The organism is Microbacterium testaceum (genome assembly GCF_006539145.1).
GTDB classification, from domain to species: domain Bacteria; phylum Actinomycetota; class Actinomycetes; order Actinomycetales; family Microbacteriaceae; genus Microbacterium; species Microbacterium testaceum.
The window spans coordinates 114182-169147 of the sequence record NZ_BJML01000008.1 but is presented as its reverse complement, the minus strand read 5'-3'; the positions used below and the strand labels follow the sequence as shown (position 1 = coordinate 169147).

Genomic DNA, 54966 nt, shown 5'->3' with positions numbered 1-54966 from the left:
GCACCTCGACGAGCTCGAGCGCCTGATCGGTCTCGACCTCGCCGTCAGCGACGTCGAGACCGTGGCCGGACTCGTGATCGAGACCCACGGGGATCTTCCGGCCGTCGGGACGATTGTGCGGATCGACCTTCCCGAGCGGGCGTCCGAGACGGTGCAGGGGCTCGACATCGAGCGCTGGCTCGCCGTCGAGGTCGTCGAGGTGGACCGGCACGTCCCCTCTCAACTCACGGTCCACCTGCACGAGGTGGATCGGGATGCCGATGCCGCCGACGAAGCTCCTGCCGTCGATGAGGAGGTGGCCCGATGAACGGCTGGACCGTCGCGCTCATCACCACCGCGCTGATCATCGCGAGCGCGTTCTTCGTCATCGTGGAGTTCGCTCTGCTCGCCGCTCGTCGGCACCGTCTCGAAGAGGAGGCCGCCACCAGCGCCTCGGCGCGTGCCGCCCTTCGCGGGGTCAACGAGCTGACCGTCATGCTGGCGTTCGCGCAGCTCGGCATCACGGCATGTACCTTCCTGCTCGGTGCCATCACCAAGCCCGCGATCGACTACGCGTTGGCGCCGGCCTTCGAGGCCTGGGGCCTGCCCTACGTGCTCGCCGACATCATCGCGTTCATGCTCGCGCTGATCGTCGTGACCTTCCTGCACCTCGTGATCGGCGAGATGGCGCCGAAGTCGTGGGCGATCGCGCATCCCGAGACCGCGGCGAAAGCCACCGGCATCCTCGCCCGCGCTCTCACCTGGCCGCTGCGTCCGTTCCTGCTGTGGATCAACCACATCGCGAACCGCCTCGTGAAGGCCTCGGGCGTCGAGCCGGTCGACAAGGCCGCCGCGGGCGGACAGGACGCCGACACGATCCGCGAGCTCGTGGCGCACTCACGTCAGGCGGGCACGCTCGAGAAGCAGTACTCCGAGCCGATCGCACAGGCGATCGCGCTCGGCACCCTGACCGTGGGTGACATCGTCCGCACCGACCGTTCCCCCACGAGCGTGCCCGCAGATGCCACGGTGGCCGACGTCCAGGCCGTCGCCGCCTCGTCTACGCACTTGCGCATCCTCGTCGGTTCGGGCGCCTCGTCGCGCGTCGCGCACGTGCGCGACGCGCTGACGGTCGACCCGGCTACGCCGGCGCTCGAGATCGCCCGCGATCCGCTGGTTCTCGAGCCCACGGCATCCGCGTACGACGCCCTTGCACGGATGCGCCGCGGTCGTGTGCAGCTGGCGACGGTGGTCGAGGGTGAGAGTCTGCTCGGTGTCGTGACGCTCGACGACCTTCTGCGCGAGATCCTGCCCGGGCCGGGAGAGCTGGCGACCGCCGCTCGTTGACCCTCGTGTCGCGAAGGCCCCGTCCGTTCATCGCGGGCGGGGCTTTCCGATGGTGGCGCGAGCGTGGGGTGTCAACCCGAGGAGTTTCTGATCGCCGCGGCGTACCGTCGCCCGCGTTCACCCCCACATCTCTTCGGAGGACACTCATGAGCAAGACCTGGTTCATCACCGGCGCATCAAAGGGCTTCGGCCGCGAATGGGCCGAGGCAGCCCTCGAACGCGGCGACAACGTCGCGGGCACCGCCCGCAACCTCGACGACGTGAAAGAGCTGGTCGACGGTTACCCCGACACGTTCTTCCCCCTTCAGCTCGACGTGACCGACCGCTCCGCCGACGTCGACGCCGTGAAGAAAGCACACGAGAAGTTCGGTCAGCTCGATGTCGTCGTCAACAACGCCGGCTACGGGCACTTCGGCATGGTCGAGGAGCTGACCGAGGACGAGGTGCGCGCGCAGCTCGAGACCAACTTCTTCGGCGCCCTCTGGGTCACGCAGGCGGCCCTGCCGATCATGCGCGCGCAGGGCTCGGGCCACATCATCCAGGTGTCGAGCATCGGCGGCATCAGCGCGTTCCCGACTGTCGGCGCCTATCACGCGTCCAAGTGGGCGCTCGAGGGGCTGTCGCAGTCTCTCTCGCAGGAGGTTGCCGGCTTCGGCATCCACGTGACCCTCATCGAGCCCGGCGGGTACTCGACCGACTGGTCGGGCCCCTCTGCTCAGCGCAGCGACGAGATCGACGCCTACGCCGACGTGCGAGAGCAGGCGGCCAAGCGCCCCTCTGCTGCCGACCCCGGCAAGCCCGAGGCGACGCGCGCGGCGATCTTGAAGGTGGTGGATGCCGAGAACCCGCCGCTCCGCATCTTCTTCGGCAAAGCGCCGCTCGGAATCGCTGAGCGCGACTACGAGTCGCGGCTGCAGACGTGGCGCGAGTGGCAGCCGGTCTCGGAGGAGGCGCACGGCTCGTAGGACGGACGGCGTCGGTTTCGGAGATTGTTCCGGGGCGCGGACCGTGCACCGGGGGCGTCTTACGACACCCCTTTGCACGGATCGCGCCCCGCTGTCGTCGGCTTTCGACAGGTGCCTGCTGCGGGTTGACGTGTTCGCGGCAATTCGGGCACCGGGCGCTGCGTCGACGGCCCCCCTGGGTGATGTCGCTCTTTTGTCGCGGACGCACGTTGGTGCTCGCACAACACCTGTCTGAGCGTCATGCCCGCGTTGAGATCGGGGGGGGGGCATCGGTACGGGCGATAGGAACGCGGCCCATGACTGCCGGTACGCACCGAACGCACGGGGTACCTTGCGGCCTTTCGGCCGTTGCCGTCGGGCTCACCATGGTCACATTCGCCCCGCCACCGCAGTGAGGCTCATGGGCACGTCCGACTTTGGCATTCGTCGCCCGTGCGGTCGTTCCGCATGCCGCTAGGGTCGGGGCATGACGTCGCCCGCCCTGCCCCCGCAGCAGCCGCCTTTCCCGCCGCCGCCGTTGCCGGCGGTGACGAACGGAACCGCTATCGCCGCCGTCGTGCTGGGCCCGATCGCGGTGCTCAACGCGGCGTTCGTCCCCTTGCCCTACCTCGGCATCGTCGCGATCTTCACCGCGTTTCCGCTGGCGGTGGCGACGATCATCCTGGGCCACCTCGGACTCCGGACGGCCGGGCGTTACGGGGTGGGTCGGGCTCTGGCCGTTATCGGATTGATCTGCGGCTACCTCGCCCTCGGGGTGATCCTGTCCACGGCGGCGACGTTCTTCTCGCTGTTCCTGCTCTCCCGGCCGTCGATGGTCGGCTGACCAGGTTCGTCGCCCCCGAGAAGGACCCCCGACCAGGTGATCCCGGCCGGGGGTCTCGCGTAGGGCGGGTGGGACTTGAACCCACGATCGTCGGGTTATGAGCCCGCTGCCTTGACCAGCTTGGCCACCGCCCCCAGCGACGTCGAGCCTACCGTCATCCGGTTATCCACAGGTGGTGAGCATTCCTGCGAAGCGGCGAGGGCTTTCGCTATGGTGTTGGCAAAGCTGACACGAGCGGGGGCCCCGTGGCGGGAAGAACGCACATCATCATGGACACCGACGTCCTGGCAGAACAGGCGTCGACGTTAGGACGCGTAAGCGATTCGCTGGATGCCGCGGCGTCCGCCGCCGGAACGCCGCTTCCTGGCTCGGCATTCGGCGTTCTGGCGTCGGGAATCGTCGTCGGAGCTGCGAACGGTCTTGCGAGCAACACCGCGCAGTTGCTGTCGAGCGCAAGAGAGCTCGTTGCGACGATGCAGAAGGGCGTGCAGGTCGCACGCGAGTCGTTCGACGAGGTCGAGGAACAGGCCGTCGCGGTGATGCAGGAGTTCGAGTCGTGAGCGGCGCTGCCGCCGTCGCTGCGCAGCTGCGCAGCGAGTCGTGGGCCGGAGGGGCGTCACGCTCGTCGGGTGGAGGGTGCGACGGCATCCCCGGTTTCGCAGGCTGGCTGATCACCTACGTGCAGCCACTCCCCCAGTGGATGGACGAGCTGCAGGGCGACCCGGGCGCCATATCCCTGCGCTCGTCGGAGTGGCGCACGGTCGAGTCGTCGGTGTCGGAGTTGACCCTCGACCTCGCGTCCGCCGCGCGGGCTCTCGACGACCTCGATGGCCGGACTGTGCGGGCCCTTCGCCAGCGGTACGAAGACGTCTCGAGGGTGTTGACGGACGTGCAGGACTGGGCGGGTGCAGCCTCGTCCGCTCTCGCTCTCGCTTCGACACTCGTTACCGCCTGCCGCGACGCGATCTGCGGCCTGCTGAACGCCCTGGCGCGTTTGGCGGATTCGTTGACCAGCTTCACCCTGAACCCGTTCGACAAGCTCGACGCCATCCGCGAGTTCGCGGACGCGGCGTGGGACATCATCGTCCTGGCGCGGGACCTGATCGAGCAGCTCCTCACGGCGCTCGGGCAGCTGGGCCGTCTGCTCGGGGAGCTTGGGCCGATCGTCGGTGACGGCTTGGTCGTCCTCCAGGATCTCCTGGGTCGCATGCTGCCGGGCATCGCAGCGTTCGTCGGGGGCCCGGTTGGGTACCTCCTCGGAACAGGGCTTGGCGACATGCTTAAAGCGGACCCGTCGGTGGGCGAGCTTGATCCGAGCGCCGCTAGTGACGATCAGGCGTACGAAGAACTCATGAAGCGGGGTTCGATCTCGTCGCCCGGTGATCTCATTGAGGGCAATGGATTGATCGATCGCATCAGCGGTAAAGACCAGACAGCGGTGAGTATCTCCACGATCAGGAGGCCTGACGGGTCTACTTACACGTTGGTCAATCTGCCCTCGACCCTGGACTGGGGCATTCTGAAGGGCATCCTCGGCGACGATCCCTTGGGGGACTCGTTGAAGGACTATGCCCCACTCAACGACCTCGACAGCAACATCGCCCTTGTCTTGATGGATAACCCCATTATCCGCACGCAGTATGAGCGCGCGGTTCAGAAGATGATGGAAGATGCAGGGGTACCCCCCGGGTCGGACGTAGTGTGGTCCGGGTTCAGCCAAGGGGGGATCATGGCCGGAAATCTTGGCGCCGACTCGTCTTCGCCGTACAACACGATCGGGGTCGTCACGAATGGCTCCCCCACGGAGCAATACGACATTCCGAGTCATATTCCAGTACTGCAGGTTGAACACGTCTCGGACCCTGTCCCGAAGCTCGATGGCCGAGCACCTGTCGACTGGAATGCAGATGTCGTCAACGGTCCGCTAGGGCCGAGCGTGGTGGTCGCCGGAACCGTGCCCAAGAACATCGACTGGGTCGTCTTGTCTGACCCGGGCGGTTCCATCGACCCCAACAAGACGCACAACGCCGACACGTACACCTCTGACTTCAGGGACTACCTCTCGAACGGCGGGAATCTGAAAAACGACTGGACCTTCCTCAATGGCACGGTAGAAGAGGTTTACGTCGGAAAGTCTGGAGAGTAAAAATATGGACTTCAGTATTGACGAACGGGTTGAAGCAGCGCGTGCCCGTCTAGAAACGCAGTTCGCTGCAGCTGCCATTGCCAGAGAACGTGCCGATGGTGCTATGGAAGAGCTGCGGTCCGTGTCGAAGACCATTCGAAGCGAGGGCGGAGAATGCACCGTCACATCCGCCGCAGACGGAAAGATCCTAAATGTCACCCTCGCCAGCGGCTTTCGTACTGATGCCCGGCTTTCGTCGGTCCTCACAGAAACCATCTCCCGCGCGCAGGCAGCGGCACGGTCCGAGGCTGCGGATCGCGCGTCGACAATGTTCGGCGAGTCTTTCCCGCTCGTTTCTGGGCTTCGAAAGGGGTCAGATGAACGGGGGGCGGCTCGATGAGCGGGCGACTCGACGTCCAACTCGGTTCGCTCGCTGACCACGCGCAGAACCTCGATGCGCAGGCGGCCCAGCTGGAATCGGTGGCAACCCAGCTTCAAACGGCTATCGCGGCGTTGAATGCGCAGACCAGCGGTGAAGCCACGGATGCCGCAGTTTCGTCGAGTACGCGGGCGATGATAGAGACCCGCGCTCGTGCAGCTCGCCTCAGTCGGAACGCGGCGACGATCCGCACTCTCGCGGATGTTTACGAATCGTGCGACCTCGCTGGCGCACGAGCTTTGGGGGAATGATGGGCGTCAACACTGTGCGTGCGGGATTGACCCTTCTGACGGTAACGCTCTTGGTCGGACTGACCGCCTGCTTCGGCGGGCCCAGCGCCGGCGACAAGGAGGCGCAGCTCACAGCGGCGCTCGAATCCGCGGGTAGCGGTGTCGTGGGCGCGAAAGTGGTTACTACCCCCTCTGGCGCGGGTGGCTTGACCGTCACAGTGAAACTCTCCTCCGATGGTCTGGAGTCGGGCGGCCGCGAGGTCGCCGCCGCGACCCTGACACGCATCCTCGCGGTTACGGCAGACAACGCTGCAGACATGAAAGTGACGAGTCTGTATCTTTACGCCGACGACGATTTCGGGAAAGACCTATCGTTCCGAGATGCCGCGACGGAGCTCGGACTTCAAAAGTCACTCAACGGCGACTCGCTGACGCTTGTAGCGGAGGAATGGACCTCCTACGCCGGGAAGTGACCGCGAGCCAAGGAAGATGATGCGATTATGAGCACGTGGACCGGCGTATGTGGCGATGATCACGGCCCTCGGGATGGCGCTGACGGGGTGCTTCCCGTTGGGGCCATCGCTTGACACCCGGGCAGCCGCGTTGGTGGACGAACTCGAGCACAGCAGTCTCGGTATCTCGCGCGCAGACGTCCTCGCGCCGTCTTCTTTCACGGGAGTCTCGATGTGACAGTCGTTTCGACGAAGACGCCATTGATCGCGGAGCCTCAGTCTCCGCCGAACGGCTTCAGAAAATTCGTCACGTGGTCCGAGAGAGCGCGATTGACATGCGTGTGGGCGCCCTGGTGCTGTACGCCGAAGACGCTCAAGGCGCCGACGTGGACATGACTCGAGCGGCCGAGGAACTGGGCCTCAGCCAAAACCACTTCGGAAGGTCTCTTTCGTTCTCGGGCGCCGAGTGGGAGGACCTGCCGACTCCTTTCGCCACGGGTTCGATGCAGTTCGGACGTGTGCCGGGAGTGGTGACCGGTCCTGCATCGCTCAGGCATGACCCGGCAGTCCAGTGGGCGGTGGGTTCACGATGAACATCCGGAAACGCGGAGCGGCGCTGGCGGTGTCGATCCTCGTCCTCGCCACCGCGGTCGGCGGTTGCTCCATAGGTGGACCGACCGGGCAAGAACGTGCCGATGACCTTGCGAGGCAGCTCGAAAACGGAGGGCTCGGCGTGCACAGCGCGAAAGCCACCTACCTGTCGTCGTTCTCGGGTGACCTCACCGTGTCGGTGATCCTGGAACCAGACGCGCTGCAGCCTGGGTACTCGGTGTCGGCCGAGACTCTCGGCCCGATCCTGGGCGTTGTTGCCCGAAGCGCAGAAGACATGCGAGTCGGCGGAGTCGGTTTCTACGCCAAGGAAGAAGGGGGAATTCAGATCTCGATGGACACGGCGGCGGAGGACCTCGGCATCGCTGAAGCCGTCGACGGCCAGTCACTCTCTCTCACCGGCGAACGACTTGAGTCTCTGGCGAAACAGTGATGCGAGTATGAGTCCGATCGCCCGCGCTTTTGCACCAGTAGCTGCGGAGCGCAACCGAACGCGAGGCAGGCTCTCCGTTGGCGGCCTCGCCGGATGACGTTGGAGACCCGGGATGGGCCCATCTCGAACGAGTGAAGCTGCAACGATATTCCCGCTCTTGCCCGACACGAGAACCATCGCGAGCACACGCAGACGCATTGCGATGGCCGTGATCGCGGTGTCGATGATCGATGGGCTCTCGGGCTGCTTCGGCTTCGGTCCGTCGCCAATCCTCGCGGCCATCGGTCGCGGCACAGAAGACATGCGCTTAGGATCCATGGATCTCTTGGCAAAGGACCCGGAAGGTCAGGACGTGTCACTCGCCTCTGCCGCAGGCGAGCTTGGTTTGAAAGACGCTGTGCAGGGCAAGTTGCTCGGGCTCCTGCAGTCCGATCTGCGAGACATCAGGGAATGGTGACCGCTCTGCTTCGGCGCTATCCCGTTTGAGGAGCGCCACTCCGCGATCGACCAGCGGTACAGCTCCAGGCGCGCCACGTCCCCTCGAACGGCCTACTTCACCCGAGGCTTCGCCGGCTTCCCATCCGCCGTCACCTGAGGGTGGTGCTTGGTCAACTGGATCACTCCCCACGTCGCGATCGCACCGGCAATCACGAAACCGATGAGCGCCCACGCGGGGGCCGTCGACGCCTCGCCGAGCACCAGAAGGCCGATCAACACAGCAACGATCGGGTCGATCACGGTGAGACCCGCGATGACGAGGTCGGGCGGGCCGACCGAGTATGCCGTCTGCACGAAGTAGGCGCCCACGGCGACGGCGGCGAGCAGCGCGACCAGGCACAGCATCGTCAGCCACTCGAAGTTGCCCGCCTGTGCCCGACTGATGACGACCTTGGCGAGCGTCGCGACGAAACCATAGATCACGCCTGCGGCCATGATGTAGAACAGCGCCTGAGCGCGACGGCGCACCAGCACCCAGAACACACCGAACACGATGACGACGACGGCCAGGATGCCGAGGATGATCCACAGTTCGCGCTCGGTGACCACGTGTTCGGTGGCGAAGAACGCGGCGATCGTGACGAAGATGAAAATGCCGCCGACGCACAGTGCGATCGCGATGAGCGACTGCCGCGTCGGCTTCTGCCCCGAGACGCGGGCGTTCAGCACCGTCGTGATGACGAGGGCGATGGCTCCGAGCGGCTGCACGAGGATCAGCGGGGCCACCGACAGCGCTGAGAGCTGGCACACGATCGCCAGGCCCAGCATGACCGTGCCCGCAACCCACGAGGGACGCGTCAACAGAGACGTGAGCTGCTTGCGTGAGAGGCCACCGGTGGTCTTGCCCGAGAGGCGCTCGACCTTCTGCACTCCCCGGTGCTGATACTGCGCGCCGAACGACATGAACACCGCGCCGAGAAGGGCCAGCGGAATGCCGAGCAGGATACGCGGGTCGCGGAAGACACCGACGAGTTGGTCGATTCCGTCGCTGAGGGTGGCATCGAGCGGGATCACCCTCCGACGATAGCCCGCCGCCCCCTGGATAGGCTGGTGACGTGGCCGTACTCCCGATTCGCATCATGGGTGATCCCGTGCTGCACGCTCCCGCTGCCCGCGTCGACGAGATCACCGATGAGGTGCGCGCGCTTGTCGCCGACATGTTCGAGACGATGGACGCCGCCCCCGGTGTGGGTCTTGCGGCTCCGCAGGTCGGGGTGGGACTGCGCATCTTCACGTACACGTACGAAGACGACGAGGGGCAGCCCTGGCGCGGCGTCGTGATCAACCCCGAGCTGTGGATTCGCCCGATGGAACCGGGCTACCCCGACCCCGACGAAGAGAGCGAGGGGTGCCTGTCGTTCCCCGGCGAGCGCTTTCCGCTGCGCCGGTCCGAGGCGGCGCTGCTCACCGGCACCGATCTCGACGGCCACGCGGTCCGTATCGAGGTCACGGGCTGGCGGGCACGCATCCTGCAGCACGAGTTCGATCACCTCGACGGCATCCTGTACGTGGATCGTCTCGACGAGGAAGACGGCCGGGTCGCGGCGAAGATCGCGAAGAAGCGCAAGTGGGGCAAACCCGGTATCTCGTGGATGCCGGGTGTCGACGACATCGACGCGTGAGCGAGCTCGAGAGGGGCGGCGCGGTCAGCTCTCGATGATGTTCGGGGCGAAGCGGCAGTAGTAGTCGGTGATGGGGCCGTCGGACTCGCGGATGCCGACTCCGAACGCCTCGTCGTTGATGACCCACGAACCGAGCACGGGGTGATTGCTCCCATTGCTTCCCGGGAAGTCGGGGAGCTCGTGGTACTCCTGCCAGACGCGCTCCCGTCCGGTGCCCTCTCGCCGGTACTCCTGGCCGTTCGAGATGACGCTGCCGTCACGGCGGTGTACCCGGATGCCGTCTCCCTCTCGACCGAAGACGGGTTTGACGACGAAGTCGGTCATGCCGTTCGGCCCGTCGGCGTAGGCGGGCAGCAGGTTGGGGTGGCCGGGGAACAGCCGCCAGAGGGCAACGAGGAGGAGCTTGTTCGAGAGGAACATCTTCCACGCCGGTTCGTACCAGCGGCCGAAGAGTCCTCGCCCCGCAATGAGCAGCGCCCCGAACTCCTGGTCGCCGGCGACGCGGTCCTCCCCCGAGACGAGGTCCTCCCAGGGGTAGAGCTTGAAGAGGTTGCGGATGACGGGGTACTGCGTGCCCGGGGTGTCACCCGGCAGCGCCGCGATGCTGCGCGAGGAACCCCACGGCTCCGGCACGCCCACGAACTGTCGCGCGCCGTGGTGCCAGCCGATCTCCTTCATCTCGATGCCGGTGTGCTCCCAACCGGCCTCGCCCGCGAGATCACGCATGTAGGCGACGGTGTCCCAGTCCTCGCCGTAGGTGTCGGCATCCGAGTGCGCGACGAACAGGCGTCCGCCCTCGCCTTCTTCGAGCGAGCGGTGGAGAAGAGTGCGCCAGCGCTCCACCAGGGCCTCGTGCAGGCCGTTCCACTGATCGGTGTCGGCGGGAAGAGCCCCGCTCCTGAGCCGGTCCTGCAGCCAGAACCACTGGGTGACCGAGGCCTCGATCAGACCGGTCGGGGTGTCGCCGTTGTACTCGAGCATCTTCGCGGGTGATCCGTCACCGGCGTAGGCGAGGTCGAAACGGGCGTAGACGTCGGGTTCGTTCTGCTCGAGCGACCACTGGGCGAGCTCGAACGCTTTCGGGCTGAGCCCGAGGTGACCGAGTTCACCGGATGCCATGTACCTGGCGGCCTCGAGACTCATCCGATGCAGTTCTTCGGTTTGCTTCTCGAGCTCCTCGACCTCCGGGAGCGTGAAGACGTACGCAGCGCCGTCGTTCCAGTAGTCGACCGCCGTGCCGTCGTCGCGGATGGAGTGCGAGTAGATGAGTCCGGACTGCTTGATGGTGCGCTCCCAGTCGGGGCGCGGATCGAGCTCGACGCGCCGCATCAGCTGCCGTGGCTTCCGTCGGAGCCCGAACCGCCGAAGCCGCCGCGCGAGACGCTGGCACCGTCGCTCGAGATGCCACGTGCCGCGGTCTTGCCCGACGGGAGGCTGTCGGCACCACCGGTCGCGGGCTGGCCGACAGCGGGTACCGTGCGACTGCTCGAACCCAATGGCAGGTAGTACCAGTGCGCGCTGCCGCCGTGATTGTTGCAGTCGTCGTCGGGGAGGCGCTTCTCGGTGGAGTTGTCGCGGCAGATCTGGGCGTAGTCCTCCGAGACGTTCGTTCCCTGGCCGCACCCGGTGAGGGTGGCGGCGAGCGCGGCGACGACGCCGACGGTGACGGTGCGCGAGGCGCGGCGACGCACGACGGGCTGCATGGGGACTCCTTCGGAAGGACCGGACCGGCGTGGGGGCGCCGTCATTCTCGCATTCGCGAGCGTGTGGATCAGGTGCGTGATTCGTGTCGCCGGGGGAACACGTGCGGCGGGGCGTTGGAGGCCGGCATCCATTCGCAGGTGAAGCTCCCGCGGTACCCGAACAGGAAACCGAATCGGTCGTTGTCGACGCGCATGTCGACGTGGAAGCGGCCGTCGCCCTCGTCGAAGCGTTCGCGGAGGGTGGCGCGACCGCTGAAAAGCATCGGGAAACGGAACCCGACCGGTCCCTCGTAGAAGCGTTGCTCCCCCGAACGGAGGAGCAGGCCGCCGTCGTCGTCGACCTGCAGGTCGAGGTCGACGGCGAGGTGCTGGTGTGTGCCGAGGTAGTCGATCACCCTGCCCTCGTGGGAGATCATCGTCGCGTCGAACCGGGCCGGTCGGCCGCCGACCTCGTACTCCCGCACGAAGGTGACCGTCTCGCGACCGAAGGGGTCGAGGTAGGGGCTGTTCCAGATGGTGAAGGGAACGTTCGTGCCCACCGTCGGCACGAGGATGTTGCGCAGTTTGCCGAACTGGAGGAACGGGACGGTCCACCAGGGACCGCGGCGGATCTCGCGCATCACGCCGTGGCCGACACACGCCTGACCCTCGTCGAGGCCGACGCCGAAGCGTCGCCGCATCATCGGGTGCAGGCGGTCGAAGTCGGATCCCATCGCCCGCGCGAAGATCGACGTCATCGCGTGCCTCCCGGCGCGGGCAGCGCCGCGAGCGTGGCGGGAGCGTCGTCGAGGGCGCGCCGTCGATGCGGGGGCACCCGCTCGCAGCGCGAGGCACGTGGGCGGTCTCCACGCCAGAACGCGAAGGCGTGCCACAGCGAGTACCGTTCGGGCTCGACGCCGGTCTCGAGCCACAGGCGCAAGCGGTCGAAGCTCCACGCGGTCGCCCAGCCCACGATCGGACGAACGATCACGTCGAGCGGGCCCCACCCGGCCGCGTAGTCGTACCCGGTCGAGAAGCGGATGCCGTCATCCACCGGCTCGTAGCGCCAGTAGCCGCGCCCATCGCGCAGCGGTGACAGCCGGTCATGCGTCGTGAACCTCAGGGCGGAGGTGCGGGTGCCATCGGGCCGAGACGTCTCGCCGATGCTGATGCCGTCGCCGCGGACGGTGTGCACGGGCGTCCGCCGTTCATAGACGAACCGCGCGGCACCGTCCGGCGTGCTCGTGGTGGGGGTGATCCTCGAGAAGCGGACGTCCCATCGCACGTGCTGGGACGGGTCCTGAGTGGCCGTCCACACCTCGTCGAGCGTCGCGCGGATGGTCGTCGCAACGTAGATCCCCCGTGCCCCCATGGCGCCAGCCTAGGCCGAACGCCCGGTCCCTCCCCATATCGCGGGGCGGGTGTCGTCAGCGCGACGCGAAGGAGTGCAGAGCGAGGTCATCGCTCAAGGCTTCGCTCGCGAGGCGTCCACGCACGCTCGTACCCTGTTCGTCGAGCGGCGGGCTCACCACCGCGGCGCCGAGACGCCCGGGAGCCGACAGCACGATCGCCCCCGAGACACTGGACTTCGCCGGTACGCCGACGGCGCGCATCCACCGACCGGAGCCGTCGTAGACGCCGCAGGTCGCCATGACCGAGATGACATCCCGCGCGACCCGTTCGGGAACCACTCGTTCCCCCGTGCGCGGGTTCACACCCCCGCACGCCAATGTCGCACCCATGACGGCGAGGGTTTCGGCATCCACGATCGTCGCGCATGACCGCGCGTACACGGCGACCGTGTCGTCGGCCGAGGGCTCGAGGGTGCCCTCTGCGCGCATGAGGTGGGCGAGGGCGTGATTGCGGTCGCCGAGGAGGTGTTCGTTGTGGGCCACGTCCTCGTCGACCTCGAGCTCGCGCCCGGCGAAGGCCGCGAGCCCGCGGGCGATGCGGGCACTGCGCGACTCGGGGTCCGAGCCCTCGACGAGCGAAGCGGTCAGCAGGGCACCGGCATTGACCATGGGATTGGGGGGTCGGCCCGTGCCGCTCTCGAGTTTGATCGCGTCGAACGACTCCCCCGTGGGCTCGATGCCGACTCGATCGAGAGCCGCGCCGTCGGTGTCGAGCAGCGCGAGAGCGAACAGGAACGGCTTGACCGCCGACTGCACGCTGAACGAGACGGTCGCCTGTCGACTCGACCGGATCGAGCCGTCGGGCAGAGCGAGCGCGAGGGCGCAGAGGTCGGGGTCGGCGTCGGCGAGTTGGGGGATGCTGTCGTCGACCTTTCCCCTGCGCTCGGGCAGCAGGCGGGTCCGCGCAGCGTCGAGGTCGTACGAGCGCGGGTCGGGAGGCAAGGTCACTCCCCCAGCCTCGCAGCCACGCGCGGGTTCGGGGCCGCAGGCGTCAGTACAGATCTCTCGCCGCGAGCTCGCCGCGCAGGATCGGCGTCAGTCGTTCCGCGAACGCCGGGGTGATGTGGGTGTCGTCATAGCGCACCGGCGTGTCGCCCGCGAAGGCGGGGCACGCCCCCTGCCAGCAGCTGAAGGGCAGGGAGCTGATCGCAGAGTCACCGGTGGCGGCGGCCTGAACTTCGGTCGCCGTCTCCATCTGCGTCCACACGTCGTCGACTCCCGCGAGGCACGCCGAGGGGCCGGTGAGAGGCGAGACGCACCGCCCGAGATCCGCGCCGTGCGGCGGGGGCGCCAGATACACCGTGCGGCCCGCGGGCGCCCACCCCGTGATCTCGGAGGCGATGGCGGATGCCAGCTCCCCGGCGCCCAGGTCGCGCCCGTCGACCGAGCGGCCCAGGGTGAACGCGTTCGACACGACGAGCAGATCGGCCGGCGCGGCGGCGATCATCGATGCGACATCCACTTTTCGCTGTCCGCACGCGGCCATGACCGACGGGTCGCGGCTCTCGAGGAGCACGTCGGTGAAGCGGCATCCGTACATCCCGACCGTCGTGACGCGCCACGCTCCCCCGCTGTCGTCGGCGAGTTTCGCGAACGCCGGCGCATAGGCCATCGCGCTCGAGTCGCCCACGAGGTACAGGTGGCGCGGGGCGTCGGCGGAGCCCCAGGTGCACCTCGCCGCCTCGAGGGCGACACCCGGAGTGAAGCAGTCGCGGGCGCGATTCGCCGACGACGAGGCGCGTTGCACCTCGTCGAGCGAGGGGCGCAGGTCGGGCCACGAGGCGGCGGTCGTCGCGGCGGCGAGCTCGCCCTGCAAGGTGCCGAGGGCGTCTCCGGCCTCGGCTGCGACGTCGACGGCGGCCGGGGCGGCGAGCGGCAGACCGGGGAGCGTCGGGGCGCCGTACGCCAGCATCACCGCGAGCGCCGTCGCTCCGGTGCCGATCGCGAGGCTGGCTCCGGCCATCGCCACGCGTGGCGCGAAACGCGCACGCCAGGCGGCCCAGGCGGGTGCGTCATCGGTCTCGCCGGATGCCGGGGGTGCCGGCATCCGCTGAGCGTCGTGCCGCACCACGGGCGTCGGTGCGACGGGTTTCGTGGGCTCCGGGGGAACGGGGGCCATAGGGCGGGAGCCGGGGTAGTACCGCTGACCGGGGATGTATCCGGCGGGCCGCGAGGCGAGGCTGCTCGCACGGCGCGGAGCGGGTTCCGATACGCGCTCCGGCTCGGCGGGGGCGGGCTCGCGTCGATGCGCGGTGCGGGCTGCCCAGGGCGAGCGATGCAGAGGCTGTTCGATGCCGAGGTAGGTCGCGACCGTCAGGACGAGCATCGCCAAGACGGTGATCCCCGTGGCGGCGGGTCCCGGAGCGAGCAGAACCCCCGCGAACACGATCACGGGCAGGTGCCAGAGGTACAGCGAGTAGGAGAGATCGCCGATCGTCACCGCCAACGGGTTGGTGAGGACGAAGAGGTGGCGGTGACGCGGGTCGCCGCCGATGCCGCCGCCGATCACGAGTGCTGCTCCGAGTACCGGGAGGGCGGCCGCGGGTGCCGGGAAGGGGTCCGCGGGATCGATCAGGAAGACCGCCGCGATGATCACCGCCAGGCCCACCCAGGCGAGGAGCGCGCGGGCAGCCGCCGGAATCCGTACGAGGACGGGGGCGGCGGCCGCGATCATCGCTCCCGTGGCGAGCTCCCCCGCCCGCGTGAGCGTGGAGAAGTACGAAAGACTCGGGTCGACGGGCGTCTGCACGACGGCGACGATGCCGGATGCCACGACGACAGCACCCGCGAGCAGGCCCACGGCCACACGTCCACCGCGTGCGCGGCGCACGGCGACCGGCAGCGCGGCGACCGCCAGCAGGACGAGGAACGGCCATGCCACCGAGAACTGTTCCTCGATGGAGAGCGACCAGAAATGCTGAAGCGGCGAGACGTCGGTGGCGGCGAAGTAGTCGCGGCCCTCGAGACCGAAGTGCCAGTTCGAGAGGAGGCCGGCAGCGGAGACGGCGTCGACCAGGGTGCTCTCGGCACGCACGGGCGAGAAGACCAGGAACGCTGCCCCGACGACGACCGCGAGCACGACGAGAGCGGCGGGCAAGAGGCGCTTGACGCGGCGAGCGAAGAAGGCGCCGAGGCGCACCGTCCCCTCTGCCTGGAGATCGGCCAGCAGGATGCCGGTGACGAGGAAGCCCGACAAGACGAAGAACACGTCGACACCCACGAAGCCGCCTCGGGGCCATCCCGTGAGGTGGGTGCTGACGACCGCGATCACGGCGATCGCCCGGAGGCCCTGGAGATCGCGGCGCACGTGAGAGGCGGGGGCGGGCACGTCGGTTCCTCTCGGGCCGGCGTCGACGGCCGGAGAGAGCCTAGTGGAACCGCTCCCACGGCTTTGCTCGCAGGCCTGGGGACGCAGATGTCCCGGACGGGGAACGAAGCCGACGATCGCGAGGTGAGCGAGCATTATGCGCATCGGCGAGCGGTGTCGCTACCCCGCTCTTCGCCGACCCGCGCGGGCATAGCGTGCAATGCAACGGATGCGTCCCGGCATCCACCCTTCCCGCCGTCAGGCGGTCCCGCTCGAAGGAACCGATGAGTCACGTGCTCGACCACTCGATGCCCCACGCGGGCGACATCCTGGGTGGGCGCTACATCCTGCGCGAGCGTATCGGCGCCGGTGGAATGGGGCGCGTCTTCCGCGCGCGCGACGAGGTTCTCGCACGCGACGTGGCGATCAAGATCTTCTACGCCGACGCGGGCGACGAACCCGAACCCCTCCGCCGCATGTCGGAGGCACGGGCTCTCGCGGCGCTCGATCACCCCTCGCTCGTGACCCTGTACGACGCGCGGCTCACCGGCGACGACCACGTGTACCTCGTGATGGAGCTGGTGAGCGGGCCCTCGCTGCAGCGCCGCATCGAAGAAGGCCCCGTCTCGCCTGCCGAGGTCGCGGGCATTCTCGCCGACCTGGCGGGCGCTCTCGCCGTCGTCCATGACGCCGGCATCGTGCACCGCGATGTCAAGCCGTCGAACGTCCTCCTGCGGGAGGTGAGAGGCGGGGTGCGCGCCGTCGAGGCCGTGCTCGCCGACTTCGGGGTCGCCCGGCTGATCGGTGCGACACGCCTGACGACGCCCGGCACCGTCATCGGGACGGCCGCCTATCTCGCACCGGAGCAGGTACGCGGCGAGCCGCCCCGCGCCGCGTCGGACGTGTACGCGCTGGGGCTCCTCGCCATCGAGGCGCTCACGCGCCTGCATCCTTTCGGCGGCGGAACGCTGCAAGAGACGCTGCTCGCCCGCCTGGCTCGTCAGCCGGATATCCCGGGGACGTACGGTGGCGAGTGGCAGTCGCTGCTGACGTCGATGACCGCCTTCGACCCCGATGAGCGACCCTCCGCCGCGAGCGTCATGAGGCGGGTGCAGTCGCTGACCCACGAGTCAGCGGGGACCGCCACCGGCGCACCCGCGGCCGCGGTGTCGTGGCAGGTGCCGACGGCCGTGATGAGCGCACCTCCGGTGGCATCGGCAGGGAGCGATGAGCCGCGGGCCGCGGCCACATACAGCACCGCACCGGTCGCCGCCGCGGCGTCCGTCGGCGTCGGGGCCAGCGGTTCTTTCGTCTCCGCCGCGCGCCCGCGTCGATCGTTCCGACGGTGGTGGGTCTGGGCGGGCGCCGCAGCCGGCGCCGTGCTCATCGTCGGAGGGCATGTGATGGCGTTTTCTCTCGGTGCGGTCCCCGACGCGGTCACGGACCGCGTCTCCACCCCTGCGCCTTCATCGACGCCGGTCCCTCTGGTGGCCGAGAACGATCCCTCCTCGGTCGAGTCGGTGTCGAGCACGGATGCCGAGACCCCACCGCCTTCGCCCGCCCCGGTCGCGCCGCAGCCGGTGCAGCCCGCTCCGGCACAGCCGATCGTTCAGGTGCCGGGTGGCGGATCGACGCAACCCGGTCGCGGTTCCCCTGACTCCAGCGGCTCCCCCGTCGTCGAACCGGCGCCGGACCCCACCCCGCCCGGCGGCGGCTCGGTCGCTCCCCCTCCGAGCACGTCGCCCTCGCCGGAGGCGACGCCCGGCGGCTCCGCGCCCGGCGCGGGCGGCTCGGGCAAGGGGAACGGCAACGGGAATGGGAAGGGCTCGAACAACGGGAAGGGGCGGGGGCCGGAACAGGTCGCCGATTCTCCGACGAGTTAGCGTGCCCGCCGGAGTGTCACACCGTACAGAGCTGTGACGAGAAGACCTCGATGACGCGATCGCTATCGAGGAACCCCGCAACAGCCAAGGCGTCGCGTACATCGGCACGAACGGCCTCGCGGTGTGCGGCACCGTCGAGGCGGCCCGGCGACGGCCAGGTGACGTCGTCGTCGAGCAGGAGAAGTTCTCTCCATTCGGACAGCTGCGCTTCGTCGACCCTCGATGAAGCGAGCGCCTCACGCGCGACGCCCCACGCCTCGCCTGTCGCACCATCGTTCAGCGCGGCCAACCACCACTCGATGCGGCACGTTCCGCCCGTGACGCTGACATCGTCGGCGCGGTCGACGACGTCGGGGCGAACCCACCCGCAACCCGCGAGAAGGCAGATCGACATGCAGGAGGCGACCAGGACGAGTGCGCGACGCATGCCCCGAGTGTAGGCACGCCTCCCGCGCGAGCAGGTGAGCCCACAGGCGAGCGCGTTTCGGCGGGTCGGCGCCTGTGTCAACGGGCGCGACGAACCCCCGAGCGCGGTGGTTCGGTTGCCGGCATGAGCGATCCGGACCGACTTCCCATCCCCGACCCCGCCGCCCAGAAGGCCGATCGAGACGACACGTCGATCGATCCCGACATGGAGCAGAGCCCCGCACACCGCGAGGAGCAGCGGCTCGAGCCCGACGCTGACTCCGACCCCGCCTGAAGGGTGTCGTGCGGGGCTTTCTCCCGAGCGGGCCGGCTCACCACGACCTGACGATCTGCGCAGTCTGACGACGACGAAGGCCCGACGATCGTGCGTCGGGCCTTCCGTGGCTCCCCGGCTTGGACTCGAACCAAGAACCTATCGGTTAACAGCCGATTGCTCTGCCAATTGAGCTACCGAGGATCATGCTCACCTTGCGGCGGGCAACCCCACGATACTAACAGCACGCGGGGGCGGCGGAAAAATCAGCCCGTCGAAATCCGCCTCTCGGGCGTGCCGTCCGGAGTCCACTGCACCGCCTGGTCGCCGTGGCCGAGCCCCACGGCGTGACCGGCGTGCAGCACGAGCACATCGGCATCCAGGTCTCTCGGGGCATCGGCGTCGTTCGTCACGATCAGCGAGGCCATTCCGCGCCCGTCGCGTCGGCGTGTGATCGACGCGCGAGCGGCCGCGCGCACCTCGAGGTCGAGGTTGGCGTACAGGTCATCCGCGACGAACAGGCGCGGCTCCAGAACGAGCGCGCGCGCCAGGGCGACGCGCTGACGCATACCGGCACTCAGCTCGTAGGGGTATTTCGGGGCCGTGCCGAGCGGCAGCTCCATCTCGTCGAGGAGGGTCGCCACGCGCACGGCGAGAGCGCGCGTGTTGACTTTGCGGTCGCGACTGGTGATGGGCTCGGCGATGACGTCCTGCACGGTCAAGCGGGAAGGGAGAGCTGCACCCGCTCCCTGCGGCAGGTAGCCGGTGTGGAAGGTCCACTCGCGACGCGCACGTCCCGGGCGCCGGGCGGAGATGCCGTGCACGCGGGCGTCTCCCCCGACCACCGTCAGCCCGTCGTCGGGGTGGCCGGCCAGCAGCGAGACGAGCGAGGTCTTTCCCGCCCCCGTCGCTCCCTGCACGATCAGGGTGCGTCCGGCGGGGAGCGTGAAGGTGATCCCGTCGATCACGCGCACGCCGCTGCGCGCCAGAGACAGGTCGTCTGCTCGAAGGGCGACGTCGGTGTCGAGGGTCCGGGGCATTCCCTCATCCTCCCCGACGACAACGAGGGATGCCAGCGGCGCGCGGGGCGCCCGCTCAGGAGGCGATGAGGCGCTGGCGGTCGGCGTCGAGCTCGCGCAGCCGGAACCGCAGGCGCTTGCCCTCGTCGGAATCGGCGGGAACGCGCTGAATCCCGCGGAGCAACTCGCTCTTCTCGCGCTCGAGCTCGCGCACGAGCAGACCGCGAGCGAGATCGTTCGCCGAGGCGACGGCGCCCTCCTCGGTTCGTGCGGGGAACTCGGCGGTCAGCAGTTCGGCCGCGAGCGAGCGGAAGGGCTCGCGCACGGCTTCGACCGCGGCGACGGCCCATCCGGGCTGCGACAGATCGGTGGATGCCAGGGAGCTGCGGACCGCCTCGAGAGCCGGGTGCGTGAACGGCGTCTGCAGGGCCCGCAGGAAGACTTCGGGCTCGATGCGGTGCCCGTACTGCAGGAACGCCATCATCGCGCCGCGCTCGAGCGCGACGTCGCGGTTGTTGGGCAGCGACGCCATCGTCACCGAGATCGCCACCGGGGCGGGATCGGAGTCCTTGCGCGTATCGCGCTTCTCGGCGCGATCGAGGCCGCGCGCGGCGCGTTCCACGGCCGACTGCACCTCGGGCATGTCGAGGCCGAGGCGGCGCGCGAGCACACGGACGTACCCCGGACGCAGGGCCGGGTCGCGGATATCGGCGACGATCGGCGCGGCCGCACGCAGGGCACCGGCACGGCCCTCGACACTGGAGAGATCGAAGTCCCTCAGTCGCTGGTCGATGACGAACTCGAACATCGGCGCCTTGTTCTCCATGAGCGCGCGTACCGCACCATCACCCCGCTGGAGGCGCAGGTCGCACGGATCGAGGCCCTCGGGGGCCACGGCGACATACGTCTGCGCCGCGAAACGCTTCTCATCGGCGAAGGCGCGCAGCGCCGCCTTCTGCCCCGCGGCATCGGGGTCGAAGGTGAAGACGACCTCGCCGGCCGAGCTGTCGTCTCCCATCACCCGCCGCAGGACGGTGATGTGGTCGCTGCCGAAAGCGGTGCCGCACGAGGCGATCGCGGTGGTGATGCCGGCGAGGTGACACGCCATGACGTCGGTATACCCCTCGACCACGACGACGCGGTGCGAGCGCGAGATGTCGCGCTTGGCGAGGTCGAGGCCGTACAGCACCTGCGCCTTCTTGTAGATGGGCGTCTCGGGGGTGTTCAGGTACTTCGGGCCCTGGTCGTCCTCGTAGAGTTTGCGCGCGCCGAACCCGATGACCTGCCCGGTGATGTCGCGGATCGGCCATACCAAGCGGCCGCGGAACCGGTCATACACCCCGCGCTGCCCCTGGGACACGAGTCCCGCCTGCAACAGTTCGTCACGCGTGAACTTCTGCGCGAGCAAGTGATCCATGAGATGCGACCAGCCCTTGGGGGCGTAGCCGACGCCGAAGTGCGCGGCCGCGCCGGCGTCGAAGCCGCGGTCTCCGAGAAAGCGTCGGCCCGTGTCTGCTTCGGGTGTCATGAGCTGGGCGCGGAAGTACTCCGCCGCGGCGGCGTTCGCGGCGTACAGCCGCGAGCGGCCGGTCGTCTCGGGCGCGGGCCCGCCGTCTTCGTAGTGGAGCGTGTACCCGACGCGCGCCGCCATGCGCTCGACCGCTTCGGTGAACGAGACATGGTCCATCGCGCGCAGGAACGAATACACGTCGCCCGACTCACCGCAGCCGAAGCAGTGGTAGTACCCGACCTGCGGGCGCACGTGGAAGCTGGGGCTCCGCTCGTCGTGGAAGGGGCAGAGACCCTTCATCGAGCCGACGCCGGCCGACTTCAGCGCGACGCGCTCACCGACGATGTCGGCGATGTTGACCCTCGCCTTGACCTCATCGACGTCGGACTGGCGGATGCGGGGCATCAGGCATCCGCTCCTCGAGCGGCGCGGGCACCGGGCGCCCAGACACCGAGCTCTGCGGCATCCACTTCTCCGACGAGGCGTCCGTGCCACGCGATCGCGAGCTGATCGGTGAGACTGGCGACCTGGTCGACGACCACGCGGCGGCGGGCCGCGTCGTCGGCGGCGGCGGCGAAGTCGGGTGCGTGCAGGGCGTCGAGGGCCCCCGGGTTCTCCCAAAGGGCGGATGCCAAGCGCTTCAGCACGTGGCGCTGCTCGCGGTACAGCACCTTACGACCGTCGATGGAGACGACCGTCGCGCCGATGATGCCCTTGAGCACGGCCATCTCGACCTCGACCTCTGTGGGAACGATGACGTGCGCGCGATACCGGGTCAGCTGATCGGCGGGATGCGCCGCGCGGGTCGCCGCGGTGGCGGCGCGGGCGAAACGCCCGATGAGGTCGGAGGTGAGGTTCTTGAGCCGCGCGAGAGCGGGACGCGTGCCATCGAAGGAGTGGATCCATTCGGGCATCGCCATCAGCCGTTCGAGGCCGGCGGCGAGATCGTCGCGGACGAAGTCGTAGCCGACCCACCGCTGGATCGCGTCGAGCAAGCCCTCGCGGCCGACCCGTGAGGCCAGTCGCGCGGGGTCGACGTAGCGGTTGACGACCGCGTCCTCGAAATCGTGCACCGAGTACGCGATGTCGTCCGACAGGTCCATGACCTCGGCCTCGATGCAGCGCTGACGCGCGGGTGCTCCCCCGCGCATCCAGTGGAAGACCGGCTCGTCGTCGGGGTAGACGCCGAACTTCAGGCGCCCGCCCGGGTCGGGGACGGGCTCGTCGATGGTCCACGGGTACTTGCAGGTGGCGTCAAGACTCGAGCGGGTGAGGTTGAGGCCGAAGGGCTCGCCGTCGGAGCCGAAGGTCTTCGGCTCGAGGCGCGTGAGGATGCGCAGCGTCTGCGCATTGCCCTCGAACCCCCCGATGTCGGCAGCCCAGTCGTTGAGCGCACGCTCTCCGTTGTGCCCGAAGGGCGGGTGGCCCAGGTCGTGGCTCAGGCACGCGGTGTCGACCACGTCGGGCGACAGCTGCAGCGCCGTCGCGAGCTCGCGGCCCACCTGCGCGACCTCGAGCGAGTGCGTGAGGCGGTTGCGGGCGAAGTCGGCGGGGCTCGCGGGGCTCAGTACCTGGGTCTTCGCGGCGAGACGACGCAGAGCAGCGGAATGCAGCACGCGCGCACGGTCGCGCGCGAAGTCATCGCGCTGGGAGCGATGGTTCTCGATGTGGAAGCGGGCGGCATCGGCGTCGTCGTAGCCGACGGGGCGGGAGACCGCCGGTGAGACCTCAACCGCCACTGTGGTGCAATTCCGCCGCGGCGAGCTCACGGCCGGCGTCGTGGCCGATGTCGCGGGAGTCGAGCCACCCGTCGGGAAGAGCGGGGCGCTTCGGCGTTCCCGCGCGTCCACGCTGCCCCTCGGCCGCGGCCCCGGGGTACGGCGCGTCGAGCTCCATCGTGGCGAGCAGCTCGTCGATCTCGTCGAGGGTCGAGGCGGTCGCGAGGGCGGCACGCAACTCACCGCCGACCGGGTAGCCCTTGAAGTACCAGGCGACGTGCTTGCGGATGTCACGGCATCCGCGGCCCTCGTCGTCGAAGAACTCCACGAGCAACTCGGCATGGCGACGGAAGGCGCGGGCCACGAAGCCGAGCGTCGCGTCGACGGGCTCGCCGTGTGCTGCGTCGGGGCCGCCGAGTGCGCGCGCGAGATCGCCGAACAGCCAGGGGCGGCCGAGGCAGCCGCGACCGACGACGACACCGTCGCAGCCGGTCTCGTCCATCATGCGTACCGCGTCGTCGGCCGACCAGATGTCGCCGTTGCCGAGCACCGGGACGCTCGTCACGGTCTCTTTGAGCGTGGAGATCGCGGCCCAGTCGGCATGACCTGAATAGAACTCGGATGCCGTGCGCGCGTGCAGCGCGATCGAGGCGACGCCCGCGCCCTCGGCGATGCGCCCGGCCTCGAGGTAGGTCAGGTGGTCGGCGTCGATGCCCTTGCGCATCTTGATGGTCAGCGGGATGTCGCCCGCGGCTCCCACGGCCCGCTCGACGATCTCACGGAAGAGCGACGTCTTCCAGGGCAGGGCGGCTCCCCCGCCGCGGCGGGTGACCTTGGGGACCGGGCAGCCGAAGTTGAGGTCGATGTGGTCGGCGTGGTCTTCGTCGACGATCATCTTCACCGCCGCCTCGACCGTCGCGGGATCCACACCGTAGAGCTGGATCGACCGCGGGGTCTCGGATTCGTGGTGGCGGATCAGACGCATGGTCGTCTCGTTGCGCTCGACGAGAGCGCGCGTCGTGATCATCTCGCTCACGTAGAGACCGGCCCCGTATTCGCGACACAGACGACGGAACGCCGTGTTCGTGATGCCGGCCATCGGGGCGAGCACGACGGGAGCGTCGAGTTCGATGTTGCCGATGCGGAGAGACCGCGTCGGAGCCATTGCCGTGTTCACTGCACCATTGTCCCAGACGGATAGCGACAGCGGTGCCCGCCCCGGGCGAAGGGGAAACGGGCACGGCTGGGGAGGAGCCTCACGCGTCGGCGGTCTCGGATGCCTCGCGACGCTCGCCCCATACCTGTCGGGCGATCTGCGTGAATGCTTCGACGGGCTGGGCACCGCTGACGCCGTACTTGCCGTCGATGACGAAGAAGGGAACGCCGGTGATACCGAATTGGCGAGCCTGCTCCTGGTCGGCACGGACCGCCGCGCGGAACCGCTGCGAGGTGAGCGCATCGCGGGCGGCGTCGCCGTCGAGGCCGACCGCGACCGCGAGGGCGACGAGGTCGTCGTCGCGCCCGACGTGCTTGCCCTCGAGGAAGTATGCCGACATGAGCACCTCGGCCAGCTCGAGCTGCTTGCCGTTCTCTTTCGCGAAGTGCAGCAGTTCGTGCGCCTTGACGGTGTTCGTGTGCTTCAAGATGTCGAAACGGTAGGCGAGCCCCGCGTCGGCGGCGACGCCGGTGACGCGGTCGAGCATCTCGCGAGCCGACTCGGGGGAAATGCCCTTGTGCTGTGAGAGGTAGTCGACCTCTCCCCCATCGAAGTCCTCCGGGGTATCGGGCGAGAGCTCGAACGAGTGGTACTCGATCTCGACGACCGGGGCATCGTCATCCGACGCGGTCGCGGCCAGGCCGTTCTCGAGGTTCCGCTTGCCGATGTAGCACCAGGGGCAGGCGATGTCGCTCCACACGTCGATCTTGATGGCATCCGTCATATCGCGTGCAACCACCGGGCGTATCGATCTATTCCACTGACGGCATCCCTTCTCCGTCAGGGGCCCGTACGCCCGGTGTCGCGGGGTCGGGCGTCGACGACCTCCGGTCCGGTGTAGTCGGCCAGCAGCGGCGGAGGGAGAGGACCCTTGATCCGTCTGCCCGAGCCGGTCTCCTCCCACGCGTGGGCGAGGATGCCCACCGACCGGGCGAGCACGAAGAGCCCCCGCGCCAGTTCGGGCTCCACCCCGAGCTCCCCGTAGACGATGGCCGAGATGCCGTCGATGTTCATCGGGACGCCCCGGGACGCGAGCGCTCGCTCGACCGCGAGGCCTGCGCGCAGATGGTCGCCGGGGATCGCCCCGGAGGCCACGGCCTGCTCCACGAGTGCCAGGAGAGGATCTCGGCGGGGGTCGACCGGATGGAAGCGGTGGCCGAAGCCCGGCACGAAAGCACCGCGCGCGCGGTGCTGAGCGAGTTCTTCGCGAGCGAGATCATCCAGGGAACGCCCCTCGGCCCCGTGGGTCTGGACCATCCGATTCAGCATCGCCACGCACTGCTGCCCGGCACCCCCGTGGGTATCGCCCAGCACGTTGATGCCGTTCGCCATCGCCGAGTTGATGCCCACACCGCACGTCGCGGCCATGCGCGCGCTCGCGATCGAGGGTGCCTGGGGCCCGTGGTCGACGCTCGCCACCAGCGTCGCCTCGAGCAGCCTGCCGCGCTCGGGATCGAGGACCCCTCCGGTGACCATGAGCCAGATCGTCTCGACGAAACCGGTCGTGCCGATGAGATCCTGCACGGGGCGGCCGCGGAACGCGATCTCCCCCGGCTGGATGCGGGTGATGGCTGTGGCCCACCACGCGGTGACGGGGGCGAGCTCGTCGTCGGTCATACAGCGCCTTCCTCGTGCAGGGCGGCGATCTCTTCGGCGCTGTAGCCGAGAGTCGCCAGGATCTCGTCGGTGTGTTCGCCCAGGAGCGGCGGCGGGGTACGCGGTGTCGAGGGCTTCCCGTCGATCCGAATGCCGTTGCCCAGAACACGCAGCGGCGCGTCGCCGCCGCCCGGGAACGGAAGCTCGTGAACGAGGCCACGGTCCAGGATCTGGGGGCTGCGCAGCATCTCATCCACGCGCAGAACGGCGGCCGCGGGGACGCCCGCGGAGCTGAGGATGTCCTCCCATTCGGCGGCCGGACGCGCGGCGAGCGCGCTCTCGAGCTCGGCCGTGAGCGCGGCGCGGTGTCTCTTCCGGCTCTCGCGCTCGCTGAAGCGGTCGTCGGTGACCAGGTCGGGACGACCGACGAGGGTGCAGAGGAGCTCGAACTGCTCCTGCTTGTTCGCGGCGATGTTGAGCATGCCGTCCGCGGTCGTGAACGCCCCGGAGGGAGCAGCCGTGCCGTTGTCGTTGCCGAGGGGACGGGGCTCGTGACCGTCGACCAGCAGGTTCGAGACGACCCATCCCATGGCCGTCACCGCGGTCTCGAGCATCGAGACGTCGATCACGGCTCCCGCACCCGTGCGGGCGCGACCGGCGAGGGCGCTGGAGATCGCGAACGCCGCGGCGAGCCCGCCGATCGTGTCGGCGAGCGGGAACCCCGCGCGCAGCGGGCCGGTCTCGGCGGTGCCTGTCACGCTCATCATTCCCGAGTACCCCTGGATGATCTGGTCGTACGCAGGCTTGGTACGCATCGGGCCGGTCTGTCCGAAACCCGACACCTGACACAGGATGAGACGGGAGTTCAGCGCCCGGAGATGGTCCCACCCGAACCCGAGGCGCTCGAGAACCCCGGGGCGGAAGTTCTCGACGAGCACGTCAGCGGTCGCGACGAGCCGACGCAGTGCTTCCGCGCCGCGCTCCGTCTTGAGATCGAGGGTGATCGAGCGCTTCTGGGCGTTCTGGGCGAGGAAGGAGATGCCCAGCAGCTGCGCGTTGAGTTCGGCCGAGGTGCCCAGGCGACGCGCGAGGTCGCCGCCTTCCGGGGTCTCCACCTTGATCACGTCGGCACCCATCAGAGCCAGCTGGTAGGCCGCGTAGGGGCCGGCGAGAACGTTGGTGAGGTCCAGGACGGTGATCCCTGTCAGGGGTCCCGGGGTCGTGGCATCCGTCATGCGGCGACCTTCTGCTTCCGCGCGGCGCGCACCCGGGTGAAGACGACGCCCACGACCGCAACGGCGAGCACCGCGTACAGCGTGATCGAGATGGGGCTCGACACGAGGATGCCGGCGTCGCCCTCGCTGACGGCCATGGCTCGGCGGTACTCGGTCTCGGCGAGGGGGCCGAGGATGATGGCGATGAGCATCGGGGCGACCGGCAGGCCGTAGCGTCGCATCAGGAAACCGAGCAGACCCACCGCGAGCACGAGCACCAGGTCGAGGATCTTGCCGCTCGTGGCATAGACGCCGAGCATGGCGAACACCGTGATGCCCGCGTAGAGGTAGTGCTTGGGCACCTTCAGCAGCTTCGCCCAGAGGGGCGCGAACGGCAGGTTGAGGATCAGGAGGACGACCATGCCGACGAAGAAGCTCGCCAGCAGCGCCCACACGAGGTCGGGTGCGCGGTCGAAGAGCAGCGGCCCCGGCTGCAGACCGTACTGGCGGAAGGCCGCGAGCAGGATCGCCGCGGTCGCCGAGGTGGGAAGGCCCAGGGCGAGCAGGGCTCCCATGGCGGTACCCGCCGTCGCGTTGCCCGCTGCCTCGGGGCCGGCGACGCCCTGGATGGCGCCGCGACCGAACATCGGCCGCTTGCGTCGTCCGTCGAGCTTGCGCTCCGTCCCGTAGGACAGGAAGGTCGGGACTTCGGAGCCGCCGACGGGGATGATGCCGAACGGCACGCCGATCGCGGTACCGCGCAGCCACGCGGGCAGCGCCTGCCGCAGCTCGCGGAACGACAGCCAGAGGCGACCGCTCGAGGCCAGGAGCTTCGTGTCGTCGGGCGTGCCGCGGCGACCCGCGACGCTGAAGACCTCGCCGAGGGCGAGGAGCCCGACGGTGATCACGACGATGTCGATCCCGTCGAAGAGTTCCGGCAGACCGAAGGTGAAGCGCGAGGCGCCGGATGCACCGTCGATGCCGACCACGGAGATCGCCAGTCCGATGGCAAGGGCGGCGAGGCCGCGCAGCACCGAATCGGTGACGACGGCCGAGATCGCCACGAAGGCGAAGACGGCCAGGGCGAGGTACTCGGCGGGGCCGAACAGGGTCGCGAGTTCCGCGAGACGCGGTGCGAAGAAGACCACCAGGATCGAGGCGATGATGCCGCCGATGAAGGCGCCGATCGCCGAGGTCGCCAGCGCCTGAGCCGCGCGGCCGTCCTTGGCCATCCGGTGGCCTTCGATGGACCCGGCGATCGCGGTGCTGTTGCCGGGGGTGTTCATCAGGATGCCGGCGATCGAGTCACCGAAGAGGCCGCCGAAGAGGACCCCGGCGAACATGATGAACGCGCCGATCGGGTCGAGGGAGAAGGTGACGGGGAGGAGCAGCGCGACGGCCATCGCCGAGCCGAGGCCGGGGAGCACGCCCACGGCGGTGCCGAGGACGGCTCCGATGAGCACCCACAGCATATTGATGGGGGTGAGGACGACGGCGAAGCCCTCCCCCAGGTTGACCAGAGCATCCATCAGAAGAGGCCCTCCAGGATTCCAGGCGGCAGGTTGAGTCCGAGACCGCCGGAGAAGGCGATCTGCACGATGGCGGAGATCGCCAGCGAGAGGAAGATGTCGAAGATCGGGCGGCGGCTCCCGAGCGATCGGGCGATACCCCAGAACAGGAACGCGCCGGAGAGGAGCCATCCGAGCGGAGTGAGCGCGGCGATGAAGATGACGACCGTGCCGACAGCCCCCGCCAGGGCCCACAGGTTGCTCCGCGGGCGCACCACGGGGGCGTCGGGCTCATGCCCTTCGACCGCGGCGATGAGGGCGTCATCGTCGAGTTCGGAGGGGTTCTGAACCGCGGCGTCGTCGGCGACCTCGACCGGCTCGGGGCGGCGGATCACATCGACGGCGAGCAGGATCGCGAGCACGATCACCGCGGACGCGATGAGGGCCGGGAAAAGCTGCGGCCCGGGAGGGGCGGTGTTGGCGGGCACCGTCATCGTGAGGGTGCCCACGATGAGGGCGAGACCGACCGACAGCATGACGGCGGGGACCACGAGGCCCGTGCGACGTCGCCAGAATCCGTCTGCTGTGCGTGCCCGGTGGGTACGCGGGACGGTGGGGATGACGCCGCTCACAGGCCCAGCTCCTCGATGATCGCGTCGACGCGCGCTTGGTCCTGTGCGATGAAGTCGGCGAAGTCCGCACCGGTCAGCAGCGCGTCGCGCCATCGGTTGCGCTCGAGCACCTCGGCCCACTCGGGCGTGGCCGCCATCTGCTCGACGATGGCGACGAGCTCGTCGCGGTCGGCATCGGTCAAGCCGGGAGGGGCGACGAGGCCGCGCCAGTTGGGGAGGTTCACGTCGACGCCCTGTTCGATGAAGGTGGGGATGTCGATGCCGGGAACGGCTTCCTCGGACGAGACGGCCAGGGCCCGGAGCCGCCCGGCTTCGATCTGGTCGCTGAAGTCGTTGTATCCGCTCACGCCGACGGCGACCGTGTTCGACAGCAGCGCGGTGAGGACCTCGCCCCCACCGGCGTACGAGACGTAGTTGATCTCGCCCGGATCGATGCCCGCGGCTTTCGCCGTCAGACCGGTGAGCAGGTGATCGGTTCCGCCGATGCCGCCGCCACCGATCGCCTGGCCGTGCGGATTCTCACGCCAGGCCCGCACGAAGTCGTCGAGGGTCTGGAACGGCGAGTCGGCCGGCACGATGAAGACGATGTAGTCCTCGGCGAGGCGGGCGATCGGCGTCGTGTCGGCCAGCGTCGCCTCGGAGCCGTTGGCGGTGATCGCGCCCTCCATGACGGTGCCGGTCATCATGAGGTTCGTGGGGTCGGCATCGAGCTGCACGAACTGGCCGAGACCGATGGTCCCACCTGCCCCGGGCACATTGACCACCTGCACGTTGTTGACGACCGAGGTCGAGCGCAGCACCTGCTGGGACTCGCGGGAGGCGAGGTCCCACCCGCCGCCGGGGGCCGCGGGGGCCATGATCGTCAGCTTGGTCCGCGGGTCGGCGCCGGCGGTCGAGCCGCTGGCGTTGACCGCGGCCACGCCGACGAGGGCGGCGGTGGCTGCGATCCCGAGCGCGTGCAACAGGACGCGTCTGGTTGTCACGTCGTCACTCCTTCGTGATGAGGTTCGGACCCGATGACCATCTAGTGGACTCCGGTGTCCACCTGACGGTACACTCGCTCAACGTGAAGGCGCAACCGCGGCGCCGGGAAGAGATGACCATGTCCACGACCATCGAGAGCCGAAACAGCTCGACCTCCGAGGGCGGTGGCGTTCGAGCCGTCACCCGAGCTTTCGAGGTACTGCAGAGCTTCACCGCGGATCGCCCCGTGCTCTCGGTCGCAGAGATCGTGCGCGAGAGCGGTTTGCCGCGAACGACGGTGCTGCGGCTGATCGACACCCTGGTGAGCGAACGCATGCTCCGCCACGCCGCCGATGGCCGGATCACGGTGGGCGCGCGCCTCATTCGTCTCGCCGCCTTCGCCGAGGCGGCGTGGGCGGTCCCTGAAGAGACCGCCGACCGCATGACACGGCTCGCGCAAGAGACCGGTGAGACGGCGAGCCTCTACGTCCGCAGCGGCCTGCGCCGCGTGGCCGTCGCGCAGTCGCCCAGCCCCTATTCGCTGCGCCACGTGGTCCAGGTCGGTGACGAGATGCCGCTGCTTGCCGGCGCGTCGTCCACGCTGCTGGTGGCGGCGAGCGGGCCCGATGCGGCGGAGCACGTCCTCGCCGCGGTCCCGGCCGACCAGCTTCCCCGCGTCGACGCCGACGCCTTCCGTCTCGCGGTTGCTGCAGCCGCCCGCGATCGGCACGCCGTGTCGCACGGAGCCCGCGAACCGGGTAACAGCGGCGTCGCCGTGATCGTGCGAGAGGGCGACGACCGACGTCCCGCCGTGGTGCTCGGACTCGGTGGGCCGACGGCCCGCTTCACCGACGAGCGCGTGGACATCTTCCTCGAGGCGCTCGAGGCCGCGGCATCCGATCTCCGCCACACCGGTCTGCCCCCCGCGCTCGACTGACTTCTTCCCGACCCACCCCCGACGAGAGGATCGCCCGACGATGAGCACCCCGACCGAGAACACGGAATACCCTCCACCCGGTGCGTACGCGTCCGCGACCGTCGGTGACGCGATGGACCGCTTCGGAGTGGCGCGGGGCGTCTCGCCCCTGTGGGACGGCGCGGTCGTCTCCGGCCCCGCGGCCACCGTGCTCACACGTCCCGGCGACAACAAGGGTGTGCACGCGGCGTTCGAGGTCATTCGTGCCGGAGAGGTCCTGGTGGTGGACGGCGGGTCAGACGAGAGCAGGGCCCTGATCGGAGAGCTCGTAGCAGAGAAGGCGAAGGCGCTCGGTGTGGCCGGCATGGTGCTCGACGGTGCGGCGCGCGACGCGGGTGAGCTGCGCCAGGTCGGCGTACCGGTGTTCGCTCGCGCGGTGACCCCCGCGGGCCCGTGGAAGACCGGGCCCTTCCGCCTGGGCGGAACCGTCACGCTCGGCGGCGTTCCCGTCTCGCCCGGCGACTGGATCGTGGGCGACTCAGACGGCGTCGCCGTCGTTCCCCGCGAGCGAATCGCCGCGGTCCGCGCCGCGGCCGACGAACTCCTGCGCGGCGAGACCGAGCGTCGCGCCGCCAACCGCGCCCTCACGCCCCGTGGCTGAGCGTTCTCCGGTGCGGCCGGTCGTCTGGGTCCCTCGTGAGATCCACGCCGACGCGGTGGCCGACCTCGAGACCTGGGCCGACGTGCGCCGCGGGTGGGGGGTGGGCGCCGCGACCGAAGACGTTGTCGCGCCTGTGGCCGAGGGAGTCCTGCTCCGCACGGCGCGTCTCGACGCCCCGCAGCTGAAGCGGATGCCGCGGCTGCGGGTCGTGGCTCGCCACGGCGTGGGGACCGACACCGTCGACACCGCCTACGCGCGAGAGCGCGGCATCCGGGTCACGACCACGCCGGAGGCGAACGTCCTGTCGGTCGCCGAGCACGCGGTGGCGCTGCTGATGGCGGTGCGGCGGGGTATCGGCGCGGCAGCGACCGGAACCGCCTCGCGCGACGATCTGATCGGGGGTGAGCTCAGCGGCTCCACCCTCGGCCTGATCGGTTTCGGCCGCATCGCGCGTCGCGTCGCGCGGATCGGGCAGGGCGGATTCGGCATGCGCGTCCTCGCGCACGACCCCGGCCTGAGCGACGACGAGGTGCGGGCGGGCGGCGCGCAGCCGCTCCCGCTGGACGTATTGCTCTCCGAAGCGGATGCCGTGAGCGTGCACGTTCCGCTGGTGCCCACGACTCGGGGCCTGCTCGGAGCCGAGCAGTTCCGGAGGATGCCGTCGCACGCGATCGTGATCAACACGTCGCGGGGTGGGGTCGTCGACGAGTACGCGCTGGCCGAGGCGCTCGACGCGGGCGAGGTGGGAGGCGCGGGACTCGACGTCTCCGAGATCGAGCCGATGCCCGACGACCACCCGCTCCGCGGCCGCGCCAACGTCGTCGTCACGCCGCACATCGGCGGTCAGACGCGCGAGGCGATGCGGCGGGTGGCGATGGAAGCCGCCGCTGCCCTGCGGAGCGAGCTGGCCAGCTGAGTCTCACGCCGTGGGGGCGTCGACCGCCCCGCCGAATCGGCGATCACGCGACAGATACAACCCGATCGCGTCCCAGAGGTGCGTGCGCCGGAAGTCGGGCCAGAGCGTGTCGAGGAACACCATCTCGGCGTACGCCGATTCCCACAGCAAGAAGTTCGAGGTGCGCTGCTCGCCGCTGGAACGCACGAACAGATCCACGTCGGGCATGTCGGGCTGGTACAGGTTCTTGCGGATGAGTTTTTCGGTCACCGCGGAAGGCTTGAGCCGACCGGCCGCGATGTCGTCGCCGATGCGGCGCATGGCATCCACGATCTCGACCCGGCCGCCGTAGTTGACGCACATGGTGAGCGTCAGCGTCGAGTTCCCCTCGGTGAGACGCTCCGCGTGCTGCAGCTCCTTGATGACGGAGCCCCAGAGGCGCGGCTTGCGGCCCGACCAGCGAATACGTACGCCCCACTCGTTGAGCTGGTCGCGGCGGCGATGCAGGACCTCGCGGTTGAAGCCCATGAGAAACCGCACCTCGTCGGGCGACCGCGACCAGTTCTCCGTCGAGAACGCGTACACCGACAGGTGTTTCACACCCGCCTGGATGGCGCCGGCGACCACGTCGAGGAGGGCGGCCTCTCCGGCGCGGTGCCCCTCGACACGTGTCAGCCCCTGGCGGTTCGCCCAGCGGCCGTTGCCGTCCATCACGATGGCGACGTGCTCCGGAACCGCGCCCTTCGGGTAGGTGGGCGGGTATTCGCCCGTCCAGTCGAGCGGGCGGTACGGCACCGCGTCGCGGTGCGTGAAGGGCTTGGGTGTCATCGGTGCGACTCCAGGTGCGAAAGCGAACGGATGCCACGTTCGAGGTGGAACTGCGCGTACGCCGCCACGAGTCCCGATGCGGCCGCGATCGTGCGACCGGGGGCGGCGTCGATGCGCTCCCACTCCCCCGCCATGAGGGCGCGGAGCATATCGACCGTGTCAGGTGCGACGCGGGGCGAGCCCGCCGGCGCGCAGGTCGAGCAGATCACCCCGCCGAGCTGGGGAAGGAAGTAGTCATGGTCGCCGATCGTGCCGCAGCGGGCGCACTCGGTCAGCCCCGGCGCCCAGCCCGAGAGGGCCATGGCGCGGAGCAGGTAGGAATCGAGCACGCTGCGTTCGGAGTGTTCTGCGCGAGCGAGGGCGCGCAGGCCACCGACCAGGAGGAGGTACTGCTGAGGGGTGGCCTCGGCCTCGTTCAACCGGTCGGCGGTCTCGACCATCGCGCTGGCGGTGGTGTACCGGTCGTAATCGGTGACGATGTCGGCCCCGTACGACCCGAGCGACTCGGCCTGCTGCACGATGTCGAGGTTGCGCCCCGTCGCCAACTGCACGTCGGCGACCATGAAGGGTTCGAGCCGAGACCCGAACTTCGACGAGGTGCGCCGCACGCCCTTGGCGACCGCACGGATCTTGCCGTTGCGCCGGCTGAGCAAGGTGAGGATGCGGTCCGCCTCCCCGAGCTTGTGGGTACGCAGGACCACGACTTCGTCGCGGTAGGTGGGCACAGTCCATTATCCGCCCGGTTCCCCGGGAAGCGGCCGCGCGCGGCCGTGACGCGCCGCTCGGCTCAGCGGGAGGCGACTGCTCGTCCCTGAAGGGGCCAGGACCCCTCGGGGATCGGCAGGTCGGGACGGCTGTGCTGCAGGAAGTCGATCAACTGCGGATATCCCAGCATGAGACGCGTCGCGCCGAATCGGGTCGAGCTCCCCGTCTTCGCGAGAATGCCGCCGAACCGATCGCCGGGGTTGGGCTCGAGGCTGGTGAGCTCCGAGATCGGCACCTCGTTCGGCCCGCGCACCAGACCGAACGACCACACCGAGTCGGGGGTGACTTCGAGACGCATCCGCTTCATGCCGCGGGCGAGGAGGATGAACAGGATGCCGCCGACGAGCATCGCCGCCCCCGCGATGACCATTCCGATCTCGGGGTCGCGGACGAAGGCGGCTGCCAGCAGGAGCATGACCGCCAGCGGCAGGACGGCGATGCCGACGGTGCGGATGAGCACGCGCTGCCACATCCGCGTCGAGACCACGAAGAGCACGCCCTCCCGCGTCGCTCGCGCGGTCGCGCGCGACGGCGACCGCCTGATGATCGCGGTGACGATCGTCGTGATGACTCCCGCGATGAGCACGGCGACCGCCACGCTCGAATTCGCCCCCCAGTGCATGTGCGTTCCTCTTCCGCGGTTCCCGACCGCCTCGACGTTCCAGGCGTACCAGATCGGCCCCCTCATCGATACAACCGCATCGCCGTCACGCGCGGTGCCGCTGGACGTGCCATCGCGCGCGGTGCTATCGCGAACTGCTCAGCGGTGGCGGTGGCGCTGCCAGCTGGGCTGACCCTATTCGAGCAACCATCGCAGTCGCCGCGGGGCGCCGCGCCGGGGTCGTAGGTAGTCGTCGCGAGCACGGTCGTACAGCTCGGCGGGCAGCGTCACCTCCGGGTCGCTTGTGTCAGCGACGCGAGAAGGGTCGCCGCATCCGAGCGGAGGTACGCGGGGTCCATCCGTCGAGACTATGCCGCGCCTCCCCGCGCACTCGAACGCTTCGCGGAGAATGGATGCCGTGAACGCCTCGGTCTTCGTCATCCCGCTGTGGGCGGATCTCACCGCCGTCGCCCTCGGCGGCGTGCAGGGGGCCCTGTTCGCCTCGGGGTTCCAGGGCCAGCGGCGATTGGATCTGCTCGGCGTGGCGATCATCGGCATCCTGCTCGGGATGGGCGGTGGCCTCATTCGCGATCTGCTGCTCGGGCTCACCCCCGCGACGCTGCAGAGCAACTGGTACCTCATCACCGCGACGCTCGCGTCGATCGTCGGGATGCTGCTGTCGGGGATCTTCCAACGACTCAACCGTGCGATCGTCATGCTCGACGCCGTCGTCATCGGTCTGTTCGGCGCCTTCGGAACGTCCAAGGCTCTGGCGCTCGGCATGCCCGCGGTGCCGGCGGTGTTCGTGGGCGTCCTGGCCGCCGCAGGCGGCAGCGTGCTGAGGGACGTGCTCATGGGCCTGCCGGTCGCGATCATGCACGTCGGCTCGCTCTACGCGGTGGCCGCCGGCGGCGGGTGCGTCGTGCTCGCCACGACCGCGGCGTTCGGCGTCCCCCTCCCGATCGCCGCGGTCATCGGCGTGATCGTGACGACCGTCGTCCGCGTGCTCGCGGTGATCTTCGATCTCTCCCTGCCCGAACAGCGCAAGCTCTACCGCCGCAAGGTCGCGGTCGAGACCACCGGCATCCCGATCATCCGGGCCGACGACGCGGCCTGACCGCCGCGTGAGTCACGCGTCGACGACGACCTCGTCGCCCTCGCGGATTGTGCCGCCGCCGTCGACGGGAAGCAGAAGGATGCCGAGGGTCGGCTCGTCCTGACCGAACTGCGTCGTGAGCACGCGCAGCAGGCGCGCATCGCGCACGCCGGTGTCGGGGTTCGCGGTGATCGCCGCACACCGTTCGATCGGCTTCTGCACCGCGAACTCGACGTCGCCGATGCGCACGCGACCGCTCCAGTCGAGCTCCGCCCACGCGGCGGTGCCCTCGACGACGATGTTCGACCTGAAGCGGCGATCGTCCACGGGGGCGGGGACGGTGGCATCCAGGGCTCCGACCGAGGCAGCGCCGTGCAGCGAGACGAAACCGCGCGGGCGGTCCTGGAAGCGCGCCGTGCGGCCGTCGCCCAGGAGATCGAGGGGCAGGATGCCGTCGGCGTCGAGGAGCTTCGCGTCGCTCGTGGTGCGCAGGTACGCCGTCACCGCCTCGGAGAGGCGCTGCCGCCCGCTGTCGCTGAGGTCGCCCTCCACGTCGATGTCATCGACCCGGAGGCGGAGCGTCTGCGTCTCATCGTCGAAGGTCAGATCGATCCGCGCGAGCGTGGGGAACGTCATGAGGGCGAGACCGCGGCTCTTGGGGAAGGTCGCGTCAGCGGGCTCGCGGGCGTCGGCGAAGCGGAAGACGAGCGAGCGGTCGCCCTGCACGCGGCCGTCGTCTTGGATGACGAGACTGCCGCGTCTCTCGGGCGTGAAGCCCTTGACGGGATAACGGTAGAGGGCGTCGACGCGGATCACCTGTTCATCCTGGCACCCGACGTCGCGGAACGCGTCCGAGCGGAGCTCAGTCACCGCCCGGAAGCATCTCTCCGAGGATCTGCGCCGCCGTCTCCGCGTCGATGTCGCGAAGAGCGGGGACGTCGAGGAAGTGCCGCGCCATGGTCACGCCCATGATCGATGCGACGAGGATCGCCGCTCGCTGGTGCCGGTCTCGATCGCCGCCCGCGGCGAGGGCCGAGGCTCGCTCGTCGAGATAGGCGCTCATCGCATCCGCGGCCTCCGGTGAGCTCAGCATCGAGCGCATCAGCGCGCGGGTGGGGGCGTCGAGCTCATGGAACCGAGCGAGCAGCACCTGCTCCAGATGGATGCCCACCTTGCCGTCCGCCTCGTCGAGCTCGGCGACGGGTCGTACCGCGAGAGCGAACAGAGCGCTCTTCGAGCCGTAGTGCTGCATCACGAGCGACGGGTCGACTCCCGCACGCCCGGCGATCCGGCGGATCGTCGCGCCGGCCGGCCCCCGTTCGGCGAACTCCTCGCGCGCGGCCTCGAGGATGCGTTCGGCTGTCGCGGCGCGCTTCTCGGCTCGCGTCCCTGTGCGTTCCATATCTCCACTCTACAAACGTTGAGCGAAGGCGTACTGTTTCGCTCATCACTTGTTGAGCGGAGGATGCCATGACAGAAGCACACACCCGCCGGGCGTTGATCGTCGGAGCCTCTCGGGGACTCGGCCTCGCCCTCGTCGAGGAGTACGCCCGTCGGGGCGTCGAGGTCGTCGCGACGGTCCGTGATGCCGAGAGCGAGGCGCTTCGCGCCCTGACCGAGCGGTTCCCGGTCGCCGTCGAGCATGTCGACGTCACCGATGCCCTGCAGATCTCGGCATTGGCGCACCAGCTGGCGAGGGATCAGTTCGACCTGCTGTTCGTCGTCGCGGGCATCTCTCTCGCACCCGTCGACGAACCGGCGTCCGACATCGCCGATGACGCGTTCACGCGGACCATGTTGACGAACGCGCTGGGCGCCATGCGTGTCGTGGAGCGTCTCGCGGCCCTCGTCCCTCAGACGGGCACCGTGGCGGTGATGTCATCCGGCCAGGGCAGCGTCGCGAACAACACCTCCGGCGGTTTCGAGGTCTACCGCGCGTCGAAGGCGGCGCTGAACCAGCTGATGCGCAGCTACGCCGCGCGGCACGCCGCCGAACCGAAGACGCTGCTCCTGCTGGCACCCGGCTGGATCCGCACCGACATGGGCGGCGAGGGTGCGGGTCTCGACATCGCCGAGGCCATTCCCCCGCTCGTCGACACGATAGAGGCTCAGCACGGGACGCCGGGACTGCACTACCTGGACCGCCACGGTGCGACCGTGCCGTGGTGACACGGCCGCGCGCGGGTGGATTCACGAGCGCGCGAGCACCTCGCCGTGCGGCAGCAGGATCCACCCGTCGGCGTCCGCCGCCCATTCGCGCCACGCGTCGGAGATCCGCTGCAACGTCTCGTCGTCGGCGAGTCCGAGCCTCTTCGCGTGGCCCGCGAACGCCGAGGCGAGCACCCGGTCGGCCCACATCCCGCCCCACCAGGTGCGCCTGTCGGGGCTGTCGAACACCCAGACGCTGGCGCTCGCCTCGATGCGCGTGAACCCGGCCTGGCGGGCCCACGCCTTGAGCACCCGGCCGGCGTCAGGCTCCCCCGACACCCCGCGATGCACCCCGTGATAGATCGCGAGCCACTCGTCGAGAGCGGGGATTCTGGGATGCCAGATGACCCCGCCGTAATCGACGTCGCGCACCGCGACGAGGCCGTCGGTGCCGGCGACCCGTCGGAACTCGCGCAGCGCGTCCACCGGGCGGGCGAGGTGCTGCAACACCTGATGCGCGTGCACGATGTCGAACGAGCCGTCGGGCACGTCGAGGGCATAGGCGTCGCCGGTGCGGAACTCCACATTCGTGCGGTCGCCCGCGGTGGCGCGGGCGACCTCGACGACGTCGGCGGCGGCATCCACCCCGACGACCTCTCCCGGGAAGACCCGGTCGGCGAGGTCGACGGTGATGGTGCCGGGGCCGGCGCCCACATCGAGGATGCGGACGCCGGCGGACAGCGAAGACACCAGGTAGGCCGCCGAGTCGGCGACGGTGCGCGCGGCGTGGGAACGCAGCACGCTCTCGTGGTGTCCGTGGGCGTAAGCCACGGTCGACTCCCGTTCGCGCGCGTCAGACGCCGGCCAGGGCGCCAGAGCTCTGACGGGAGCGGATCGCGCGGTTCACACCCGAGACGATCGCCTTGAGCGACGCGGTCGAGATGTCGCCGTCGATACCGACGCCCCAGAGGCGCTGATCGTCGACCTGCAGCTCGACGTAGGCGGCCGCCTGCGCGTCGCCGCCCGAGCTGAGAGCGTGCTCGACGTAGTCGTACAGGGTCACCTCGAAGCCCTGCGCGCGCACGATCTCGAGGAACGCCGCGACCGGGCCATTGCCCACTGCGGAGGCCGGGTGGCTCGCGTCGCCGTCGCGCAGCGTGACATCGAGGTGCACGTCGCCCGACATGTCGCTCGACGAGCGGGTGGAGAGCAGCTCGAAACGGCCCCAGCGCTGGTCGTCGGATTCGGACGGCAGGTACTCGTCGGTGAAGATGTCCCAGATCTGCGCGCTCGAGACTTCGCCACCCTCGGCATCCGTGCGCGTCTGCACGACGCCCGAGAACTCGATCTGGAGCTTGCGCGGCAGGTCGATCGCATGGTCGGCCTTCAGCAGGTACGCGACCCCGCCCTTGCCCGACTGCGAGTTGACACGGATGACGGCCTCGTAGGAACGCCCCAGGTCCTTCGGATCGATCGGCAGATAGGGAACCGCCCACTCGATGTCGTCGATGCTCTTGCCCTCGGCGGCCGCGCGGGCCTCCATCGCCTCGAAGCCCTTCTTGATGGCATCCTGATGCGATCCGCTGAACGCGGTGAAGACCAGATCGCCGGCCCAGGGGCTGCGCTCGGGAACGGGCAGCTGGTTGCAGTACTCGACGGTGCGCTTGACCTGGTCGATGTCGCTGAAGTCGATCTGCGGGTCGATGCCCTGCGTCAGCAGGTTGATGCCCAACGCGACGAGGTCGACGTTGCCGGTGCGCTCACCGTTGCCGAACAGGCATCCCTCGATGCGATCGGCGCCGGCCATGTAGCCCAGCTCGGCGGCGGCGACGGCGGTGCCGCGGTCGTTGTGCGGGTGCAGCGACAGGATGACGTTCTCACGGTGGTTCAGGTGGCGCGACATCCACTCGATCGAGTCGGCGTAGACGTTCGGGGTGGCCATCTCGACCGTGGCGGGCAGGTTCAGGATGACCTTGCGCTCGGGGCTGGGCTCGAAGACCTCGAGCACCTCGTTGCAGATGCGCAGGGCGAACTCCAGCTCGGTGCCGGTGTAGCTCTCGGGCGAGTACTCGTAGAAGACCTCGGTCTGCGGGATGGTCTTCTCATACTGCTTGCACAGTCGGGCGCCCTCGAGGGCGATGTCGACGATGCCCTGCTGGTCGGTGCGGAACACGACCTCGCGCTGCAGCACGCTCGTCGAGTTGTACAGGTGGACGATCGCCTGCTTCGCGCCGGCGATCGCTTCGTAGGTGCGGGCGATCAGGTGCTCGCGCGCCTGGGTCAGCACCTGGATCGTGACGTCGTCGGGGATCAGGTTGTCGTCGATCAGCTGGCGCACGAAGTCGAAGTCGGTCTGGCTCGCACTCGGGAACCCGACCTCGATCTCCTTGTAGCCCATCTTCACGAGCAGGTCGAACATGACGCGCTTACGCTCCGGGCTCATCGGATCGATGAGCGCTTGGTTGCCGTCGCGCAGGTCGACAGCGCACCAGCGCGGGGCGATCTCGATCCGCTTCGACGGCCACGTGCGATCGGGCAGGTCGACCGCGATCTGCTCATGGAAGGGACGGTACTTGTGTACCGGAGCGGACGTGGGCTTCTGGGTGTTCTTCATGATGTGTCGCTTCTTTAGATTCGTTCGGTGGGGGCCGACGACGATCTCCGCGACGAGGAAGGCCCTTAGATCGAGGACTCGTCGCGGCAACTAAGAAGAAGCTGGCCACCGAAGCGCATGGAGTGATCGTAGCAGTCCGTCACGGAGCACTCGGTCCAGGGGCCGTCCACTCGCGGTCGAGGACCGCGTACACGAGCAGATCGCTCCACCGACCCTTGAACCACTCGTTCTCGACGAAATGGGCCTCGCGGCGCATCCCGATCCGCTCGGCGAGGGCCGCGGAGCGCTCGTTGTCGGCGTCGATCTGCGCGACAAGACGCCTGAGGCCGTACACGTCGAACGCCGTGTCGACGAGCGCGCGCACCGCTTCGGTGGCGAGGCCCTTACCGGATGCCGCCGGGCTCATCACCCATCCGATCTCGGCCGACCCCGCCTCGGCGTCGAGGTGGAAGAGGACGAGATCGCCGATGACTGCGCCGTCGTCGGTGCGCTCGATGACGAGCATGACGCCGCCACGCTCCCCCTCGAGGGAGGTGCATCCGATGAGGTGCCCGTTGCGGCGGCGGATGTCGTCGGCCGTCTGCGGTTCGAAGGGGAGGAACCGGCACACCTCCGCGTCTCCGCGGTAGACGGCCATCGCCTCGAGGTCGCTCTCCTCGAACGGACGCAGGCGCACCCGCTCGCGCGTCACCTCGAGTTTCTCGGGCGCGGGAGGAAGGACGAAGGGTGAACCTGTCACGGCAGCAGGGCGACCTTGCCGCCCGGGTGTCCGTCCATGACGAAGCGCACGGCCTCCACCGCCTCGGCGAGCGGGTAGGTGCGGCCGATGGGAACTTCGAGTGCACCGGATGCCGCCAGCTCGAGCACCCGCGCACGCGCGATGTCGCGGAAGCGGGCGCTCTCGGGTCGCGAACCGGCGATCCAGAGCACGCCGTCCTTCTTCGCGCGCTCGGGGTCGACGATCGTGACGATGCGGTCCCGCTCCGCGACGAGGGCGAGGGAGACCTCGAACGCCTCGTCGGTGCCGACGGCGTCCCACGCCGCAGCGATGGGGGCGCCCTCCGCGGCCTCCTCGACCCGCTCGCGCAGACCGTCACCGTAGGCCACCGGGATGCCGCCGTAGCGACGGACGCGGTCGGCCGACTTCTCGGCATCCGGGCCCACCGTTCCGATGACGCGGACGCCGAGCTTGCGCGCCTGCTGCAGGAGGCTCACTCCCACCGCTCCGGAGGCGGCGTGCAGAAGCACCAGGTCACCCTCGCCGACGCGTGTGACCTGGATCATCTCGGCCGCCGTGGTGCCGGCGAGCAGGAGGTTCGCGGCCTCTGCGTGCGAGAGGTTCGCGGGCTTGGCGAAGACATCGCGTGAGGCGATCGTGAGTTCGGTGGCATAGGCCCCCTGCACACGGAACGCGACGACTTCGTCACCGACGTGCAGCTCCCCCGCGCCGCCGAGGGCGTCGGAGCCGACGGCGGTGATCTCGCCCGACAACTCGTAGCCGATCGGCACGGGGAACTCGGCGCCGGGGCGTGCGGTGGCGACGTGCTTGGCATCCGCGGGGTTGATGCCCGCCGCCCGGACGCGGACGGTCACCTCGCCGGATCCGGGCGGCGCGACCTCCACCTCGTCGAAGCTCCACGTGTCGATCGGGCCCGGAGCCGGGGCCGTCCACCTCATCGCCATGGTCACGCCTTTCGTTGCGAATGTTCGCCACCGAGCGCAGACCCGGCGCGAGAAGTTCGGAGGGCCCGGTCAGAAGCCGAGACGGCCGAGCTGCTTCGGATCGCGCTGCCACTCCTTGGCGACGCGAACGTGCAGGGACAGGTAGACGCGGCCGCCGACGAGCGGCTCGATGCCTGCTCGCGCCCGCGCACCGACGTCGGCGAGTCGTGAGCCCTTGCGCCCGATGATGATCGCCTTCTGACTGTCGCGCTCGACGACGATGTTCGCCCACACGTCGGTGAGGTCGCTGTCTTCGCGCGGAGCGACGTCGTCGACCGTCACGGCAATCGAGTGCGGGAGTTCATCGCGAACGCCGTGGAGGGCTGCTTCGCGGATGATCTCGGCGATCCGGTCCTCGAGGGCCTCGTCGGTGACGACGTCGTCCTCGTACAGCGCGGGACCGACCGGCATGAGCGCGAGGAGCTCGTCGCTCAGCACGTCGAGCTGGTCGTTCGTGACGGCGGAGAGCGGGATGACCGCTGCCCAGTCCTCGCGAAGCGCGTCGACTTCGATGAGACGTTCGGTGATCTGATCCCGCGTCGCAGCGTCGGTCTTGGTGACGAGGGCCACCTTCTTGGCCCGCGGATAGCCGGAGAGGGACTCGGCGATGCGGCGGTCGCCCGGGCCGACCTTCTCGGTGGCGGGCGCGCAGAACGCGATCACGTCGACGTCGCCGAGGACCTGCTCGACGAGGTCGTTGAGCCGCTGGCCGAGAAGAGTGCGGGGCCGGTGGATGCCGGGGGTGTCGACGACCACGAGCTGACCGCCGGGGCGGTTGACGATGCCGCGGATCGCGCGACGAGTGGTCTGCGGCTTATCGCTCGTGATGGCGACTTTCTCGCCCACGAGCGCGTTGGTCAACGTGGACTTGCCGACGTTCGGCCGGCCCACGAAGGTCACGAAACCGGATCGGGTGTCGGTCATCTGTCGTTCCTCTCACGCTGCGAGGTCTCTGCCTCGGCGTTCTCATCGTCTGTCGTCTCGGCCCGCTCCACGATCACCGTCGCGATTCCGCGGTTGCGCCCCCGCGAGGCGCCGCCGGTCATCACGAGACCGGAGTGCTCTGCCGTCGCGCCGGGTTGCGGGATGCGGCCCAGCGCTTTGCCCAGCAGGCCCCCGATCGAATCCACGTCTTCGTCGTCGAGCTCGAGGCCGAACAGGTCGCCGACCTCGTCGAGACCGAGACGCGCATTGACGCGGTAACGGCCGTCGGGGAGCTCCACGATCTCGGTGGACGGGGCGTCGTACTCGTCGGCGATCTCGCCCACGAGCTCTTCGATCAGGTCTTCCAGGGTCACCAGGCCCGCGACGCCGCCGTACTCGTCGACGACGAGGCAGACGTGCACGGCGTCTTTCTTCATCTGCTGGAGAAGCGTCTCTGCCTTCATCGATTCGGGGACGAAGACGGCCGGACGCGCGATGCGGCGGATCGGTGCATCGCGCCAGCCGGCTTCGTCACGGAAGCCGAACTGGACGAGATCCTTGAGATACAGCACACCGACGATGTCGTCGGCTTCGTCGTCGGCGAGAGGGATGCGAGAGACGCCTTTGTCGAGGAAGAGCGCGAGCGCCTCGCGGGAGGTGGCCGCGGCATCCACGCTCACCATGTCGGTGCGGGGCACCATGACTTCGCGTACGTAGCGATCGGTGAAATCGAAGACCGAGTGAATGAGCTCGCGATCGTCCTCTTCGATGAGCTCGTTCTCGGCCGCCTCGTCGATGATGCTGAGCAGCTGCTCCTCGGACGCGAACGACGTCGAGTGGGCGACGCCGGGCGTCACGCGGTTGCCCACTGCGACGAGCCCGTGAGCGAGGGGCCCGAGCAGGACGCGCATTCCACGGATGACCGGCGCTCCCCCGCGCAAGAGCCCACGAGCGTGCTGACGGCCGACGGAGCGTGGGCTCGCACCGACGGCGACGAAGGAGATGCCCGTCATCAGGACGGCCGCGGCGAGCACCGCGAGCAGGATGTTGTCGAAGATGAGCATGAACGCCGCCGCGACGAGCACGGCCGCGGTCGTCTCAGCGAGCACGCGGATGAACGAGACGGCGGTGACGTGGGCGTTCGTGTCGTCGCCGATACGACGCAGGGACCGCGCGTTGCGGCCGCCCGATCCGAGTTCGATCAGGTCGACGCGCGAAGTCACGCCCAGCGCCGCCTCGAACGCCGCCATCAGGCCGCCGAAGGCGACGAGCAGGAAGGCGGTGACGAGGAGCAGGGCCTCGGTCATGCGCGGCGCTGGCGCTCGACGGCCTGGAAGCCGGCGATGAGCTCGCGCTGCAGTCCGAACATCTCACGCTCCTCGTCGGGTTCGGCGTGGTCGAACCCGAGCAGGTGCAGCAGGCCGTGGGTGGTGAGGAGGATCAGTTCGTCTTGCGTGGAGTGCTTCGCTGCGACGGCCTGCGTCTCGGCCACGGCCGGGCAGAGCACGATGTCGCCGAGCAGGCCCGCGGGGGTGGGTGCGTCCTCGGAGCCGGGGCGCAGCTCGTCCATCGGGAAGCTGAGCACGTCGGTGGGGCCGGGCTCGTCCATCCACTGCACGTGCAGGGACTCCATGGCGCCTTCGTCGACGAGCACGATGGCGACGTCGGCGTCGGCGCTGACGTGGAGTTCCGTCAGGTTGTATTCCATGAGACGCAGCAGTACCTGCTCGTCGATCTGGTGGTCGGATTCGTTGTTGATCTCGATCGTCATGAGCGGTTTCGTCTCGGGAGGTGATCGCGGGGACCGGCGGCGCTCGAGCCGCGTCGCTCCGCACGGGTGGCGAACTCGGATGCCTCATCGCGCTCGCGACGAGCGGCCAAGCGCTTCTCGTCGTATTCGCTGTACGCGTCGACGATGCGGCCCACGAGGCTGTGGCGCACGACGTCGTCGCTCGTGAGGCGGGAGAAATGGATGTCGTCGATGTGGTCGAGCACGCGCGTGACGAGGCGCAGACCCGAGGCGCCCTGGGGCAGGTCGACCTGCGTGATGTCGCCGGTCACGACCATGCGCGTGCCGAAACCGAGGCGCGTGAGGAACATCTTCATCTGCTCGGGCGTGGTGTTCTGCGCCTCGTCCAGCACGACGAAGGAATCGTTCAGCGTGCGACCGCGCATATAGGCCAGGGGGGCGACCTCGATCGTTCCCGTCGCCATGAGCTTCGGGACGATATCGGGGTCCATCATCTCGTTGAGCGCGTCGTAGAGCGGGCGAAGGTACGGGTCGATCTTGTCGGTGAGGGTGCCGGGGAGGAACCCGAGCCGCTCCCCCGCCTCGACGGCCGGGCGCGTGAGGATGATCCGCGTGACTTCTTTGCGCTGCAGAGCTTGAACGGCCTTGGCCATGGCGAGATAGGTCTTGCCGGTACCGGCTGGCCCGATGCCGAAGACGATCGTGTTCTCGTCTATCGCGTCGACGTACTCTTTCTGGCCGGCGGTCTTGGGGCGGATGGTCTTTCCGCGCGACGACAGGATCGCCTCTCCCATGACTTCGGAGGGCCGCGGGCCCCCGTCGGAGAGCATGCGGTTCGAGCTCGACACGTCGGACGGGTCGAGGCCCTGGCCCGAGCGGGTCATGCTGAGCAGTTCGTCGACCAGACCGCGGGCCGCGCGCACGGCACCCGGCGCACCGGTCAGCGTGATCTCGTTGCCGCGCACGTGGACGTCGACACCGGGGTGCTCCTTCTCGACAACACGCAGGAGACGATCCTGCGGGCCGAGAAGCTGCACCATGGCCACGCCGTCGACCTGGATGTGGTCGGAGACGATTTCTTCGGCGGAGTCAGCCACCCAGGCTCTTTTCGTTCAGGCCACCCGCGAGGACGTGGGCGTGCACATGGAAGACGGTCTGACCGGCACCCTCGCCGGTGTTGAAGATGAGGCGGAAGTCGCCATCGGCGTGCTCGGCGGCGACCGAATCGGCGAGCCCGATGAGCTCGGCGAGGAGAGCGGGATCACCCGCGGCGAGCTCGACCACGTTGCGGTACCGCTGCGTCTTGGGGATGACGAGCAGGTGCACGGGCGCCTGAGGCGCGATGTCGCGGATCGCGAAGACGTTCTCGGTCTCGGCGACGATCTCGGCGGGGATCTCGCCCTGCAGGATGCGCGTGAAGATCGACGGTTCGCTCATGGCATCCAGTCTAGTGACGGCCTCCGACACCGGGGCTGGGCCGTTCGTGACGCGCTGACCGGTGCGGCGCCGACGGGGCGCGCCCCCATCGGCGCCGTCCGCCCCGGGTCTCCGAGAGGAGCGGTGCCGATCCACGGGGAGCAAGCTCGGGTGGAGCTCACCAACGACCGTGCGCCGCCGACAGCACCGAGATCGCCGCAGCCCCCGCGGTGGAGGTCCGCAGCACCGTGTCGCCGAGGCGCACGAGCCGCGCGCCCGCGCCCTCGAGAGCCGTGAGCTCCTCGGGCGCGATCCCGCCCTCGGGGCCTACGACGAGCACCACGTCGCGACCGTCCGATGCCTGCGCGGCCACCTCGGTGAGACGAGCGGATGCCGACGGCTCCAGCACCAAGATCTGGGCCGCGCCGGCGAGGCGGACGAGGTCGGCCGTTCGCGCGACTCCCTCGACCTCGGGAATCCACGCGCGGTGGGCCTGCTTCGCCGCTTCGCGGACGATCGTGCGCCAGCGGGCCAGACCCTTCTCGGCTTTCGCGTCCCAGCGCGAGACGCTTCGCGACGCCTGCCACGGCACGATCGCGTCGACACCGAGCTCCGTCGCCGCCTGGACGGCGAGCTCGTCGCGGTCGCCCTTTGCGAGGGCCTGCACGAGCACGAAGCGCGGGGAGGGCGCGGGGACCTCGTCGCGTCCGGTGACGCGCACGTCGACCTGTTTCGGGGTCGCCGCGGTCACGATGCCCGACAGCCACACCCCGCGCCCGTCGCCGAGCGTCACCGCCTCGTCGACGCGCACGCGCCGGACGGCCGAGGCGTGGTGCGCCTCGGCACCGGTGAGTTCGACGGTGTCGCCCGGGCGGGCGGAACCGGCGTCGTCGCAGACGAAGTGCAGCGCCACGGTCAGTGCCGGAAGCGGTCGCGGAACTTGCTGAACATTCCCTGCTGGTGCTCGGCCAGACGGGGCTTCGGCGCCTTGGTGCGCTTGGCGAACTCCTCGATGAGGGCGCGCTCCTTGTGGTCGAGGCGCGTCGGGGTCACCACGTGCACGCCGACGCGGAGGTCGCCGCGCTGGCTCCCACGCAACGGCGTGATGCCGCGGCCCTTGATCGTCAGGACGTCGCCCGATTGCACGCCCGGGCGCACTTCGAGGTCGACGCTGCCGTCGAGGGACTGGATCGAGGTGTTCGTACCGAGGATGGCATCCGGCATCGACACCTCTAGGGTTGCGACGAGGTCATCGCCCTCACGGCTGAAGGACTCGTGGGTCTCGACGGTGATCTCGAGGTAGAGGTCGCCGTTGGGACCGCCCGCGGGCCCGACCTCGCCGGAGCCGGGGAGTTGCAGGCGCAGGCCGGACTCGACGCCGGCGGGGATGTCGACCGACACGGTGCGGCGGGCGCGGACGCGTCCCTGACCCTGACAGGTGCCGCAGGGGTACGGGATGGTCGTGCCGTGGCCCTGGCAGACGCTGCAGGGGGCACTGGTGACCACGTTGCCGAGCAGGCTGCGCACGGTGCGCTGTACGTGGCCGGAGCCGTGGCAGATGTCGCAGGTGACCTCGCTGGTACCGGGCTGCGTGCAGGCGCCCTGACACGTCTCGCACAGCACCGCGGTGTCGACCTCGAGGTCGCGATGGGTGCCGAAGACGACGTCGCCGAGGTCGAGCGTGACGCGCACGAGGGCGTCTTGTCCGCGCTCGCGGCGCGAACGCGGTCGAGGTCCGCGGCCGCCTCCCCCCTGGCCTCCGCCGCCGAAGAACGTCTCGAAGATGTCGCTGAAACCACCGAAGCCGGCCGCGCCCCCACCACCGAAGGGGCTCTGGTCGCCGCCCATGTCGTACCGACGGCGCTGCTCGGGGTCGCTCAACACGTCGTAAGCGTGGGTGACGAGCTTGAAGCGCTCGGACGCGTCTTCTCCCGGGTTGACATCGGGGTGGAGCTGACGCGCCAGACGGCGGTACGCCTTCTTGATGTCTTCGGGGCTGGCATCGCGTTCGACGCCCAGGACCTCGTAGTGGTCAGCCACAATCGCCTTCCTGTCCGCTTGCGCGGGGTCGTTCTCGGGTGGGGTGCTCGGAGCGCTCGTCGTCAGCGAGACGCGTCGTCGTCTTCGAGCATCCGGGTCAGATAGTGCGCGACGGCACGAACCGCCGCGAGGTTGGAGGAGTAGTCCATGCGGGTGGGACCGAGCAGGCCCACGCGTGCGCCGCCGGTGGAGCCGTCGTACCGGCTGGCGAGCACCGAGGCCTCGACCAGGCCGAAGGGCTCGTTCTCGCGGCCGATGCTGGCCGACAGGCCCTTCTCGTCGGCGACCATCTCGCTCATGAGACGCAGGAGCGTCACCTGCTCCTCGATGGCCTCGAGCAGCGGGTAGATGCTGCCGCGAAAGTCGGACTCACGCTTGGCGAGCGTCGCTGCACCGGCCAGGACCAGGCGGTCCTGGCGGAACTCCTCGAGCTCTTCCCCGACCACGCGCAGCACCGCATCGGCGATCGCGTCGAGCGCGACCCCGGGGCGCGGTCCGTCAGCCAGAGCCGCTTGCACCCGATGCGAGCTGTCGGCGACGCTTCGCCCGACGAGCACCGCCCCCACTCGGGCGCGCAGCTGGATGATGTCCGCCTCGGTCGGCTCCGTGGGCACGAGAGCGATCCGTTGCGACACCCGGCCGGTATCGGTGACGAGGATGACCAGCAGGCGCGGTCCGCCGAGCGCGACGAGCTCGACGTGGGTCACGTTTGCGCGGGCGAACGAGGGATACTGCACGATCGCAACCTGGCCGGTCAGCTGTGTGAGCGCTCGGACGGTACGCGCCAGCAGGTCGTCGAGGTCGCCCGCCTCGTCGAGGAAAGACGTGATCGCGCTGCGCTGCGCACCCGAGAGCGGGCGGAGTTCCGCGAGGTGATCGACGAAGACGCGGTAGCCCTTGTCGGTCGGGACGCGCCCCGACGACGTGTGCGGCGCGACGATGAGGTCCTCGTCTTCGAGCAGCGCCATGTCGTTGCGGATCGTGGCCGCCGACACTCCGAACGCGTGACGGTCGACGATCGCCTTGCTTCCGACGGGCTCACGTGTATCGACGTAGTCCTGGACGATCGCGCGGAGCACCTGAAGGCCTCGTTCCGACACCATGAGCTGCTCCTCCCGTCTGGCACTCGCATCTGTGGAGTGCCAATTCTACGGGATCGGTCCGACCCGGTGCCGGGGGCTCGCGGATCAGGCCGTCAGAGACCGCACCACGGCATCCGCCAAGAGGCGCCCGCGCAGGGTCAGCACGATGCGTCCCCGCACGGCATCGCGTCCCTCGATCAGACCGTCCGCGATGAGGGATGCCACGGCCTTGCGGCCCTCGCCGAGGATCTCCGACACCGCGAGGCCGTCGCGGATGCGGCTGCGCAGCAGCACCGACTCGAGCCGGCGCGCGGTCTCATCGGGGCGTTCCCGAGCGGCGGCCGGAGACTCGAGCGCGGCCAGGCGCTGAGCGTACGCGGCCGGGTGCTTCACGTTCCACCAGCGGAGCCCGCCGACGTGGCTGTGAGCTCCCGGCCCGAAGCCCCACCAGTCGGTGCCGCGCCAGTAGGCGAGGTTGTGGCGAGAGCGGTGCGAAACGCCTCGGGACCAGTTCGACACCTCGTACCAATCGAAGCCGGCGGCGCCGAGCAGCTCGTCGGCAAGCTCGTACATGTCGGCCTGGAGGTCGTCGGACGGCTCTGCGACCGCGCCCGAGCGGATCTGACGCGCGAGCTTCGTGCCGTCTTCGACGATCAGCGCGTAGGCCGAGATGTGGTCGGGTTCGAGCGCGATGGCCGCCTCGAGGGAGGCCCGCCAGTCGTCGAGCGACTCCCCCGGCGCGCCGTAGATGAGATCGACCGACACGTCGAGGCCCGCCCGGCGGGCCGCTGCCACGGCGGTGGCGACGTTCAGGGGGTCGTGAGTGCGGTCGAGGACCGCGAGCACGTGCTGTCGCGCCGACTGCATGCCGATCGACAGCCGCGTGACGCCCGCGTCGGCGAGGGTGCGCGCCACGGTGTCGTCGACGGTGTCGGGGTTGGCTTCGACCGAGACCTCGGCACCCTCGGCGATCCCGAACTCGTCCCGCACCGCTTCGAGCATCCGCGCGAGATCACCGGGCGGAAGAAGCGTCGGTGTGCCTCCTCCGAAGAAGACGGTGGATGCCGCGCGGCGGCCGCCCGCGGCATCCATCACTGCCCCCGCCAGGCGCACCTCGGCGGCGAGCGTGTCGGCGAAGTCGTCTTGGCGCGCGCCGCGCAGCTCGCTGGCGGTATAGGTGTTGAAGTCGCAGTAACCGCAGCGCACGCGACAGAAGGGGACGTGCAGGTACACGCCGAAATCGGCCGCGGGGTCGATGGCGAGGTCGGCGGGCAGGCGTCCATCGACCGGGGCGGGGTCTCCGAGTGGGAGGGGGCCGCCCATCAGGACGCGTACAGCGGAGAGATGGCGCGGAGGTACCGGGCGAACAGCGCCTTGCGGCGGCGGCGTACGCGGCTGCCGAAGAGGCGGTAGGTCGGAGCCGTGGGGCGGTCGAAGGCGCGGACCACGAACCAGACCTCATCGTTGTCTCGCCATTCGACCGAGAACAGCTCCTCGCCGCTGACGATCGAGTGGCCGACCGTGCCGAGGATGAAACCGACGCGGCGGGGCTCCTCGAAGACCGAGATGACGCGGAGTTCGGCGTCGGCGCGGTGCCCGTCGACCTTGCCGTGCAGACGGATGCCGGTGCCGGGACGGACGAAGGGTGTGCCGTCGGCGGCGAAACGCTGCTCGGCCTCGAGGCTGCTGGGCGCGACGGGAGCACCGTCGGCGTCGAAGCCGACGCCGGAGTACCCCTCTCCAGACGCGGGACGGACGTCGCTGATGCTCAACTCACCGGCACGTAGCGGCGCCCACGACAGCAGCAGCTCGCCGGCGGCGGCGAAGCGCTCTTCGCCGCTGCCGATGCGCCACGCGTCCTCTGCCGGTACCGAGTTCTCGGGCGGGTACTGCATCAGATCGTGCGCCTGGGTGGCGCCGACAGCGGCGTAGTCGACCGTGTCATCGGTGAAGTTCTGCCTGCGCATGGTTCACCCCTCTCGGTGTGGTGCGTTACTTCTTGGTCTCGACGTCTCCCGACAGGGCGGCGATGAACGCCTCCTGCGGAACCTCGACGCGGCCCACCATCTTCATGCGCTTCTTGCCCTCTTTCTGCTTTTCGAGGAGCTTGCGCTTTCGGGTGATGTCACCGCCATAGCACTTGGCGAGCACGTCTTTGCGGATCGCGCGGATCGTCTCGCGCGCGATGATGCGCGCGCCGATCGCGGCCTGGATGGGCACCTCGAACTGTTGGCGGGGGATGAGCTTGCGCAGGCGCTCGGCCATGAGCGTGCCATACGCGTACGCCTTCTCGCGGTGCACGATCGAGCTGAACGCGTCGACTTTGTCGCCCTGGAGCAGGATGTCGACCTTGACCAGGTCGGCGGTCTGCTGGCCGGCGGGTTCGTAGTCGAGGCTCGCGTAGCCCTGGGTGCGTGACTTGAGGTGGTCGAAGAAGTCGAAGACGATCTCGCCCAGGGGCATGTGGTACCGCAGCTCGACGCGGTCCTCACTGAGGTACTCCATGCCGAGCAGCGTGCCGCGGCGCGTCTGACAGAGCTCCATGACGGTGCCGACGTAGTCCTTCGGCAGCAGGATGCCGACCTTGACGATCGGCTCCGAGACCGAGGCGACGCGCCCGTCGGGGTACTCGCTGGGGTTGGTGACCGACACGGTCTCGCCGGTGTCGGTGGTGACCTCGTACGTCACCGACGGCGCGGTGGTGATGAGGTCGAGTCCGAACTCTCGCGAGAGACGCTCGGTGATGATCTCGAGGTGCAGGAGGCCGAGGAAGCCGCAGCGGAAGCCGAAGCCCAGGGCGACCGAGGTCTCGGGCTCGTACTGCAGCGAGGCGTCGGAGAGCTTGAGCTTGTCGAGAGCTTCGCGCAGCTCGGCGTAGTCGCTGCCGTCGATCGGGTAGATGCCCGAGAAGACCATGGGCTTCGGATCGGTGTAGCCCGGAAGCGCGTCTGTGGCGGGCTTGCGGTGCGTGGTGATCGTGTCGCCGACCTTCGACTGGCGCACGTCTTTCACACCCGTGATGAGGTAGCCGACCTCGCCGACGCCGAGGCCCTTGGTGGGGACCGGCTCGGGGCTCGAGACGCCGATCTCGAGGGCCTCGTGCGTCGCGCCGGTCGACATCATCTGCAGACGCTCGCGCGGCTGTAGCGACCCGTCGATCATGCGCACGTAGGTGACGACGCCGCGGTAGGCGTCGTAGACCGAGTCGAAGATCATGGCGCGCGCGGGGGCGTCGGCCGTGCCGACCGGGGCGGGGATCTTCTCGACGATCAGGTCGAGCAGCTCTTCGACGCCCATGCCGGTTTTGCCGCTGACGCGCAGCACGTCGGCGGGGTCGCCGCCGATGAGGCCGGCGAGCTCGGCGGCGTACTTGTCGGGGTCGGCCGCCGGAAGGTCGATCTTGTTCAGCACCGGGATGATCGTCAGATCGTTCTCGAGCGCCAGGTACAGGTTGGCGAGCGTCTGGGCCTCGATGCCCTGAGCAGCGTCGACGAGCAGGATCGCGCCCTCGCAGGCGGCGAGAGAACGGCTGACCTCGTAGGTGAAGTCGACGTGCCCGGGTGTGTCGATCATGTTGAGGGCGAAGGTGCCGTCGGTCGTGGACCACGGCATGCGCACGGCCTGCGACTTGATCGTGATGCCGCGCTCGCGCTCGATGTCCATGCGGTCGAGGTACTGCGCCCGCATATCGCGGTCGCTGACCACGCCGGTGATCTGCAGCATGCGGTCGGCCAACGTCGACTTGCCGTGGTCGATGTGAGCGATGATGCAGAAGTTGCGGATCTGCTCCGGCGGAGTGGCAGACGGCTCGAGGGGCTTCAGGGCGCGCGGTGACATGTTCCGTCGATTCTACGGTGGTGCGCCGACATCGCCGTCCCCGGGTGCTCGGGGTTCTGGCATCCGGCGCTCCTGGTGCCCTGCTTCCGGCGCGAGATCACGTGACCTGGCCGAGGCCCCACTGCATGTCGGGTGTCCTCGTCCAGGTCACGTGATCTCGACGCGGCGGGGCCTGGGCGCCCGGCGGTTCTCGTGCTTCTACCCTGGATGCCATGGCGGTCCAGGTCGTGCTCGTGCACGGCATCCGCACGTCCTCGACGATGTGGCGGGCGCAGGTCGCGCGCTTGCGGGACCGCGGCACGCCCGTCGCCGCCGTCGATCTCCCGGGGCACGGGACGCGCCGGGGCGAGGTGTTCTCGCTCGATGAGGCATTCGCGACCATCGATGGCGCGGTTCGGGATGCCGCGAGGCTCGGGCCCGTGCTGCTGGTGGGGCATTCCATGGGTGGGTTGCTCGGTATCGAGTACGTGGGCGGCGAGGACCGGCCTCCGGTGGCGGGGTTCGTGGCGGCGTCGTGCACCTCGCTCCCCCGCGGAATCGGGCTGTCCGCGTACAGCTTCTTCACGCGGCGTTTCGACAGCCTCCCCGATCGCGGTCTGGGACTCACGAACCGCATGCTCGACCGCACCCTCCCTCCTGAGACACGGCCCGACTTCGGTGCCGGCGGGTACGCCTTCGACGCGCAGGACACGGCCCTGTCGGCTCTCGCTGAGCTCGACGTCGTGGCAGCCCTTCGTCGAATCGACGTGCCCCTGTGGTTCGTGAACGGTCAATGGGATCAGCTCCGGATGAACGAGCGGGTGTTCCTCACCGTCGCCCCGCACGCGGAGCTCATCGTGGTTCCACGCACGACGCACCTCGTCACGGCGATGCGCCCGCGCGTTTTCAACGCGCTGCTGGAGGTGGCGCTCACCACGATCGAGGCATCGACCTGATAGACTCGGCTCTTGGCTTGCGTGTGGGGTTTTTCCCGACCTCCACGATCGCCGGTGCAGCGCCCCTCTACCGCTCGCCCGGCACAATCCCATACTCATTCGAACGAAAGACCCTCGACGTGGCGAACATCAAGTCGCAGATCAAGCGCAACAAGACCAACGAGAAGGCGCGCGAGCGCAACAAGGCCGTGAAGAGCGAGCTCCGCACGCACGTGCGTCGCACCAAGGAGGCCGTCGTGGCCGGCGACAAGGAAGCAGCCCTCAAGGCGCTCGCCACCGCGACCAAGAAGCTCGACAAGGCCGTGAGCAAGGGTGTCATCCACCAGAACCAGGCCGCGAACCGCAAGTCGGCCATCGCGAAGTCGGTCGCCGCTCTCTGAGTCGCAGATCTTTTCCAGGCCCGTCCCGTGTTCCACGGGGCGGGCCTTTGCGTTGCGCGCCGGCCGATCGTGCCGCGCTGCCGGGGGGCCGTCAACCGCCGACGATGCGGTGCTGCAGTCGCTCGAGGGCGGGCAGGGCCGCGGCAATCGTGGCGACATCCCCCGGGGAGAGGTCCCGAAGAGCTGCGGCGAGGATATGGGCCGCGGACTCGTCGAATGCGCGCAGGCGCGTCTCGGCGAGCGGCGTGAGTCCGACGCTGGTGCGTCGTCCGTCGCCGGCGACCAGGTGCCGCTCGATGAGCCGTGCACCCTGCATCTGCGAGAGCAGGTTGCTGATGGTCGACCGGGCGAGGCCGAGCGTATCGGCGAGATCGGACGGCGCGCTCTCCCCCGTCGCCGCCAGCGAGCGCATGACCTCGATCTGCGCTTCGGGAATGTCCGGGAGGTCGGCGGCCGATCGGGACGCCCGGAGGACGGCACGGCGCAGCGGACCGA

General features: G+C 69.2%; 59 protein-coding genes and 2 tRNA genes (2 of these 61 only partly in view). 20 read left to right on the top strand and 41 right to left on the bottom strand.

Going from position 1 to position 54966, the window contains the following annotated elements:
* The 4 genes from MTE01_RS12790 to MTE01_RS12775 form a co-directional block, all read left to right on the top strand.
* On the top strand, positions 1 to 307 hold the 3' end of the coding sequence (locus tag MTE01_RS12790) for a hemolysin family protein (protein ID WP_141377891.1). It extends 1106 nt beyond the left edge of the window; the window shows 307 of its 1413 coding nt (coding positions 1107–1413); the start codon falls outside the window, past its left edge; the stop codon is at positions 305 to 307.
* Positions 304 to 1326, top strand: coding sequence for a CNNM domain-containing protein (locus tag MTE01_RS12785; protein ID WP_116239810.1), 1023 nt, complete (start codon positions 304 to 306; stop codon positions 1324 to 1326). Before MTE01_RS12790 ends, MTE01_RS12785 begins: the two co-directional genes overlap by 4 nt.
* Positions 1327 to 1472: 146 nt before the next feature.
* Entirely contained in the window at positions 1473 to 2291 is an 819-nt protein-coding gene (locus MTE01_RS12780) for an SDR family oxidoreductase (RefSeq protein ID WP_116239811.1), read from the top strand.
* A gap of 466 nt (positions 2292 to 2757) precedes the next feature.
* The gene (locus MTE01_RS12775) at positions 2758 to 3114 is read left to right on the top strand and encodes a hypothetical protein (RefSeq protein ID WP_141377889.1); all 357 of its coding nucleotides are present in this window, start codon (positions 2758 to 2760) and stop codon (positions 3112 to 3114) included.
* A 60-nt stretch (positions 3115 to 3174) separates the two neighbouring features.
* On the opposite strand, the gene MTE01_RS12770 is transcribed toward MTE01_RS12775, so the two are convergent.
* Positions 3175 to 3248, bottom strand: a tRNA-Ile gene (locus MTE01_RS12770).
* A 135-nt stretch (positions 3249 to 3383) separates the two neighbouring features.
* On the opposite strand from MTE01_RS12770, the gene MTE01_RS12765 reads away from it, so the two are divergent.
* The 6 genes from MTE01_RS12765 (at position 3384) to MTE01_RS12740 (ending at position 7859) form a co-directional block, all read left to right on the top strand.
* Positions 3384 to 3674, top strand: coding sequence for a hypothetical protein (locus MTE01_RS12765; RefSeq protein ID WP_103209307.1), 291 nt, complete (start codon positions 3384 to 3386; stop codon positions 3672 to 3674).
* Positions 3671 to 5260 (top strand): hypothetical protein, encoded by a 1590-nt coding sequence (locus MTE01_RS12760; RefSeq protein ID WP_103209305.1) that lies wholly within the window; start codon positions 3671 to 3673, stop codon positions 5258 to 5260. Before MTE01_RS12765 ends, MTE01_RS12760 begins: the two co-directional genes overlap by 4 nt.
* 4 nt (positions 5261 to 5264) lie before the next feature.
* Positions 5265 to 5639: a YbaB/EbfC family nucleoid-associated protein gene (locus MTE01_RS12755; RefSeq protein ID WP_141377887.1), complete on the top strand. Its 375-nt coding sequence runs from the start codon at positions 5265 to 5267 to the stop codon at positions 5637 to 5639.
* 286 nt (positions 5640 to 5925) lie between these two features.
* Positions 5926 to 6381: a hypothetical protein gene (locus tag MTE01_RS12750; protein ID WP_141377885.1), complete on the top strand. Its 456-nt coding sequence runs from the start codon at positions 5926 to 5928 to the stop codon at positions 6379 to 6381.
* A gap of 601 nt (positions 6382 to 6982) precedes the next feature.
* Positions 6983 to 7402, top strand: a complete 420-nt coding sequence (locus tag MTE01_RS12745) for a hypothetical protein (protein WP_141377883.1) — start codon at positions 6983 to 6985, stop codon at positions 7400 to 7402.
* A 202-nt stretch (positions 7403 to 7604) separates the two neighbouring features.
* Positions 7605 to 7859, top strand: a complete 255-nt coding sequence (locus tag MTE01_RS12740) for a hypothetical protein (protein ID WP_141377881.1) — start codon at positions 7605 to 7607, stop codon at positions 7857 to 7859.
* Positions 7860 to 7951: 92 nt separating this feature from the next.
* On the opposite strand, the gene MTE01_RS12735 is transcribed toward MTE01_RS12740, so the two are convergent.
* The gene (locus MTE01_RS12735) at positions 7952 to 8914 is read right to left on the bottom strand and encodes a DMT family transporter (protein WP_174799693.1); all 963 of its coding nucleotides are present in this window, start codon (positions 8912 to 8914) and stop codon (positions 7952 to 7954) included.
* A 41-nt stretch (positions 8915 to 8955) separates the two neighbouring features.
* On the opposite strand from MTE01_RS12735, the gene def reads away from it, so the two are divergent.
* Positions 8956 to 9522 carry a peptide deformylase gene (def, locus tag MTE01_RS12730; RefSeq protein ID WP_116239817.1) on the top strand — a complete coding sequence of 189 codons (567 nt, stop codon included), beginning with the start codon at positions 8956 to 8958 and terminating at the stop codon, positions 9520 to 9522.
* A gap of 24 nt (positions 9523 to 9546) precedes the next feature.
* Here def and MTE01_RS12725 read toward each other — a convergent pair whose 3' ends face one another.
* The 6 genes from MTE01_RS12725 to MTE01_RS12700 all read right to left on the bottom strand — a co-directional run bounded on the left by MTE01_RS12725 (position 9547) and on the right by MTE01_RS12700 (position 15944).
* A complete protein-coding gene (locus MTE01_RS12725) occupies positions 9547 to 10851 on the bottom strand; it encodes a glutathionylspermidine synthase family protein (protein WP_116239818.1) in 1305 nt (434 codons plus the stop codon).
* Positions 10851 to 11225, bottom strand: coding sequence for a tRNA-dihydrouridine synthase (locus MTE01_RS12720; protein ID WP_103209293.1), 375 nt, complete (start codon positions 11223 to 11225; stop codon positions 10851 to 10853). The genes MTE01_RS12725 and MTE01_RS12720 overlap by 1 nt, the downstream gene beginning before the upstream one ends.
* 68 nt (positions 11226 to 11293) lie before the next feature.
* Positions 11294 to 11962 carry a DUF4166 domain-containing protein gene (locus MTE01_RS12715; RefSeq protein ID WP_141377879.1) on the bottom strand — a complete coding sequence of 223 codons (669 nt, stop codon included), beginning with the start codon at positions 11960 to 11962 and terminating at the stop codon, positions 11294 to 11296.
* The gene (locus MTE01_RS12710) at positions 11959 to 12576 is read right to left on the bottom strand and encodes an SRPBCC family protein (RefSeq protein ID WP_141377877.1); all 618 of its coding nucleotides are present in this window, start codon (positions 12574 to 12576) and stop codon (positions 11959 to 11961) included. The genes MTE01_RS12715 and MTE01_RS12710 overlap by 4 nt, the downstream gene beginning before the upstream one ends.
* A gap of 55 nt (positions 12577 to 12631) precedes the next feature.
* A complete protein-coding gene (gene glsA / locus MTE01_RS12705) occupies positions 12632 to 13564 on the bottom strand; it encodes a glutaminase A (protein ID WP_141377875.1) in 933 nt (310 codons plus the stop codon).
* A gap of 43 nt (positions 13565 to 13607) precedes the next feature.
* Positions 13608 to 15944, bottom strand: coding sequence for an acyltransferase (locus MTE01_RS12700; protein ID WP_246078297.1), 2337 nt, complete (start codon positions 15942 to 15944; stop codon positions 13608 to 13610).
* A 263-nt stretch (positions 15945 to 16207) separates the two neighbouring features.
* Between MTE01_RS12700 and MTE01_RS12695 the strand changes: the two genes are divergently transcribed.
* Positions 16208 to 17806, top strand: coding sequence for a serine/threonine-protein kinase (locus MTE01_RS12695; RefSeq protein WP_141377870.1), 1599 nt, complete (start codon positions 16208 to 16210; stop codon positions 17804 to 17806).
* A gap of 16 nt (positions 17807 to 17822) precedes the next feature.
* Here the strand turns inward: MTE01_RS12695 and MTE01_RS12690 are convergent, their stop codons facing one another.
* Positions 17823 to 18233, bottom strand: coding sequence for a hypothetical protein (locus MTE01_RS12690; RefSeq protein WP_141377868.1), 411 nt, complete (start codon positions 18231 to 18233; stop codon positions 17823 to 17825).
* A gap of 123 nt (positions 18234 to 18356) precedes the next feature.
* Between MTE01_RS12690 and MTE01_RS17110 the strand changes: the two genes are divergently transcribed.
* Positions 18357 to 18506: a hypothetical protein gene (locus MTE01_RS17110; protein ID WP_170210697.1), complete on the top strand. Its 150-nt coding sequence runs from the start codon at positions 18357 to 18359 to the stop codon at positions 18504 to 18506.
* 107 nt (positions 18507 to 18613) lie between these two features.
* On the opposite strand, the gene MTE01_RS12685 is transcribed toward MTE01_RS17110, so the two are convergent.
* The 11 genes from MTE01_RS12685 to MTE01_RS12635 form a co-directional block, all read right to left on the bottom strand.
* Positions 18614 to 18689, bottom strand: a tRNA-Asn gene (locus tag MTE01_RS12685).
* A gap of 62 nt (positions 18690 to 18751) precedes the next feature.
* A complete protein-coding gene (locus MTE01_RS12680; RefSeq protein WP_141377866.1) occupies positions 18752 to 19525 on the bottom strand; it encodes an ATP-binding cassette domain-containing protein in 774 nt (257 codons plus the stop codon).
* Between the two features lie 55 nt (positions 19526 to 19580).
* The gene (gene dnaG / locus MTE01_RS12675) at positions 19581 to 21419 is read right to left on the bottom strand and encodes a DNA primase (RefSeq protein WP_141377864.1); all 1839 of its coding nucleotides are present in this window, start codon (positions 21417 to 21419) and stop codon (positions 19581 to 19583) included.
* Entirely contained in the window at positions 21419 to 22753 is a 1335-nt protein-coding gene (locus MTE01_RS12670; RefSeq protein ID WP_103209274.1) for a deoxyguanosinetriphosphate triphosphohydrolase, read from the bottom strand. Before MTE01_RS12670 ends, dnaG begins: the two co-directional genes overlap by 1 nt.
* The gene (gene dusB, locus MTE01_RS12665) at positions 22743 to 23897 is read right to left on the bottom strand and encodes a tRNA dihydrouridine synthase DusB (protein WP_371861625.1); all 1155 of its coding nucleotides are present in this window, start codon (positions 23895 to 23897) and stop codon (positions 22743 to 22745) included. Before dusB ends, MTE01_RS12670 begins: the two co-directional genes overlap by 11 nt.
* A 91-nt stretch (positions 23898 to 23988) precedes the next feature.
* Positions 23989 to 24672 carry a DsbA family oxidoreductase gene (locus MTE01_RS12660; protein WP_116239825.1) on the bottom strand — a complete coding sequence of 228 codons (684 nt, stop codon included), beginning with the start codon at positions 24670 to 24672 and terminating at the stop codon, positions 23989 to 23991.
* 56 nt (positions 24673 to 24728) lie between these two features.
* Positions 24729 to 25565 (bottom strand): citryl-CoA lyase, encoded by an 837-nt coding sequence (locus tag MTE01_RS12655; RefSeq protein WP_141377862.1) that lies wholly within the window; start codon positions 25563 to 25565, stop codon positions 24729 to 24731.
* Complete coding sequence (locus MTE01_RS12650; RefSeq protein ID WP_141377860.1) at positions 25562 to 26779, bottom strand: CaiB/BaiF CoA transferase family protein; 1218 nt, start codon at positions 26777 to 26779, stop codon at positions 25562 to 25564. Before MTE01_RS12650 ends, MTE01_RS12655 begins: the two co-directional genes overlap by 4 nt.
* Complete coding sequence (locus tag MTE01_RS12645; protein WP_103209263.1) at positions 26776 to 28287, bottom strand: tripartite tricarboxylate transporter permease; 1512 nt, start codon at positions 28285 to 28287, stop codon at positions 26776 to 26778. The genes MTE01_RS12650 and MTE01_RS12645 overlap by 4 nt, the downstream gene beginning before the upstream one ends.
* Entirely contained in the window at positions 28287 to 28898 is a 612-nt protein-coding gene (locus tag MTE01_RS12640; protein WP_218026362.1) for a tripartite tricarboxylate transporter TctB family protein, read from the bottom strand. Before MTE01_RS12640 ends, MTE01_RS12645 begins: the two co-directional genes overlap by 1 nt.
* Complete coding sequence (locus MTE01_RS12635; protein WP_170210696.1) at positions 28895 to 29881, bottom strand: Bug family tripartite tricarboxylate transporter substrate binding protein; 987 nt, start codon at positions 29879 to 29881, stop codon at positions 28895 to 28897. The genes MTE01_RS12640 and MTE01_RS12635 overlap by 4 nt, the downstream gene beginning before the upstream one ends.
* A 119-nt stretch (positions 29882 to 30000) precedes the next feature.
* Between MTE01_RS12635 and MTE01_RS12630 the strand changes: the two genes are divergently transcribed.
* From MTE01_RS12630 to MTE01_RS12620, 3 genes are read left to right on the top strand one after another with little or no spacing between them, the layout of a single operon-like run.
* The gene (locus MTE01_RS12630; protein ID WP_218026361.1) at positions 30001 to 30798 is read left to right on the top strand and encodes an IclR family transcriptional regulator; all 798 of its coding nucleotides are present in this window, start codon (positions 30001 to 30003) and stop codon (positions 30796 to 30798) included.
* Positions 30799 to 30838: 40 nt separating this feature from the next.
* Positions 30839 to 31438 carry an RraA family protein gene (locus MTE01_RS12625; protein WP_141377856.1) on the top strand — a complete coding sequence of 200 codons (600 nt, stop codon included), beginning with the start codon at positions 30839 to 30841 and terminating at the stop codon, positions 31436 to 31438.
* A gap of 10 nt (positions 31439 to 31448) precedes the next feature.
* On the top strand, positions 31449 to 32354 hold the full coding sequence (locus MTE01_RS12620; RefSeq protein ID WP_141377854.1) for a hydroxyacid dehydrogenase: 906 nt from the start codon (positions 31449 to 31451) through the stop codon (positions 32352 to 32354).
* A 3-nt stretch (positions 32355 to 32357) separates the two neighbouring features.
* On the opposite strand, the gene MTE01_RS12615 is transcribed toward MTE01_RS12620, so the two are convergent.
* The 3 genes from MTE01_RS12615 to MTE01_RS12605 form a co-directional block, all read right to left on the bottom strand.
* Positions 32358 to 33161, bottom strand: coding sequence for an isoprenyl transferase (locus MTE01_RS12615; RefSeq protein ID WP_103209258.1), 804 nt, complete (start codon positions 33159 to 33161; stop codon positions 32358 to 32360).
* Positions 33158 to 33886 carry a DNA repair protein RecO gene (recO, locus tag MTE01_RS12610; protein ID WP_103209256.1) on the bottom strand — a complete coding sequence of 243 codons (729 nt, stop codon included), beginning with the start codon at positions 33884 to 33886 and terminating at the stop codon, positions 33158 to 33160. The genes MTE01_RS12615 and recO overlap by 4 nt, the downstream gene beginning before the upstream one ends.
* Before the next feature lie 62 nt (positions 33887 to 33948).
* Positions 33949 to 34614 (bottom strand): hypothetical protein, encoded by a 666-nt coding sequence (locus MTE01_RS12605; RefSeq protein ID WP_218026360.1) that lies wholly within the window; start codon positions 34612 to 34614, stop codon positions 33949 to 33951.
* 331 nt (positions 34615 to 34945) lie between these two features.
* Between MTE01_RS12605 and MTE01_RS12600 the strand changes: the two genes are divergently transcribed.
* A complete protein-coding gene (locus MTE01_RS12600; RefSeq protein WP_103209951.1) occupies positions 34946 to 35644 on the top strand; it encodes a trimeric intracellular cation channel family protein in 699 nt (232 codons plus the stop codon).
* Positions 35645 to 35656: 12 nt separating this feature from the next.
* Here MTE01_RS12600 and MTE01_RS12595 read toward each other — a convergent pair whose 3' ends face one another.
* Together MTE01_RS12595 and MTE01_RS12590 are read right to left on the bottom strand one after the other, a co-directional pair.
* Positions 35657 to 36439, bottom strand: coding sequence for an MOSC domain-containing protein (locus tag MTE01_RS12595; protein WP_141377850.1), 783 nt, complete (start codon positions 36437 to 36439; stop codon positions 35657 to 35659).
* Between the two features lie 46 nt (positions 36440 to 36485).
* Complete coding sequence (locus MTE01_RS12590) at positions 36486 to 37025, bottom strand: TetR/AcrR family transcriptional regulator (RefSeq protein WP_141377848.1); 540 nt, start codon at positions 37023 to 37025, stop codon at positions 36486 to 36488.
* A 68-nt stretch (positions 37026 to 37093) separates the two neighbouring features.
* Between MTE01_RS12590 and MTE01_RS12585 the strand changes: the two genes are divergently transcribed.
* Complete coding sequence (locus MTE01_RS12585) at positions 37094 to 37792, top strand: SDR family oxidoreductase (RefSeq protein ID WP_141377846.1); 699 nt, start codon at positions 37094 to 37096, stop codon at positions 37790 to 37792.
* A 21-nt stretch (positions 37793 to 37813) separates the two neighbouring features.
* Here the strand turns inward: MTE01_RS12585 and MTE01_RS12580 are convergent, their stop codons facing one another.
* The 15 genes from MTE01_RS12580 to lepA form a co-directional block, all read right to left on the bottom strand.
* On the bottom strand, positions 37814 to 38602 hold the full coding sequence (locus MTE01_RS12580) for a methyltransferase domain-containing protein (RefSeq protein ID WP_141377844.1): 789 nt from the start codon (positions 38600 to 38602) through the stop codon (positions 37814 to 37816).
* Positions 38603 to 38624: 22 nt separating this feature from the next.
* Positions 38625 to 40385, bottom strand: coding sequence for a 2-isopropylmalate synthase (leuA, locus tag MTE01_RS12575; RefSeq protein ID WP_141377842.1), 1761 nt, complete (start codon positions 40383 to 40385; stop codon positions 38625 to 38627).
* Positions 40386 to 40524: 139 nt separating this feature from the next.
* Positions 40525 to 41124, bottom strand: a complete 600-nt coding sequence (locus MTE01_RS12570; RefSeq protein ID WP_141377840.1) for a GNAT family N-acetyltransferase — start codon at positions 41122 to 41124, stop codon at positions 40525 to 40527.
* Complete coding sequence (locus tag MTE01_RS12565; RefSeq protein ID WP_141377838.1) at positions 41121 to 42068, bottom strand: quinone oxidoreductase family protein; 948 nt, start codon at positions 42066 to 42068, stop codon at positions 41121 to 41123. The genes MTE01_RS12570 and MTE01_RS12565 overlap by 4 nt, the downstream gene beginning before the upstream one ends.
* A 69-nt stretch (positions 42069 to 42137) precedes the next feature.
* Complete coding sequence (era, locus tag MTE01_RS12560; protein ID WP_103209240.1) at positions 42138 to 43031, bottom strand: GTPase Era; 894 nt, start codon at positions 43029 to 43031, stop codon at positions 42138 to 42140.
* Complete coding sequence (locus MTE01_RS12555) at positions 43028 to 44338, bottom strand: hemolysin family protein (protein ID WP_103209238.1); 1311 nt, start codon at positions 44336 to 44338, stop codon at positions 43028 to 43030. Before MTE01_RS12555 ends, era begins: the two co-directional genes overlap by 4 nt.
* Positions 44335 to 44802, bottom strand: a complete 468-nt coding sequence (gene ybeY / locus MTE01_RS12550; RefSeq protein ID WP_103209235.1) for an rRNA maturation RNase YbeY — start codon at positions 44800 to 44802, stop codon at positions 44335 to 44337. The genes MTE01_RS12555 and ybeY overlap by 4 nt, the downstream gene beginning before the upstream one ends.
* Positions 44799 to 45821, bottom strand: coding sequence for a PhoH family protein (locus tag MTE01_RS12545; protein ID WP_246078307.1), 1023 nt, complete (start codon positions 45819 to 45821; stop codon positions 44799 to 44801). The genes ybeY and MTE01_RS12545 overlap by 4 nt, the downstream gene beginning before the upstream one ends.
* Before the next feature lie 49 nt (positions 45822 to 45870).
* The gene (locus MTE01_RS12540; protein ID WP_103209230.1) at positions 45871 to 46218 is read right to left on the bottom strand and encodes an HIT domain-containing protein; all 348 of its coding nucleotides are present in this window, start codon (positions 46216 to 46218) and stop codon (positions 45871 to 45873) included.
* Positions 46219 to 46375: 157 nt separating this feature from the next.
* Positions 46376 to 47110 carry a 16S rRNA (uracil(1498)-N(3))-methyltransferase gene (locus MTE01_RS12535; protein WP_141377837.1) on the bottom strand — a complete coding sequence of 245 codons (735 nt, stop codon included), beginning with the start codon at positions 47108 to 47110 and terminating at the stop codon, positions 46376 to 46378.
* Positions 47111 to 47112: 2 nt separating this feature from the next.
* Complete coding sequence (gene dnaJ / locus MTE01_RS12530) at positions 47113 to 48237, bottom strand: molecular chaperone DnaJ (protein ID WP_116239837.1); 1125 nt, start codon at positions 48235 to 48237, stop codon at positions 47113 to 47115.
* A 62-nt stretch (positions 48238 to 48299) separates the two neighbouring features.
* Positions 48300 to 49340 carry a heat-inducible transcriptional repressor HrcA gene (gene hrcA / locus MTE01_RS12525; RefSeq protein ID WP_141377835.1) on the bottom strand — a complete coding sequence of 347 codons (1041 nt, stop codon included), beginning with the start codon at positions 49338 to 49340 and terminating at the stop codon, positions 48300 to 48302.
* Between the two features lie 84 nt (positions 49341 to 49424).
* The gene (hemW, locus tag MTE01_RS12520; protein ID WP_141377833.1) at positions 49425 to 50642 is read right to left on the bottom strand and encodes a radical SAM family heme chaperone HemW; all 1218 of its coding nucleotides are present in this window, start codon (positions 50640 to 50642) and stop codon (positions 49425 to 49427) included.
* Positions 50642 to 51286 (bottom strand): DUF1990 domain-containing protein, encoded by a 645-nt coding sequence (locus MTE01_RS12515; protein WP_103209217.1) that lies wholly within the window; start codon positions 51284 to 51286, stop codon positions 50642 to 50644. Before MTE01_RS12515 ends, hemW begins: the two co-directional genes overlap by 1 nt.
* Positions 51287 to 51311: 25 nt before the next feature.
* Complete coding sequence (lepA, locus tag MTE01_RS12510) at positions 51312 to 53156, bottom strand: translation elongation factor 4 (protein WP_103209214.1); 1845 nt, start codon at positions 53154 to 53156, stop codon at positions 51312 to 51314.
* 212 nt (positions 53157 to 53368) lie between these two features.
* On the opposite strand from lepA, the gene MTE01_RS12505 reads away from it, so the two are divergent.
* Positions 53369 to 54091, top strand: coding sequence for an alpha/beta fold hydrolase (locus tag MTE01_RS12505; protein ID WP_141377831.1), 723 nt, complete (start codon positions 53369 to 53371; stop codon positions 54089 to 54091).
* 119 nt (positions 54092 to 54210) lie between these two features.
* A complete protein-coding gene (rpsT, locus tag MTE01_RS12500; RefSeq protein ID WP_056231218.1) occupies positions 54211 to 54471 on the top strand; it encodes a 30S ribosomal protein S20 in 261 nt (86 codons plus the stop codon).
* Between the two features lie 91 nt (positions 54472 to 54562).
* Here rpsT and MTE01_RS12495 read toward each other — a convergent pair whose 3' ends face one another.
* Positions 54563 to 54966, bottom strand: partial view of a MarR family winged helix-turn-helix transcriptional regulator gene (locus MTE01_RS12495; RefSeq protein ID WP_116239842.1) — the 3' portion only. The gene runs 46 nt beyond the window's last position; the window shows 404 of its 450 coding nt (coding positions 47–450); its start codon lies off the right edge, out of view; its stop codon occupies positions 54563 to 54565.

Excerpts from the sequence above, each read along its gene's own strand:
- lepA (WP_103209214.1), bottom strand. The coding sequence starts at position 53,156 with ATGTCACCGCGCGCCCTGAAGCCCCTCGAGCCGTCTGCCACTCCGCCG.
- ybeY (WP_103209235.1), bottom strand. The coding sequence starts at position 44,802 with ATGACGATCGAGATCAACAACGAATCCGACCACCAGATCGACGAGCAG.
- era (WP_103209240.1), bottom strand. The coding sequence starts at position 43,031 with ATGACCGACACCCGATCCGGTTTCGTGACCTTCGTGGGCCGGCCGAAC.
- MTE01_RS12695 (WP_141377870.1), top strand. The coding sequence starts at position 16,208 with ATGAGTCACGTGCTCGACCACTCGATGCCCCACGCGGGCGACATCCTG.
- MTE01_RS12605 (WP_218026360.1), bottom strand. The coding sequence starts at position 34,614 with ATGAGGGGGCCGATCTGGTACGCCTGGAACGTCGAGGCGGTCGGGAAC.
- MTE01_RS12505 (WP_141377831.1), top strand. The coding sequence starts at position 53,369 with ATGGCGGTCCAGGTCGTGCTCGTGCACGGCATCCGCACGTCCTCGACG.
- MTE01_RS12650 (WP_141377860.1), bottom strand. The coding sequence starts at position 26,779 with ATGACGGATGCCACGACCCCGGGACCCCTGACAGGGATCACCGTCCTG.
- MTE01_RS12645 (WP_103209263.1), bottom strand. The coding sequence starts at position 28,287 with ATGGATGCTCTGGTCAACCTGGGGGAGGGCTTCGCCGTCGTCCTCACC.
- MTE01_RS12565 (WP_141377838.1), bottom strand. The coding sequence starts at position 42,068 with ATGGCGATGAGGTGGACGGCCCCGGCTCCGGGCCCGATCGACACGTGG.
- MTE01_RS12540 (WP_103209230.1), bottom strand. The coding sequence starts at position 46,218 with ATGAGCGAACCGTCGATCTTCACGCGCATCCTGCAGGGCGAGATCCCC.
- MTE01_RS12725 (WP_116239818.1), bottom strand. The coding sequence starts at position 10,851 with ATGCGGCGCGTCGAGCTCGATCCGCGCCCCGACTGGGAGCGCACCATC.
- MTE01_RS12515 (WP_103209217.1), bottom strand. The coding sequence starts at position 51,286 with ATGCGCAGGCAGAACTTCACCGATGACACGGTCGACTACGCCGCTGTC.
- dnaG (WP_141377864.1), bottom strand. The coding sequence starts at position 21,419 with ATGCCCCGCATCCGCCAGTCCGACGTCGATGAGGTCAAGGCGAGGGTC.
- MTE01_RS12740 (WP_141377881.1), top strand. The coding sequence starts at position 7,605 with ATGGCCGTGATCGCGGTGTCGATGATCGATGGGCTCTCGGGCTGCTTC.
- MTE01_RS12690 (WP_141377868.1), bottom strand. The coding sequence starts at position 18,233 with ATGCGTCGCGCACTCGTCCTGGTCGCCTCCTGCATGTCGATCTGCCTT.
- MTE01_RS12655 (WP_141377862.1), bottom strand. The coding sequence starts at position 25,565 with ATGACCGACGACGAGCTCGCCCCCGTCACCGCGTGGTGGGCCACAGCC.
- MTE01_RS12660 (WP_116239825.1), bottom strand. The coding sequence starts at position 24,672 with ATGACGGATGCCATCAAGATCGACGTGTGGAGCGACATCGCCTGCCCC.
- MTE01_RS12780 (WP_116239811.1), top strand. The coding sequence starts at position 1,473 with ATGAGCAAGACCTGGTTCATCACCGGCGCATCAAAGGGCTTCGGCCGC.
- MTE01_RS12710 (WP_141377877.1), bottom strand. The coding sequence starts at position 12,576 with ATGGGGGCACGGGGGATCTACGTTGCGACGACCATCCGCGCGACGCTC.
- MTE01_RS12755 (WP_141377887.1), top strand. The coding sequence starts at position 5,265 with ATGGACTTCAGTATTGACGAACGGGTTGAAGCAGCGCGTGCCCGTCTA.
- MTE01_RS12545 (WP_246078307.1), bottom strand. The coding sequence starts at position 45,821 with ATGGTGCAGCTTCTCGGCCCGCAGGATCGTCTCCTGCGTGTTGTCGAG.
- hrcA (WP_141377835.1), bottom strand. The coding sequence starts at position 49,340 with ATGGTGTCGGAACGAGGCCTTCAGGTGCTCCGCGCGATCGTCCAGGAC.
- MTE01_RS12750 (WP_141377885.1), top strand. The coding sequence starts at position 5,926 with ATGATGGGCGTCAACACTGTGCGTGCGGGATTGACCCTTCTGACGGTA.
- dusB (WP_371861625.1), bottom strand. The coding sequence starts at position 23,897 with ATGGCTCCGACGCGGTCTCTCCGCATCGGCAACATCGAACTCGACGCT.
- MTE01_RS17110 (WP_170210697.1), top strand. The coding sequence starts at position 18,357 with ATGAGCGATCCGGACCGACTTCCCATCCCCGACCCCGCCGCCCAGAAG.
- MTE01_RS12625 (WP_141377856.1), top strand. The coding sequence starts at position 30,839 with ATGAGCACCCCGACCGAGAACACGGAATACCCTCCACCCGGTGCGTAC.
- leuA (WP_141377842.1), bottom strand. The coding sequence starts at position 40,385 with ATGAAGAACACCCAGAAGCCCACGTCCGCTCCGGTACACAAGTACCGT.
- hemW (WP_141377833.1), bottom strand. The coding sequence starts at position 50,642 with ATGGGCGGCCCCCTCCCACTCGGAGACCCCGCCCCGGTCGATGGACGC.
- MTE01_RS12775 (WP_141377889.1), top strand. The coding sequence starts at position 2,758 with ATGACGTCGCCCGCCCTGCCCCCGCAGCAGCCGCCTTTCCCGCCGCCG.
- MTE01_RS12720 (WP_103209293.1), bottom strand. The coding sequence starts at position 11,225 with ATGCAGCCCGTCGTGCGTCGCCGCGCCTCGCGCACCGTCACCGTCGGC.
- MTE01_RS12715 (WP_141377879.1), bottom strand. The coding sequence starts at position 11,962 with ATGACGTCGATCTTCGCGCGGGCGATGGGATCCGACTTCGACCGCCTG.
- MTE01_RS12785 (WP_116239810.1), top strand. The coding sequence starts at position 304 with ATGAACGGCTGGACCGTCGCGCTCATCACCACCGCGCTGATCATCGCG.
- MTE01_RS12765 (WP_103209307.1), top strand. The coding sequence starts at position 3,384 with ATGGACACCGACGTCCTGGCAGAACAGGCGTCGACGTTAGGACGCGTA.
- MTE01_RS12555 (WP_103209238.1), bottom strand. The coding sequence starts at position 44,338 with ATGACCGAGGCCCTGCTCCTCGTCACCGCCTTCCTGCTCGTCGCCTTC.
- MTE01_RS12590 (WP_141377848.1), bottom strand. The coding sequence starts at position 37,025 with ATGGAACGCACAGGGACGCGAGCCGAGAAGCGCGCCGCGACAGCCGAA.
- MTE01_RS12615 (WP_103209258.1), bottom strand. The coding sequence starts at position 33,161 with ATGACACCCAAGCCCTTCACGCACCGCGACGCGGTGCCGTACCGCCCG.
- MTE01_RS12680 (WP_141377866.1), bottom strand. The coding sequence starts at position 19,525 with ATGCCCCGGACCCTCGACACCGACGTCGCCCTTCGAGCAGACGACCTG.
- MTE01_RS12585 (WP_141377846.1), top strand. The coding sequence starts at position 37,094 with ATGACAGAAGCACACACCCGCCGGGCGTTGATCGTCGGAGCCTCTCGG.
- MTE01_RS12630 (WP_218026361.1), top strand. The coding sequence starts at position 30,001 with ATGTCCACGACCATCGAGAGCCGAAACAGCTCGACCTCCGAGGGCGGT.